Genomic DNA, 57,671 nt, shown 5'->3' on the forward strand with positions numbered 1-57,671 from the left:
CGCCGAAAGTGCGCTCGTCAACGAATCGGTATCGTCAAAGGGCGCGTCGGGCTACTGGCAACTGATGCCCGGCACCGCCCGCGAGCTGGGCCTGACCGTGAACGGAGATGTGGATGAGCGGTATAATCTGCAAAAAGCAACGGTGGCCGTCTGTCGGTATCTGCACCAGCTTCACCGTCGGCTGGGGTCGTGGACACTGGTAGCAGCCGCTTACAACGGCGGTATTACACACGTCCAGAATCGAATGGAGCAACAGGGCCAGAAAAACTACTACCGGCTTCGGCTGCACCGCGAAACGAGCCATTACCTGTTCCGAATCCTGGCTTACAAAGAGTTGCTCAGTAATTCCCGACAATACGCGGTTTTGTTGCATGGCTCCACCATTGAGCAGTTGACCAAGCCGCTTCCAACGTGGCGGAAGCCGCTGGCGCTGCCCAGAAAAATTAAAGATGCGCCAACGGTCGAACTGGTCGACGACGAGTACACCGACCCAACCTGGGGACCCCGCCCTAATACAGCACTGACCAGAACCCCATCAGACACGCAGCAGTTGATTGCCATGGCTACGGACAAGGCGGCCTCTCCCGACACACCCGATGCTGATCTGGAGGAACAGCGGACGGGTCTGCCCATCAAGAAACTGATGATGGGTTTGATGGTTCTCCGGTTCCGCCGTCCGCGTTTTTTATCCCGTAAGAAAGGGGAAGGCATCCGACCACTTCATTTCTGGGATTGGTTATAAACCTTGTTCGATATACCCTTAAAGAAGACCGTTATACCCTCAAGTGACGGTCTTCTTTTTGTTACTAATATATGTTGATAATAAATAAACATGATTAAATCGAGTAACTTTATAGAGAAATCAACGTCATAAGTCTGCATCTTCCGTTCACCTAATTGATGAATATATTTACCTTACTCTCACTCTCCATTGGTTTAGTAATTGGGAGTGTGCCAGGTCCTGTGTCAGGCATACACAGCACTGAAACGGTCAGTACGGTTGCATTAACGACATACCCCTCATTTAGCCCAAACTTGCCGCCGGTATATTTTTGTGGTGAGTCGGTACCCCTGCACGAAGAGGTTGTGGCCCGTCGGTTAGTGTCGGCTTTAGCGAGCCGATCCATTCAAAATCGCGCTTTCTACCGCATCCGGCAACGGGCAGCCCTGTTTTTCCCGATTATCGAACCGATTCTCCAGCGCTACCACATCCCGTTGGATTTTAAATACCTGCCCTTGGTCGAAAGTGCGTTACAGGGTTCGGCGGTGTCGTCGAAAGGGGCCGTGGGCTACTGGCAGTTTATGCCCGCCACGGCCCGCGAACTTGGTCTGAGCACCCGGCCGGGGTACGATGAACGCCAAAATCTAATCAAGTCGACCCACGCAGCCTGCCGCTACCTGAATTACCTGCACAATCGCTTAGGGTCGTGGACATTAGCTGCGGCTGCTTACAACAACGGTATTGGGGCACTTCTCGCCAACATTCGCCGACAGCAGCAACGTAATTATTATTACCTGCGGCTGAATGCCGAAACCGGCAAATACTTATACCGGATTCTGGCATTTAAAGAGCTGTTTTCCAATTACCAACAGTACCATACGATCATTCCTGACCGAATGTTAGCCTTGCTGAGCGAACCGCTGACGCCCGAATCAGAACAGGAAAGCAACGAGGTATTGCTGCCAGAGATCACGGTGGCTGATGCGACTCGGTCGGCCGTTGAGACCTCCGTTCAGGATTCTCAGGCAGCAGGCACTGGCCAAACGGTCGACATTCCCCTACCAAACGCAGCCGACGTATTCCAGGGTGGCATTAAAACCAAGTTAACCGAGTCGGCCGGTGGGCAGCAGCGTGGGCAGGTGTGGGTTTTCCACCTGACCCGCAATGGAATAGCCGACGGCAAAGAAGTGGATGAAGGCGACGTTTTGTACGCTGTTGTCGAAGACGTTGATTTGAAAAACAATAAATTGTACCTGCGGGCTGACAAGTTGTATTCGGCCAGTGAAAAACACACCTATAACCTCACGCTGGCCGCTGTCGATGCGTCAACGGGTCGAATTGGCATCAATCTGACCGACATCGACCAGGTGAAAGCCGGATGGATAGTGACATGGAAAGCATTGTGAGTTGAGCGGGCAGACGATAACTGCTACTGCCTGCTCGTTAACCATTGGTGGATCACCAGCGGACCAGCGTTAACCGCCGTGACGATGCGTTCGGGCTTGCGCAGCCGATGCGACCGGCGAGCGTCGCCCGTTACGTTGAACCCCGTTTTGTCGGGACCCAGGGCCACAAACCCGCCCCGTCCGTCACCTTTGAGTAGCAACCCGCGCGAGGCATCCTGCCGACCCATGTTGGCTTCGTTGGCGTAGAAGTTGCCCGTAACTAACGCATCTAAATAACCATCGTGGTCGTAATCGTCCACTAAAAAACCGAAGATAGGTGCCTGTTGGGCCAGCATCGGCAGGGGCTGGAGCGTAAATTCCGGAACCGCACCGGCCGGTACGCCGGAGCGGGACCGGCCGACCGGACCCTTGCCCCGGTTTTCGGCGTAGCAACTGCGGAGTTCGCTCACCTGCCCACTGTAAGCTCCGCGCAGTTCTTTCTCCGAAAACAGATCGTCAAAATCGGCTTCGGCATAGTCACGGTAGTGCCGAAATTTGCGCCGGAACTGAATAATCTGCTGATTCAGCGCGTCGCGGGGCAGGGCCGGGTAGCGGGTTCCGTTGATGAAGTAGCCCATGATGGGATCGAACTGCCCATCGTCGTTAAAGTCTTTGCCGTAAATCTGAATTGGTTCGCGGGCCGAAGCGCGGTAAAGCGTGTTCAACCCTTCGTTGCCCAGCAGCAAATCAGGATCACCGTCGCCGTCGAAATCACCAGCGGCTACGCAGTTCCACCAGCCAGGCGAATGAGTGAATGAGTGAATGAGTGAATGAGTGAATTTACTTCTCTGATTGAGAAGCAGCAGAGGGGGCATCCATTCACCTACCAGCACCAGATCATCGTCGTGGTCACCGTCAATGTCGAGTGCCACCGCATCGCACACCAATCCGAGGTTCATTAGATCAGGAGCCACCTGCCGGGTCACATCCGTAAATCGGCCCCGGTCGTTGCGGAGCAGGTAACTTTGAGCGGGCAACGGATACCGCCCTGGCACCTGACGCCCGGCAATCAGCACGTCTAAGTCGCCGTCGCCGTCGTAGTCGATGGCGCGGACGGTCTGGCTGCTTACCGCCAGGCCGGGCACTACTGGAGCCGGGTTGAAGTGGCCCCGCCCATCGTTACGGTACAGCAGCGGCTCAAAAGCGTCGCTCACGCCCAGCGGTCGTTCGTTGCCTCCGCCCACCACCAGCAGATCGTTGTCGTGATCATTATCAGCATCGAACAGCAGAATATCACCCACCTCCATCGGCGCATTCGGCATCCAGTCCGTCCGCGAAAATTGACCGTTGGGTTGTCCAAAAAATAGGGCACCGGCGCTGCCCCGGTACGAAGCGCCCACCGCTAAATCGTCGCGGTTGTCGCCATTGAGGTCGCCAACGGCCACAGCTACTCCCGCCCGCGACAGCATTTTGTGCAGGGCCGGGGTCGTTTTGAAATCGACAAAATCAGATTCTTGGTGCGTGAAATCGAGCGCATTGGGCACCGTCGAAAACAGGAGTTCGGGACGTACGTCGGGGCGTTTCGCGGCTGGTTTCGCATCGGCAATCCGAAACACGAGCCGCTGATTGACGGGAATCCGGTAGCGCATTTCGGTCAGACCGCCGGGCCACACCACCCGTACCGAATCGACCGTTGACGCTGTACCCACGCCAAACACCAGACCCGCCCCCACCGACGACAGGTAGCCCCGCACCGGATAGTGCTCCATCACCTGCTGCCTGCCCCCACTCCAGACCGTCACGGCGGCTCCGATGCCCGCCCGGTTGGTGTTAGGACCAACGAACGCCAGTGATAGATACCCGTTTCGCAGGCGTTCCCGGCTGTTGTTGCGAAACAGTGAAGCTTCCTGGTCGATGTTGTTAACAATCAAATCCAGATCGCCATCCCCGTCGAGGTCGGCGTAGGCGGCTCCGTTGGCGTAGGATAGTTCATTCAAACCCCAGGCAGCCGACACATCCTCGAATAACAGGCTGTTTACCGGGTCAGCGCCCCGATTACGGTAGGCGTAGTTACGGAGTTTTATCTCCGGAATCTTCTGAAGCAACTTATCCCGTTGCTGCTGCCGGGCCTGATCGGTGCCGAAACTGGCAAACTCCTCGGTAAAACTGATAAAATCACGGTCGGTAACGTTTTTACGGTAGCCGTTAGTAATGAACACGTCTTTATGACCATCCTGGTCGAGGTCGGCCAGCAGAGTGGCCCAGCTCCAGTCGGTTTGGGCTACCCCGGCCAGCAGTCCCAACTCGGAGAAGACGGGTGTTCCGTTGTCGCTCCCCCCATTGATTTGCAGCGTGTTGCGCATGTATTGAAGCTGGTAGCCGTATTGGGGTTTCAGACTCAGTTCTTTTTTATCGAAGTCCTGTCCGCCAAGCATCAGTTTCTGACGGGCGTTTTCCTGTGGCAGCATGTCCAACTGCATCAGGTCGATCTGGCCATCGTTATTGATGTCGGCGGCATCGACGCCCATCCCGTACAGGCTCGTGTGCGCCAGCGACGCACGGGTGCTATTGCGAAAGGTGCCCGGACTGGACGGTCCCGGACTGGACGGTCCCGGACTGGACGGTCCCGGACTTGCTAAACCATTGTTGAGGTACAGGATGTCGCTGCTGATAAAATCATTTGAGCAGTACAAGTCGGGGTAGCCGTCATTATTCAGGTCTGACACGATCAGCCCTAATCCCAGCCCTTCGTAACGAATACCAGCCGCTTTCGACACGTCGCGATACAGGGGTCGCCCGGCTGGGCCGATGCCCTCGTTGCGGAACAACCGGCCGGTGGAGGGATAGGTGCCATCGTTGATGGCCGGGCGCAGGTAGTTGGGATTCTGAAGGTCGGGGGCGGTGTTGAGCAGGAACGCATCGAGGTCGCCATCCAGATCATGATCGAAAAAAGCCGCCTGAGTTGTGTAACCCGCGTAGTCGAGACCATACGAAGCGGCTTCCTCCCGGAATGTGGGGGCGATTGTTTTCTGATTGATGAACAGTAGGTTACGGTTCTGACGCATGGTCGGGTGCGCAGCCACGCTCACGTACAGATCGTCCCAGCCATCCTGATTGATGTCCACCACCGACACGCCCGTACACCAGCGGTTGGTGCGCAGTCCGGCTGCGTCGGTTACATCCGCAAATCGAAAATCAGATGTTCCGGCGGGGGTCTGATTGACGTACAGGCGGCAGCTTTCCTGATTGCCTGTGAAAAACAGGTCGGGGCGGCCGTCGTGGTTAAAATCGCCCACGCCTACGCCCCCACCGTTGTAGAAATTGGTGAAGGTAAACGCGTTGAGCGAATCGTTAGGCGTCAGGTTATTGGCGAAGTGAACGCCTGATTCACCCGATTCTATCTTCGTAAAAAGAGGTTCCCGGCCGTTTTGACAAGCGGTTAAGCCAGTGCCGAGCAGAAGCCCGTAAAAGATGTAAGATGCGTGCATGAAACGCAGTTTTACGCTAAGAGTAGTAACGTAAACTCCCTTCCCAAATCAGGTTGGGAAGGGAGTTTGCTCCGTTCAACATTATTTTAATACTACGTCACTCAATACCCCGGATTCTGGTCTTTGATGTCAATGGCCGGGCTGTTGTCGATTTCCTGCAGCGGAATGGGCAGCAGTTCGTGCCGGTTAGCCTGGAAGTACGAGATCGGCTCGGCTTTGAGCTTTTTGGCCTTCCGCCACCGCACAACATCAAAGTTCCGAACTTGCTCGCCCGCCAGTTCGATCATCCGCTCGTGCATCACCGCATCGAACACCTGATCTTTGGTCGTGGTGGGGTAATTTGCAGTTGGGTAAGGCGGCATAACCACCGATTTCCGCGCCCGTACCTGATTCAGCAGCGAAACGGCAGCCGCCGAGTTACCCAGTTCGTTTTCGCATTCAGCCATCAGCAACAGCACGTCGGCGTAGCGCATAATCCGCATGTTAATGCCACTTTGCTGATTGGCCGCGTTGGATTTGTACATCAGAGAATATTTCCGCCAGCTCACTTTCTGCGTTACTCCGTTCACCACCGAAGCATTGCCCTGCACCATGGTGCTGGTGAGAACCGTGTTACCATTGTTGAATACATCGCCTTCGCTCCAGTACGAAAAAGCGTAGCGAGGGTCGGTTTTAGCATCGCCTTTAGCAACAGTCTCGTAGGAATTCAGAATTTTGTTGGACGGAATCACGTTCCGCCACGCGATGGCCGCGTACTCCTGCGACCGAACCGTTTCTTCCTGCACGGCCGCGCCGTCCGCATCGCCATTCCAGTTGAAAGCACCACCCGAAGGAGCATACGCTACCTCAAATATCGATTCCGCGTTAAACTCACCTTCTTCGTTGGTCAGGTCGGTATAGTTATCAACTAAGCGATACAGGTTCGAGTCAATAACTTTTTTCAACTCGGTCCGGGCATTGGTGTAGTCGCCCTGTTGCAGGTAAATTCGGGCCATCAGCATCTGCGCGGCTCCTTTCGTTGCCCGGCCCAGGTTAGTCCCCGTATAACTCGCGGCAAGCCCGGCTTCAGCCGCTTTCAGGTCGGCAATGGCAAAATCATAAACCTCTTTTTGGGGCGCGCGCGGCAAGGTGCCATCGACCGATTTGGCAAAATCTTTGTACAGGGGAACCCCGCCAAAAAACGTGGCCAAATCGTAGTAGGCCCAGGCCCGCAGGAAACGCGCTTCGCCCAGCAGCCGGTCGCGGGAAGCAGGCCCTACACCGGTTACGTTGGCTCCTTTTTCCAGCACGATATTGGCCCGGTGAATAACCCGGTACCAGCCCGTCCAGATAGCACTCACTAAGCTATTGCCCGTGTCATGAACGCCAATCAGCATTTGGTTACGGGGAGTTTCCAACTGCCCCCCGCCCGATGCCACCTCATCGCCCCGCAGGTCGTGGGTGAAAAACCACTCGCGCGAGACCAGGTTGGTTGACTGAAGGGCCGCGTAGATACCATTCACGCCCGCCGTCAGCTCACTTTCGTTGTTAAAATAGGTGTCGAAAGTTACTCCGTTGGGGTTCACTTTATCGAGTTCGTCATCACTGCAGCCAACGGCCAAACCGAGACTCAGCGTGCTAATTAACAGTAGTCTTTTCATGTTTGTATAGTTTGTTTTACCAATTAAAAGCCAAGATTCAGACCTACCAGTAACGTGCGGGCCTGTGGGTATTGCGCGTAGTCGATGCCATTGTTGAGCAGGTTGGCCGGATCGCCCGCTCCTCTCCTTGATACTTCGGGGTCGTAGCCGGTGTATTTGGTGAAGGTCAGCAGGTTGTTGCTCGACACATACACCCGCACCCGGCTGACGTAACCCTTCGTGGCTTTACTCAGAGCGGCACCAGGCAGCGTATAGCCAATGTTCAGGTTTTTCAGCCGCAGATACGAACCATCTTCAAGAAAGCGGTTGGAGGTGCGCGAGTTCTGGTTGGGGTCGCCACTAACCGAGCGCGGTACGTCGGTGTTGGTGTTCGTCGGTGTCCAGGCATTCAGCACGTCGGTCGTCGCGTTGAAAAGCCGAAGCTGCCCTTGTCCGATCACCTTGGTGCCGTTGTAGATTTTGTTGCCCTGAACGCCCTGGAAAAACAGGGTAAAATCGAAGTTTTTGTAATTGGCGGTGGTGTTTAGGCCGTAGGTAAATTTAGGAATGTAACTCCCCAGATACGTCCGGTCACTGGCATCAATGCGTCCGTCGCCGTTCAAATCGCGAAACCGAATATCGCCGGGCCGGGTCGAACTGTTCTGGTAAAACGTAGCGGCACTTCCGTCTAAGCCATTGGCGGCTTCAATCTCACCCGCGTTCTGGAAAATTCCGTCCGTCACCCAGCCGTAGAACGATTGAATCGGTTGCCCGGCCTCGGTGCGGGTAATGTCGAATCCGCCAAAGTCGGCGTTAAGCCCGGAGTTAATGGTTGCGTTCGGCGTGGCTAAATTCAGCACCTTGTTGCGGACCATATCGAAAACGCCCGTTGCCGACCACTGAAACGCTTTGCCGTTGTGCTTGTAGCTTAAGGCCAGTTCGAGACCCCGGTTGCGAATGCTGCCCACGTTGGCCAGCGGACTGTTGGAATACCCCAGCGAGTTGGCCAGCGGCACCCGCAGCAGCAGCCCGTCGGTTTGCCGCTCGTACACGTCGGCGGTCAGGCTGATTTTATTGCTGAACAGCGAGAGGTCGAAACCGAGGTCGGTCGTGTTGTTGATTTCCCACTGTAGCGCACTGTTACTCAGCACGTTGATGTACGACCCTAACTGAGTTGTCTGGTTGTTAAACGGATAGATTGTGTTGTTAGCCTGCACCAGGGCCTGATACTCGTAATCGCCGATGGCATTAAAGCCCGTTTTGCCGTAGCTGGCCCGCAGTTTCAGTTCCGAAATGGCCGGAATGTCCTTCATGAACGCTTCTTCACTGATGCGCCAGCCAGCCGAAAACGCCGGGAACGTTCCCCACTTGTTACCTGGGGCGAATCGGCTCGACCCGTCGCGCCGAACCGACGCACTCAGCAAATACCGCCCGCCGTATTCGTAGTTGATCCGACCTGCATAGGAAATCAGCAGGTTTTCGTTGAGCGTGCTGGACCCGTTCGGATTCGACACCCCCTGAATCACCTGAATGTTGTTGTCGGGCCGCTGCCCGCTGGCCGAGATAAACCGCGAGGACGCTGTTTGGCGTTCGGCAATGGCGATTGCATTTACGTAATGCTTCCCGAAGGTTTTATCGAACGTCAACTGATTGGTGAGCAGCGACGAGAAGAAGTTGTTTCGATTTTCCGACACGCTGGCCAGCGGGCGGCTGCGGTTGCCGTCGTTGTAGATGGGCAGAAACCCGTTGAAACGCGTCGTTGAGAAGTCGCCCCCGGCCGTGAACCGGTAGCGCAGCCAATCGGCAAAACGCACTTCGGCAAACACCGTTCCGAGGAGTTTGATGCCCCGGTCGGTCTGGAACTGCTGCTCCTGCTCGGCCACGCGCAGCGGATTTTCGGGGTCGGTGGCGTCTAAGCCCTGGGCCGTTGTACTGAAACCCCCGAGCTTGGTTGGGTCGCGCTCGGGCCAGTACGGAATCATGCGCATGATGTTCATGACCAAACTGCGTCCGCCCCCGTCGCGTTCGATCCGCCGGAAGTCGGTGGAGGCCAGCATCGTCTGCCCGACGGTCAGGAACTTGGTAAATTTGTGGTCAGAGTTGATGCGGAAGCTTTGCCGGTTGTAGTCGGTAAACGGCAGAATTCCCTGCTGGCTGAAGTGGCCCACGGACATAAAAAACCGCGATTGGGCATTGCCCCCTGATACCGACAGTTGATTGTCGCTAATCGGAGCATTGCGGAACATCACCCGCTGCCAGTCGGTATCGGTCTGGGCAAAGGTCTGTGTGGCCCCGTCGTAGATGGGCGTGTTCAGGTTGTTGAACCGACCCGGAACGGGTTGTCCTGAAGCGGTTACCAGGGCGGTGCCGTAGCGGATGTACTCGTCGCGGCCGAGCAGGTCCAGCGTCCGCCAGGCCGACTGCGTTCCGTAGTACGAATCGACGTTAATATTGATTTTACCGTTGTTGGAACCCCGCTTGGTCGTGATCAGAATCACGCCATTGGCGGCCCGCGACCCGTAGATAGCCGCTGCCGAGGCATCTTTCAGTACTTCGAGCGATTCGATGTCTTTAGGGTCGATGTTATTCAAACCACCCGCCGGCATTCCGTCGATCACGTACAGTGGATTGGGGTTCAGACTGATGGATCCGACGCCCCGTACCCGAACAACCGGCTCGACGCCGGGGCTGCTGTTATTGACGATGGATACGCCCGGTACGCGGCCCTGGAGCGCCTGCTGGGCGCTGATGACCGGCAGCGCCCGCAGTTCTTTGGGCGTTACCGACGAAACGGCCGCCGTCAGTGACGACTTTTTCTGGGTACCGTACCCTACCACAATCACCTCGCTGATGGCCAGCGGATCAGCCGTTAGTTTGAGGTCGATCACCGACCGGTTACCCACCACAACCTCCTGCCGGGTATACCCAATGTAGCTGAAAATAAGGGTTGCCTGCTGGCTGACGTTCAGGTTGTAGCGGCCGTTTTTGTCGGTGGTAGCCCCGCGCGTAGTGCCTTTCTCGACCACGTTGACCCCCGGAAGCGCGTCGCCAGACTCGTTAGTGACGGTGCCGGATAGCTGCTGGGCGAAGGCCGTTCCCGTTAAGGCGACGCCGATGATACATGTTGTACAGAAGAGCTTCAGCAGGGTATTGACACCGCGCCGTAATCGTGTAAACTGGTTCATGAGGAAAGGATTTAGGTATGTACTGTCAACAAATGCACTATGGCGTAGCAAAGACGGTCAGTAGCGAAACATACTTAGTCTATTTCTCAGTTAACTGACTATTGGTGAATGGATACGCATTTACCCAGCTACGGAAATTACTTGCTGGCGGGCAACAGCTACTTAAGTAACAGTTGCTGCCGTTCGATCAATACCCCGCCTGAACTAAACCCCAAAGCCGAATCGTTGTCAATGGGTCACACCATCACCTGTTTATTTTGATGTCAATTACCCGTTGCATAGTCCACCTGTTGGTGACAATAGTGCTGACCAGTCTCGTTGCTTTCGCCCAGAAGAAAGCAACACCCAAGAAGGCAAGTCCGGTGAAACCCGTACTGGTGCAAACCCGGCCCGCAATTGGACCATCACGGCTGCACTTTTCCGGCGAGATTGTCCCCACCGAACAGGGCGACGTATCAACGAAATTAGCGGTGGCATTAGCCAGCAGTTCGGGCTATGCGCGGCACCTGAGCGCGTTGCGGGCACGCTCGGCCCCATTCTTTGCGGTCATTGAGCCGATTTTACGAAAACATACCATTCCCAACGATTTCAAGTACCTGCCACTCATCGAAAGCGCGTGGAAAGCGGATGCCGTTTCGTCGGCCGGGGCGGTTGGCTACTGGCAGTTTATGGACGAAACCGCCCAGGACATGGGGCTTTCCATCGCGCCCGGCAACGACGAACGCACCGACCTGCGTAAATCGACCGAAGCGGCCAGCAAGTACCTCAAATTTCTGTACCGCAAATTGGGTTCGTGGACATTGGTTGCGGCTGCGTATAACGGGGGTGTGGGTATGGTGCAGCGTAAGATTACGCGCGTGGGCCACCGCGACTATTACGCCATGACCATGAACGCCGAAACGGGCTACTACCTGTACCGGATTCTGGCGATGAAAGAACTGTTCACCAACCCGTCCTACGGTCTTGGCTCGGTGGGGATGCTGCTGGCATCGGCGGGTAATTCATACGATCAGGAACGGGAACAGGCCCGGCGCATGGGCTGGCTCCGCGACGACGAACCCGAACCGGAAGGCGTCCCCGTTGAGTCACTACCGGGTCCGACGGGGTCATCCGGCGAGGTCACTATGATGGACAGCGTACTGACCGAACTACTCAGGAATAAACCAGCAACCGCAGCCGTATTCCTGGGCGACGTGTCGGCCAAACTCGTGCGGGCGGGTGGGCTGTCCGTCGGTCAAAGCTGGACCTTCGCGCTGACCGAAGACGTACAGATTGATGAGGACCAGTTCAAAGCCGGGGATGCGCTCTACGCCGTCGTGGACGACGTCGACGTCCGGGGTCATCTGTTTCTGCGGGCTACCAAAGCTATTTCTGCACAAACCAAAACGGTTGTCCCGCTAACGCTGATGGCCATCAATCCGGCAACGGGCCTCGCGGGCGTTCCCCGTCCAAAAACTGTCAAAGCGGGCTGGGTGGTGCAATGGAAACTTTAATCGGTGGACACTGCTCGTCAGGGCACAAGCTCAACGGTCTTCCCAATGAACTGACCATACTGTTCAGCGGCCTCGGCGACGCGTTTTCGCTGTTGTTCCGTTAGGGGCCGGTTCAGTTGCAACTCCAATTTGACCTTGCTGCCGCTGATGGTTCGTTTCCAGGAACCGGCAATGGTTCCGTCCACGATAATCATACGGTTATAGGTCAGGCTACCCGATAGTTCCGCGTGGCTGATGGCGTCGCGGTTTTTGTAGCCCATGCCGTATTCGTCGTAGTCGGGCATCAAAAATGTCGATTGAACGTCGTCCGTGGGAACCGCCAGGCCAGCGCTGACATAGTACGTTTTTCCGTCGATGATTTCCGGCCCAATGGCCCCTTTGTTCATCGCTACGCCCTCGGTTACCTCTTTCAGTGTAAGCCCTGACCAGGTGCTGAAATCATGAATGGTGGCGGGTCCGCGGCTCGTGATGTATCGCTTTGTCAATTCGGCCAGCGCTTCGGGCCGGTTTACTGGTTTACGGTTCGGTGCCCGTTCGTCCAGTAGAGCGTAGGTGAACTGATTGCCCCGCCGGGGTCCGCTGCAAATGATTCCGTCGAGTTCGGCCCGCATCATAATGTAGTTCAGCCGGAAACCACTGGCTTCAATATTGGCTCTGTTCAGAACAACGGCTAATTCGTCACGAGTGCGGTAATTGTTTCCGGCAAGCGCTGTTGCGATCAGGTCATTGGATTGAGTAAAAAGGGCCGCTTCTAATCCACACTGCCGGTCCATGAACGCGTTCACCTGCTTCACCCGTGGGGCCGTGAGCAGCAGCAGCCAGCCAATGTCCGACGGTGTCACGAAGTGCCAGGTTGGTCGGAGCAGGTGCGTCCTAAGAATTTGCCCGCTGTTGAACGCCTGCTCCACATCGGCTTCGTTGGCGGTCGGCAACCGTAATCCAACTGCCCACTTGGCCATCGCGAACTCTTGCGCCTGCATGGCCACCAAATGGGCAACCACATCCGTAGGCTGGCTCAGAGCCAATGTCGTCTGGTATGGCCGCCCGATGTGTTGATTGGCTAACCGACGAAGGGCGATTTCATTCATGGTCTGAAAATAAGGCGGCAAATTAGCCAAACAGACCAACTTGCCACCAATCAATTTGATTGAGCAATCCAGCGGTATAATACTGGTTAATACGAATGCAGGTTGGTTAATTTTCTCCTCCTGAATTGAATGACGTAGATGACCGCTTGATAAATCGGGCATTTTGAACGGAACATACTGATCTATATTTAAACTGACTGTTCTTAGCTACGCCGACAATTATGGCCCTCACGTACACGTGTTCATTTTCCAGCTTGTGCTACCAGCTACAATTCTATACGTTGATCGGTCTGATTTTTATTCTTACCACACCTTTTACATCGGTTACTGCCCAGTCATCGCCATCTACCGTTCGGTTCGATGGACTGACCCAGCGCATTGATAGCATAGTTAAAGCACACGAAACGCCTGGCGTTCAGGTGTTGGTTTTTACCAAAGACAGCCTGCTTTACAAGCACAATGTCGGCGTTGCAAACTTGAAAACCAAGTCACCCGTCACTGACCAATCCATGTTTCGTCTGGGGTCAGTTACCAAGAGTTTTGTGGCGGTTGCGGCCCTGATGCTCGTGGAGAAAGGGCAGTTAACGTTGTCGGACGAGTTGAAGAAACTGGCCCCCGACATTCAGTTTAGCAACCTCTGGGAAGCGACAGATCCTGTTCGGGTGGTGCATCTGCTCGAACATACAACAGGCTTCGATGACTGGTCGATGAATGCATATGCCTTCAACAAAGACCCCAACATCGTTCTGGAAAGAGGCTTGACGCTCTATTCCGAATCCCGTCATTCGCGCTGGCGACCGGGTACGTTCATGGCTTACTGCAATTCAGGGCCACCCATCATAGCCCGGATTCTGGAAATGAAAACCGGTCAGGAGTTTGAATCATTCGTTCAGCAGCGAATCTTCAACCCGCTTGGTCTAAAGCAGATCACGTTCCGGCGCGACGAGGTCACCCGGACCCATTTAGTCACGAATTACTCGGGCGACGACCGGCGGGAAGAGCGTTACTGGGACATTCTACTCCGGCCCGCTGGCAGCCTAAACGCGCCGGCGTTGGAACTGATGCCGTTCGTGCAGATGCTGATGAACCGAGGTACCTACCAGAGCACTCAACTGCTGCTGCCGTCGTCGATTGACCGGATGGAAACGCCTACCACAACGCTGGCCGCTCGGGCAGGCTCAAAAGATGGCTACGGGCTCTATAACTACACGACTTCGTACAAAGGCTACCTGTTTCACGGCCACAATGGGGGCGTCAATGGCGGGCTGGCCCACTACATCTACAATTCAGAGTTAAACCGGGGCCTTATCGTATTAGTCAATTCAGATGGGGCCGGATTTGGTACGCTCGCCGATGCGGTTCTGGAGACCGTCATGAAAAACGTACCACAGCGGCTACCGCCCGCTTTTGCGCTATCAACAGCTCAGAAAGAAAACCTACCCGGTTACTACCGCCAGAGTAACATTCGGGCTTCATTCACGGGTTGGCTGATCTGGCTGGCCGGTGTCCTGCATATTTACGAAGCCGATGGTAACCTGTTCATCAATAATTTGCTCAATGGCGAAACCGTGCTCCTCCGTCCGATTGGTCCCGGACAGTTCATACGTATGGACAAGACAGGCTACACGTCACAGGTAACGCTCACCCGCAACGACGCGGGTCAAGCGGTGGCCGTCATGCCAAGTACCAATACCACCGAAACGTCGGCCATTGGTGCCTGGTTGCCCCTTATTTTAGGCAGTGTGTCGATGCTGCTCGTAGTAACAGGACTGCTGATGGGCATCGTTTGTCCAATTCTCAACGCTCGGCTAAAGCGGAAAGGCGGTCGTTTGAGCGCCATGCCGGTTCGTATGTCGTTCGCGGCCTATGCCTTCTCGCTCGTGGTCATGCTACTGGCCGGTATGGTATTTGCCCGTGGGGATGAGCTCGGCCTGGTAACCCCCGTTTCCGTAACGGTATTCGTAGCATCGGTATTAATTCCCGTTTGTGCGATCTGGGCGTTCATCAGCCTGATTCGCCGACAACGTCAGATCCCGAACCGGACCGACCAGATTTTCCTTTGGGTAGCTGTCTCTTCAGCGCTGCTGGTTGTTGGCTACATGGCCGTGTGGGGGTTGGTTGGTCTGCGGACGTGGATTTAATTTCACTTCGCCAACGCTTTTTTATACGTCTCCACGACCCGTTGCCGGGCAAAGGCGTGGTCGATCATGGGTTCAACGTAGTCCGGTGTTCCGTATTCGGGCACCCATTTGCGGACGTATTCTAATTTGGAATCAAACTTCTTCATTTGGGTGTCAGGGCTGAAGACCCGGAAATAGGGAGCCGCGTCGTTGCCCGAACCCGCCACCCACTGCCAGTTTCCCACGTTAGCCGCCAAGTCGTAATCGCGCAGCTTGGCTCCGAAATAGGCTTCCCCAATGCGCCAGTCGATGAGCAGGTGTTTCACGCAGAAGCTGGCCGTAATGAGCCGGGCGCGGTTGTGCATCCAGCCGGTCTGATTCAGTTGCCGCATCCCCGCGTCCACGAACGGAAAGCCCGTTTGGCCCGCCTTCCAGCGTTCGATGTCCTCGTCCCGATTCAGGAACGGAATGTTCTCGTACTCGCGCCGGTAGGCGTGTTTCTCGAAATGGGGAAAATGGTCGAGGACCTGAAAGTAGAAGTCGCGCCAGGCCAGTTCCGTTACGAAGCGCTCACTAACGGCCTGCGCCTGCCGAACCAGGTCGCGGATGCTGATGGTGCCGAAGCGCAAATGAATACCCAACTCACTGGTGCCGGTCCGGGCCGGGTAGTCGCGCATTTTCTCGTACGCCCGCAGAAAATCTTCGTCTACGGTGGGTACGGGATAATTTTCACCCAGCGGCTCAAAATTCATTTCTTCCAGCGTTGGAATGCCCCGGTTGGTGGGTCCGCCGTCAGCAGGTGGACTGGTTTTGTAGAAGTTGGCGAAGTACTTCTCAGTCGGGTACGACTTGAGGTAAAACTCGCGGCCTGATCCGCCAGCCAGTTTACCCATCCAGTTGCGGCTGTATGCCCCAAAAACGGTGTACGGTTTGCCACCCCCAGTTATGACCTCGTCGTGGTCAAAAATGGCCTGATCCTTCGAGACCCGAAAGCCAATTCCTTGCTCGGCCAGCATCGCTTTCACGACCGAGTCGCGTTCTTTGGCATACACCTCGTAGTCGTCGTTGGTAAATACTTCGGCAACGTCGTATTCCTCTATTAGCTGCTTCAGCACGTCGATTGGCCGACCATACCGGGCCACAAGCGCCGACCCCATCCCGGTCAGTTGATCCTGCAACGTGTGAATCTCTTTGTGAATAAACTCCACGCGCCGGTCGCGCCGGTCTTCGAGGATGTCCAGAATCAACCGGTCGAATATAAAAATAACAAGGACAGGACGCCCGCTTTTAAGTGCGTAGTACAGTGCAGCGTTATCGTGCAGCCGTAAGTCGCGCCGGAGCCAGCAGATAGAAATAGATTGGGCCATAAAAAAACGGATTGTTGAGTGGCAACCTACCGTTTTGGCGAAATGTTTGGCCGTAAAAAACCCCAACCTCCTGCCGAAGATCGGGGTTAACTTAATACTTAGTAACCGGCCTACTCGGGTTGAAACCGCAACCGAACCGTGTGCAGTTCGGCCGCGTCGCTGCCATAACCAACTAACTTTTTACCGGTCAATTGCTTAAGCAGGCTGGTGTTGATCTGCTCGTTCTGGCTGAACACAGCTAACTGACACAGTTCACTGTCGGTGTTCACCCGAAACTGAATGACGACTACACCCGCCCGCTGGGCCGGTCTAAGTGCGTCGGGGTATGAAATATAACTCGCCAGTTGCTTTTCTAAGGAAGCTTTCGGCGCTTTGTTTTTGCGGGGACTTGTCGGCGTAGCGGTGGCTTGCGTCGCCAGGAAGCCTACCAGCGTAAGGAGAAAAAGAGACTTTTTCATGACTTCATTTATGTTAGAAATTAAACAATGCCCACTCGCCCAGATGACTCGAAGAATCGTACGGACTAATGTTACATCAATATTACGTAAATATTACCTTAATGTTATCAAACTGTGAATTATTATTTAAACCTTAGTCGTCAATATTTATTTTTCGGCAAACAACGAACGGCTTTTATTCATAAAATAGCGACTTATTGGTTATAAACGACATAAAATAGTCCTCTCAACACAGTTTTACCAAATTAATAGTGGACTGCTATTATTAAGCGTATGTTAATAAATGGTTTACTATTGGTACGATTAGCTTGGTTTAGGCTTAATAGCTGTTATGTATATTTATTACCCGCAAAACCCGTATGAGAGCACTGACTATTCTTCTACTCGTCCATTTCACCCTGTTCGTTCCACTTTTCGCTCAAACCAGTGTTAATCTGTTTAAACCCGGTTCTGACGAACTTAATCGGGTAAGGCCAGCCGACATCACCATTGCCCGCGATACCTACGGGGTGCCCCACATCTTCGCCAAAACCGACCCGGAGGTGGCTTACGGACTGGCATGGGCACACGCCGAAGACGATTTCAAGACCATTCAGCTACTGATACTGCCGACCAAGGGGTTGCTGGGACAGCACCTCGGCAAAAAAGGAGCGGCTGCTGACTACGTCGTTGAACTGCTCCACGCCCCCGAACTCGTTGCTGAACAGGGTGCTACGGCGCTCTCGCCCGACTACCGGGCCGTGCTCAGCGGGTATTTACAGGGCCTGAACGACTACGCTCAGACGCATCCTAACGAGGTGCTGGTGAAGGGTGCGTTTCCCGTGTCGGTTACTGATTATTTGAAGGCCTCCGTGCTGTCGCTGTCGGTGATATCGGGCGTGGAACGGGCGCTGCAAACCATCTATGAGGGTAAATTACCCCTGATTGATTTGCTGAAAAATACCGGCTCAAACGCCATTGCGGTGCATCACAGCAAAACGACGGAGGGCAAAACCCTGCTGGCCGTCAACTCGCATCAGCCGCTCGAAGGGCCGGTGGCGTGGTACGAAGCGCACCTGTGCAGCGAGCAGGGCTGGAACATGCTGGGCGGGTTGTTTCCGGGCGGGGTTACCCTATTTCACGGCGTCAACGAACACCTCGGCTGGGCGCACACGGTCAACTACCAGGACAAAATCGACACCTACCAACTCCAAACCGACAAAGCCCACCCCAAGCAGTACTTTTTCGACGGGCAGTGGCTGCCACTGGAAGAAAAAACCGTAAAACTGCGCGTGAAGGGCATTCCGTTTGTCATAGGGCGCAAGGCGTACTGGAGCAAGTACGGGGCAACGATTGTGACGAAACAGGGAAGCTTTGCCCTCCGGACCGGAGCCAACCAGGACCTGCGCGGCACCGAGCAGTGGTATCGAATGAACAAAGCACGGTCGTTTTCGGAGTTTCAAAAGGCGATGCAGATGACCGCCATTCCCGGTTTCAACGTCGTGTATGCCGACCCGGACACGATCTATTACGTCAGCAACGGCAAAATTCCGTACCGCGACCCGGCCTACGACTGGAGTGGCACGCTGCCCGGCAACACCTCGAAAACACTCTGGACCAAATTCCGGCCGCTGAGCGATTTCCCGCAGTACATCAATCCGCCGGGTGGCTACCTGTTCAACATGAATAACACGCCCTTCAACGCCACTGCCCCCGCCAATAACCTGCGCCCGGACCAGTTCGACAAGACGATGGGCTACGAACGCTGGGACAACAACCGCAGCACCCGGTTCGGCGAATTGATCCGCCAGTACGACAAACTCAGTTACGCCGATTTCAAACGCATCAAGTATGACCTGCAACTACCCAAGAAACTGTCGTACGTGGCGGGTCCCGATGGCAACGTGCTGTTCACGCTCAAACCCGACGATTACCCCGACATCCGCGACCAGATACAAACGGTAGTATCCTGGAACCGGCAAGCCACCGCCGACAGCCGGGGTGCCCTCGTGTTTTTGCTGTTTTACGAATACTGGAAAGACAAAGCCACGAAAATGGCAAACCCACCGAAAGCACTCACGCCCGACGACTGCGCTGAGGGCCTTCGCTACGCCAAAACACACTTATCGAAAATCTTTGGCCGCACGGACCTGGTGCTGGGCGATTACCAGAAGCACGTCCGGGGCGGTAAGGCGCTGCCCATCTGGGGAATTCCCGACGTGATGGCGTCCATGTATACCAAGCCTTACACGAAAGGGCGGGTACAAAGCAACCAGGGGGACTCGTACATTCAACTGATAAAATTCCCAAAAACGGGTCTGCCCGAAATAGAAACCGTCAACTGCTACGGCGCGTCCAATCACTCCGACAGCCCGCACTACACCGACCAGATGGAGTTGTTCGTGAACCAGAAAACCAAGCCAATGACGCTGGACAAGGCCGAAGTCCTGAAAACAGCCAAACGAATCTACCATCCGGGTGATTGAGCTGTCTACTGCTGAGAGGTCCTCGGTCTGTGAGGTCACAGACCGAGGAAAGTCTCCTTCATCCCCAAACCTTACCCCAGCGCCACACCTTCCCGACTATATTTTTTGCGGTAATCCTGTGGCGTGAGTCCGGTGATCTGTTTGAACACTTTGCGGAACGTTTTCAGGTCGTTATAGCCCGCGTTATATACGATTGAACTGATGTCGTCGGCATTCTTTTCAAGCGCTTTTTTGGCCGATTCTATTTTCACCCGCTGTAGGTATTCCAGGGGCGTGTTCTGGGTGGCGCTTTTGAACCGCCGGATGAAATTCCGCTTGCTCATATTCGATTGCTCGGCAATCTGCTCCACAGAAATGGGCAGGTGGTAATTGGCTTCAATGTAGGTTTGAGCCTTCAATATGGCTTCGTCTTCGTGCTGTCGCTGCCCCTGAAACACCACAAAGTGAGCCTGACTCACCCGGTCCAGATCAATGTTGAACATCCGGCTCACCCCAATACTAATCTCCCGGCCGCAGAACTTCTCGATCAGGTACAAAATCAGATTCCACGACAGCAGCGCCCCGCCACTCGTGTAGATGCCGTCTTTGTCGGTCATCACACAGTCGGTGAGCACCTCCACGTCGTCGTAGCGTCGCTGCATATCGGGAAGCGCTGTCCAGTGGGAGGTGCAGGATTTTCCCGATAATATTCCGGCTTCGGCCAGAAAATAGCTGCCCACGCACATACTCGCGATTTCGGTTCCGGCGTCATAGCGCCCTTTCAGCCAGCTAATCAAACCGGGGTTTTTCGCCAGCGCCTGGTCCGGGCTGACGTAGAAAGCCGGAACAACAATCAAATCTGTATTCATTGCTTCGTCCAGCATGGTGGAGCAGATGAACTGAGCCGGTACAATCAGTTGAATGTTTGCTCCTTTTTCGCTGACTAATTCCAGTTCAAATGCGGGCGGGCGTCCCACTTGCTGCAAGTAGCCGTTGGTAGCAGTCAACAGATCGATAGCGCCCGATATGGACGATAGAACGGCATCTTCGTAGACAAGCAATGAGATTTTCTTCATGGTTTCCGGGGAAAGGACGAGGCAAAAATAGGGGATTTTATGTGGCACAAAAACACCCTAAGATAGTCATTTATACGCACACTGTAACCAGCATTTTGTGCCGAAATTTATAGCAACAAACAACTGAAAAAACGAACCATAAACGCTCTGTACCATGAAAAAGACAAAAATCACGTATTGGATTCTCACCGGTCTGTTCGCGTTCGCTATGCTCGGTTCGGCCATCCCGGATATCTTAATTATCCCGGAAGCCATACAAGGATTCAAAGAGATGGGCTATCCGGCCTACTTAATTCCGTTTCTGGGCTGGGCTAAACTATTGGGCGTGGTCGCCATTCTGGTTCCGGGTTATCCCCGTCTCAAAGAGTGGGCATACGCTGGATTGTTCTTTGATCTGCTCGGCGCGACGTATTCCGTCTACTCCATCGGCAAACCCTTCAGTGATTGGGCGCCCATGCTGGTCATCATCGGTGTGGGGATTGGCTCGTACGTCTTCTACCACAAAAAGCAGAAAATGGCTTCCCGAAATGGCGTGACCACGGGGCAGTTATCCTCGGTAGTTGTGTAGGAATGATAGAATCAAACCAAACTGACAACAGTCATGACCGAAATTGATGCTGAAAAGAAACCTCCTTCCGACTTAAAAAGCTTGGATAGATTGGCAGGAACGTGGAAAGTTTCCGACCCAAGTGGCAAAGCAGCAATCGACGGAGAAGTTACGTACCAGTGGCTGGACGGTGGCTTTTTCCTGATGCAGCACTTCGATTTCGTCCATAGCGGGCGGCAAATCAAGGGTATCGAAATCATTGGCCACTTGCAGCCATTTGGCGGAGAGCCAGGCAAGGATATACAATCCCGCATTTACGATTCGGCGGGCAACACCTTCGATTATGTGTATGAATTAGACGGCGATACACTGACAATTTGGGGTGGGGAACGGGGTTCTGCCGCCTTCTACAAAGGCACGTTCAGCCCCGATGGCAATACCAATTCAGGGGCCTGGGTGTATCCCGGTGGTGGCGGGTATGCATCGGCCATGACCAGAATCAGGTAAAGATTACCCCAAAGAAGGCCCACTGAACAACAACAAAAGCCGCTCCCAGACTAACTGAGTGCGGCTTTTGTACGCATTGATTCGTTTGAAAAGATGATTACCCTACCGATTCCAACTCCCGCTCCTTTCGGCGCGTCCGGTCGGTGTGGAGCCGCATCAGCACACGCTCTTTGATGCGCATCCAGCGTTCGTAGAGTTTTGATTCTTTCAGAAAATTCCACTTGTCTTCTTTCTTCTCCTTTTCATGCTCCTCGGGGTCGTAGAGCATCCCCGTACATAGGCAGTGCTTGCGGTTGGTACGGGTTAGAATGTCGAAGTTGGCGCAGGTCTGGCATCCTTTCCAGAACGAATCGTCGGTGGTCAGTTCGCTGAGCGTAACGGGCTGATAGCCAAGATCGGAGTTGATTTTCATTACGGCTAAGCTCGTCGTGATGCCGATAATCTTGGCATCCGGAAACTTGGTCCGTGAGAGTTCAAACGCTTTGGCTTTAATGCGCGTGGCGATGCCGCTTTTACGGTGTTCAGGGCGAACGATCAGGCCGGAGTTCGCCACAAACTTACCGTGTTCCCACGTTTCGACGTAGCAGAACCCAACCCACTCGCCGGAGAGCGTAGTGGCCACGATGGCTTTACCTTCGAGCATTTTCTCCATCACGTAAATGGGAGAGCGTTTGGCAATGCCGGTTCCCCTGGCCTTCGCACTTTCTTCCATCTCTTGACAAATGGTTTCGGCCAGTTTCAGATGGTCTTCGTTAGCAACCTGAACAATAAACTGATCGTTAACTATTTCGGGCGTTATCATTGGCGTTACCTGGGCGGCTGCAAAGCCACAAAACGGGACGGATAGAGTATCCGGGCTGTTGTTAGAAATGAAAAGGATGGGAATTGACGAAAAGATGCTGCCACGTAGGCAGGCGATATTATATAGTCCTCACGGACCTGAACCGAAATGGCGTGGTATGAAAGAAAGTCGGTATGTAGACGAGCTTGGCCATTGGTTACTATAGGCAGAAAACGCGGGCAATGTTCGGTATATTATCCGGGTCGCGCAATACATTAAACGGATTTTTTGCGCGATAGTTCGGCAACGGGCCAAACATAATCATTCGTCACTGGGTAGAGAGAGTAACGACGTAATTTGTACCGGTTCACCCGCCTGACTTCGACGCATGATAACGGCTTTACCTCCTCCCTCCTACCCGCTCACCCTCAGTCGAAGCAGACCTCTGCGCTACGGTGTTTTTCTGTACCTCTACATCATGCAGGGAATTCCGGCGGGTTTTTACACGACGGCGCTGACCAACTATTTTGCGGCCGAAGGCGTCAAACCCGATTTGGTCGGCTCGTTTGTGGCCATTATCGGCCTGCCGTGGGCGTTTCAGTTTATTTGGGGGCCGCTCATCGACCGGTTTCAAGGTTCCTCCATGGGTCGGCGCAAGCCGTGGGTTGTCGGGGCGCAGTCCATGACTGTGCTGGCGTCGCTGACATTGCTGCTCGTGCGCGACCCGGTGGGGCAGATTACGACGCTTAGCTGGTTGTTTTTCGGGCGGAGCATTTTTGCCGCCATTCAGGACGCCAGCGTCGACGCACTGGCCATTACGGTCACGCCCGAAGAAGAGCGGGGGCGCACCAATGGCTTCATGCGAATCGGTTATTTGGCGGGCTACGGGGGGGGCGCAGCCATCTTTGCCGTAATCCTGAGGAATTATGGCTTCCACGCAGCCGCGCTGACGCTTGTGCTTTGCCTGCTGACGGGGGCCGTGCTGACGTTTTTCATCCGCGAACAACCCGGCGACCGGCTCCTGCCCCGCCTAAATTGGCCCTACTTCGGGCGGGAACGCCCAACGCCCTCCGCAACCCCGGTCTCGGCCCGCCAACCTGGTGATCCGGCAACCACCGGGTCAACCCGATCTGCCGACGTAGTGCCGCACAATTTCCGCTGGCTGTTCACCGAGTTGTTCCAGGGTTTGCTGGCTAAGCGCAGTCTGCTGCTGTTCGGCTCCATCATCCTGGCCTACGTCAGCGTCGCCCTGTTTCTGCGGGCCTATAATTTTCACCTGATTCGCGAACTCAAGTGGCGCGACACCGAGCTGTCGGTCCTGACCGGTACGTACGGTATGGTTGCCGCAGCGGCCGTATCGCTGACGGGTGGCTACGTAGCCGACCGGATCGGTGCGCGTCGGCTCCTGGTCATCATGCTGGTTGTGGTGGCGGCTTACCTCATCGGCTTTAACCTGATAGCCGATCTGTGGGTCCGGCGCGACGTGTCACAAACGGGCTTGGTGGCCCTGTTCTTCATGGACCCCTGCATCAGCGTGGCCGCTATGCCGGTGCTGATGGCTATTTGCCGCCGGGGCGTGGAAGGCTCCCAGTTTACGACGTATATGGCGATGGTTAACCTGAGCGATATCGCCGGAACGTACCTTTCCGGCGAAGCCTTAAATTTCTTCTCAACCCGCAGCATCGGACTGTTTTCGGGCGGCACGGCCGCGCTGGCCTTAGTCGTTATTTTCTTTGCACTCCAGCGTTACCGACGCATTGGTGAGGTAAAGCACCACCCGTAAACGCTTTACTTCGGTCAGCTTCCTTTACCCGGCAACGCTACCCAAAGTCAGCGCGACTGCGTAGCTTGCGAGTCATACCCCTTCCTGGCCGTTATGCACTCGCTCCGCCGAACTCTTTACCGCATTCTCGAAACCTCGTCGGGCAAACGGCGGGGTGTAAGCTTAGTGTTCAACATTACGCTCATCAGCATCATCACTCTAAACGCCGTCGCCATTGTGCTGCACACGGTGCCGGAATACAACCAACGGTTTGCACGTCTTTTCTACGATTTTGAATTGTTCTCGGTCGGATTCTTCACCATCGAATATTTACTCAGAGTTTGGGTCTGCGTCGAAAACGACCGGTACCGGCACTGGTTCCGGGGGCGGCTGCGGTATATGCTGTCGGCGTCGGCCATCATTGACTTATTGGCTATTATCCCGTTCTACGTCACGCTTTTTACCACCGATTTGGCCGTCATCCGAATTCTACGGCTGTTCCGGATTTTCCGGCTGTTCCGCATCTCGCGCTATTCCCACGCGTTCCGTATGATACAGCGGGTAGTGAGCGACAAAAAAGAAGAATTGATACTGAGCATAGTCCTTGTGGTATTTATGCTCATCATCGTATCGAGCGTGGTGTATTACGTGGAACACCCGGCTCAGCCCAACAAATTTTCCTCTATTCCGGCCACCATGTGGTGGGGTGTCAGCGCCATGACGACCGTTGGTTACGGCGACATGCTTCCCATTACACCCCTCGGCAAGTTCCTCGGCGGTATCGCAGCCATTATAGGAATCGGCTTATTTGCGTTACCGACGGGTATTTTGGTATCAGGATTTACTGAACATATCCGAAACCAGAAAGCCCCTCTTACCCGACACTGTCCCCACTGCGGAAAAGAGATTAGGGCGTAGCCTGTCTACCGAATGGCCTGTTCGGTTTCGGCATCAAAAAAGTGAGCCTTGTCAACGTCCCAGAACGTGGCCATCGCCTTGTCTGTGCTGATGACTGCATCGCTGGACAGGCGGGCGATGAACCGGTGCCCCTCAACCGTAAAATAAGCCAGTGTCTCGCTGCCCATGTGTTCAACGGCGTCAGGAACAATGCGTTTATCCGGCGAATAATAGGGTCGCTGACCGCTCATGGGCTGGTCGCTCAAGTGTTCAGCCCGGATGCCCAGCACGACAGCGCGGCCATCGTACGGCGTCAGCGCGGAATGATGAGCAGAGTCGCTCAGGCCGATTTGTACCGTACCGCCTTCGCTCTCGAAACATAATGTCGTACCGGTGGTCGCAATCCGACCGGGCAGGAAATTCATAGGTGGACTGCCGATGAACCCCGCCACGAAGCGATTGGCAGGTTGGTTGTAGAGCGTCAGGGGCGTGTCGTGCTGCATCACGTCACCGTTACGCAGCACCACAATCCGGTCGCCAAGAGTCATGGCTTCGACCTGGTCGTGAGTGACGTAGATCATCGTAGCCTGAAGGTCACGGTGGAGTTTCTGGAGTTCGATGCGGGTTTGGCCACGCAGTTTGGCGTCGAGGTTGCTCAGCGGCTCATCGAACAGAAACACTTTCGGCTCGCGGACGATGGCCCGCCCAATGGCCACCCGCTGCCGCTGCCCACCCGACATATCTTTGGGCTTGCGGTCGAGGAGGGGTTCGATCTCCAGAATCTGAGCTGCCCGCGTCACCCGCTGCCGGATTTCATCTTTCGGCATGTTGCGCAGCTTCAGCCCAAACGCCATGTTGTCAAAGACGGTCATGTGCGGGTAGAGCGCGTAGTTCTGAAACACCATGGCGATGTCGCGGTCTTTGGGGGCAAGGTCGTTGATCCGCTGCCCGTCGAGAAGCAGGTCACCATCGGTGATTTCCTCGAGTCCCGCAATCATCCGCAACAGCGTGGACTTGCCGCAGCCACTCGGCCCGACCAGCACCACAAATTCGCGGTCCTTCACGTCGATTGTTACGTCGCGTATTACCTGCGGCCCACCCGCGTATGCCTTGGCAATGTGTTTCAGAAGTACTTCAGCCATGAAACGAATGAGTGAAAGCGTGAACCGGAGCGCCGGAACGGAGTGAAAGAGCGCTAAATCCGGCGAAAACCGCTCTTTCACTCCGGTCCGGCGCTCCGGTTCGCTCTATCACTCTTTATTTTAGTTTACTCAACACCTCCGGGTACTGTTCCAGCCGCTGAAACGCCCAGAGTGATTCGATGGTGGATTCGGCCCCGGAGTTGCGGTTTACGACCGCGTTCGAGCCGATACCGTCGTAACCCCGGCCGGTGGCGCGGTCGTACATGACGGCGTTGGCGGGGTTTTTTCCCAGAAACCAACCCGCAAACTGCACGGCCATATCAGCGTATTTGGCATCTTTCGTCTGATCGTAGGCTTCGAGCGCGGCCCAGACCATCGGCCGAACGCCGTAGGCAATCTGCGAAAATTTAGCGGTAGCAACCGCTTTTACTTCACTGCCCGACTGCTCAACGGCAAACGATTCGAGCAGACCCTCCTTGAGCAGGTATGGGTAAAGATTGTCGATTTCGCGCCGGGCAGCGGTCTGCCACGCGGGTTTATTCAGGGCTTTGCCGACCCGTAACAACGCGTAGGCCTGATCGCTGGCGTAGGCGTGCCAGTTGTTCTCGAAACTCAAGATTGCACCGTACGGATACTGCCCCGGCCCGCCGTACTGCATGGCCACAATGCCCTCGCCCAGCAACTCAATCAGTTTCAGTACGTCGGCGCTGGGTGTCTGTTGCTGAACGTTGGCCAGACCGAGCAGCATGATAGCCGCCTGATCGGACCCGGACCCGAACGGGAGCCACTTGGGTACTTTCACACCCCGTACAAAATTGAACTCCTGCCGCCGACTACCGAAATCACGGAGCGTGACCGTTACTAATTTCTGGGTTGCGGTCTGGATGCGTCCGGCCAGCGCGGGGTCAGCTTTCTGGTAGTACGGGTACACTTCAGTCAGGTGCCACATCGCCCGCCATGACCAGAAATTCGGCTCGGCAACGCTGGTTTTGAAGGTTTTGTTAATCAGTCGGTCGGGCCAGAGAAAATTGTAGAAATACCCCCCCTCCGACTGAAGCTGCAATACAAATTCGGTCATGGCCCGAAGTTTAGCCTGCTTGTCGGTGCTGGTGGCAAGGTCGGGTTCGCGGAGTAAAAACAGGGCTGCCCGCGACACGTCGTCCACGCAGGTAAAACCCTCGTCGGCATCCGTTACCAACCGGTAGTCGGGGGCTTCGCTGTAGATAGCCACCGTCCCGACCTCGGCCCCGTTTGCTAATTTGACGGCCTGGTAGAGCCGGTCCAGATGCGACAGACTGACATATCGCTCAGCGACCGTTGGGGTCTGGGCTGCGGGCTGGTCTTTTTTGCACGAAAAGACCAGCAGAAAAATAAACAGAATATGGAGTTGTCGCATACGTGAAACGTTGTCAATCCTTCATCCCCGACGTAGCCATGCTGCGGATGAAGTGTTTCTGGAAGAATAAATACAGGATCACAATCGGCACGGCCAGCGCGACGGCAGCCGCGATCTTGACGCCCAGTTGCGCATCGGCCCGGCCACCCACCGAAAACAGCGTCACCAACTGCGGCATGGTCATCGTCGGCTCATCGCGGATCACGATCAGCGGCCACAGTGCTTCGTTCCACAAGCCCATGAATGTCAGGATCGTAATCGTCAGCACGGTGGGCAGAATGTTCGGCACGAGGATCTGGAAAATAATTCGCAACTCTCCCGCCCCATCCATCCGGGCCGCGTCGATGAGCGATTGCGGCAAGCCCTGAAACGCCTGCCGGAACAGCAGCACCGACAGCGAACTTAGCGCAAACGGCACAATCAGCGCGAAATACGTGTCGACCCAGCCGAGCCGTACCATCGTAATATAGTTGGGAATGAGCGTGATCTGGAACGGTAGCGTCATCGTGAAAATGATGAGGTAAAAGATGGCACTGCGCCCCACAAAGTTGAGCCGGGCGAGCGCGTAGCCGACCATCGCGCCCGAAACAAGTACAAGGCCGGTCGTGACGATGGCAACAAACGCACTGTTGAGAAACGCCCGGCCCAGCGGAATCTTCGTGAATACCGTCACGTAATTTCCCCACGTGAACCCTTCCGGCAACAGCACCAGCGACCCCAGCCCGCTCTCCGACGACAGCGACGCGCTTACCATCCAGACGAACGGATACACGAACGACAGGGCCGCCAGAATCAAGAGCGTGTATTTGAGAATGGTTTGGGGCATATTAAATTTCCTGTTCAACGTACCGCTTCTGGATCACCACCACGAACAGGATAATCAGCGCGAAGCAGAAGCCGAGCGTGGCCGAATAACCCATGTGATAGTATTGAAAGGCCTGTTTATAAATGTACATCACCGCCGACAGCGTCGTGTTCATTGGTCCGCCCTCGGTCATGATGTACGGCTCGATGAAGAGCGAAAACCCGCTGATGGTCGACAAAACAACGACCGTAAAAATCGTTGGGTTGATGATGGGCAGCGTAATGTAACGGAACTTCTGCCAATTGGTGGCCCCTTCCATATCGGCCGCTTCATAGTACTGTTCGGGCACGGATTGCAGGCCGACCAGGAACAGAATTACGTATAACCCAACGTTTTTCCAGGTTGCCATCACCGCAATCGAGTACATCGCCACGGCCGGGTCGTCGAGCCACGCCACGCGCGGCAGGGCAATAGCCGTCAGCAGCCGGTTCAGCAGTCCCGAATTAAAGCTCAGCAATTGCTGCCACAGAATCGTGACGACGACGCCCGACACAATGACGGGCAGGAAAAAAGCGGCCCGGAAAAAGCTCGCTCCCCGCACCGTCCGGTTCAGCAACTCAGCCAGCGCCAGCGCAATCAGAATTTGCAGCGGAATGTGCACGACCAGGAACCGCAGCGTATTGTAAATAGCCTGCCAAAAAAGCCGGTCCCTAAACAACCGCTCGTAGTTGGCCAGCCCGACGTATTGCATCGGCGAAATGATGTTCCAGCTATGAAACGTCAGCACCACCGAAAACACCACCGGAAACAGGACAAACACCGCCACGTGAAGCAGGTAAGGCGAAACGAGGAGGTAGGGGGTAAATTTTTTCATACGTTCGTACCCATAGACGGTCGGCCGCTGCCGCTTTAGCCCGTGCTCTCTATTTACAAAACACGGGCTAAAGCTCGTCTAATTGCCAAGTAACACGTCCACCGCCTTTGCTGCATCAGCGATGGCAGATTCGGGCGTTTTTTTGTTGAAAATAACGCAGGCTTCGTACTCCTGCGAAATAATATCGAATACCTCTACAATGACCTCGCTATTGTCGACGCCTTTGATATGCCGGGTTTGTTTGGCGAACGGCTGCAAACCGGGGTGTTTCGCCAGGAAGGTCGCAAAGTATGGATTGGTGTCCAGATTTTTCCGGCTCGGAAACTGATTGGTCAGTTCCAGCAGCCGCAAATCGCCGGGTTGATCGACCAGTGTTCGGACAAATTCCCAGGCGGCCTGCGGGTCACGGCAGGTATTAAAGATTACGATGTTTTTCGGATCGCCGTAGCTGTAAACGGGACCCGTATGACCATCGGGCACGGGCATGGAGTAGGAACCATACTCGAAACCGGGGTCTTTGTACTTTTCGATGAATTCAACTGTGTAAGGACCAGTAAACTGCGAAGCAATGCGCTTAGCCAAAAACGGGTCCCGGGTGGCGGAAAGTCGTTCTTTAGCGAAGTAATTTTCCCGGTAGAGCGTCTGTAGAAACCGGAACACTTCCACCGCATAGCGATTATTGAACGCAGCCCGTTGTTGTCCGCCCGGTGTGCGGGTTAGCAGGGGCGCTCCGTTGGATGCGGCCAAATAAAGCGGGTAAAAATTGAACAACCGCTGATACCAGATCGCTTTTACTTCGGTGTAACCCAACCACTGATCCACGTAACCATCGCCATCGTTATCCTGCTTAAACTGCCGCCCCGCGTCGGTATAACCCGCATAGGTGTAGGGCGGGCCTCCGGTTTTCAGCGACGGCTGACCGAGCCCACTCAGGGCGCGGGTGTTGCAGACCAGCATAAACGGATTCACCTTCCACGGCACTTGGTAGATGTGTCCATCCGACGACGTAATTTCCCGAATCACGGCACTATCGCAGCGGGCGGTGATAAACTCCAGGAAGCCTTTCAGTGTATCGAGTGGCACCAGCACCTTGGCTTTGGCGTACATCTCGACGCTGCCCTGCCACATATTGGCGTAGATGTCGGGCGTGGTTTTGCCCACCACCGACGCCAGAATAATCTCCTCGCTCGACTGCCCTTCGGGGATGGGCTGGTAGCGCAGTGGTTTGTCGGGCCGGGTACGTTTCCATTGCTCCGTAAACTCCTTCGCAAACGTAATCTCCCCAGCGTTGTTGGAACACCAAAACGTCAGCGCCCGCGACTGAGTCGGGTCGTCGCGCTGGCAGGCAGTGAGAAGCAGGAATAGCAGGAGAAACGGGCATTTGGGCATCTTTCTTGTTTTTGTCATGCTGACGCAGGAAGCATCTTCGATTAAAGCCATGTTTTCCTGCTATTTAGAGAAGATTCCTCCTGCGTCAGCATGACAAAAGCATTCTAACATTACGGCTTCTCCGCGTTATAAATCGACGTCACCTGCGTGTCGCTCAGGGCAACGTTATAGATACGAACTTCGTCCAGATCACCACGGAAATAACCGCCCCAGGGACCATTGAAATTGTTGCCGTCGGCATCATCTTTCTCGTTGGCCTGGTATAGACTTGTCGGCAAATCCTGACCAATGGCTAAATTAATCGTATTCTTTACGGCCACAGGATCGCCCGTTAAGTTAGGCCAGCTTTTCACTAATGCGCCATTCAGGTAAAAATTCATGTTACCCGCTTTGTAGCTCACCGTGATGTGATACCATTTATTCAGGTCCAGCGTCGGGGCGGCATTGTCACGGTCAATGATTCCAGTAGTGGTCTTAACTGTGAAGAACGCATAATTGGCTTGCTGAATATTGAGTTTATAGCCATTCCAGCGGTTTAAGCCCAATATATAGTTATTACCCGCAACCGAATTTGAATCCATGCGTGCCCACACACTGACTGTAATTTCCTTGGCCGGGTTTAGGGCTGGATTATAAGGTATTTCAATATTACCGCCTTTGAAGAAATGGTACGCCTTACCGTCAACCCCGTAGCGGTCTTTTGTTAGAGTGGGTGTACCGGCACCCCACAGCGTACTACCCGCTTTTAGCGATCCATTGAAACCCTTGCCCGATGCATCATTCGCATTACCGTCCATTTTCAGGTACAATGCTAATTTATCGGGCGCAATTTCCTGCACCCGCTTGCTCAGGAACACAACACCAGCCTGCCCCAAGTTTACGTAGGCGTTGTTGACCTCCGTTTGCGTGGCGTTGGCGTTAGTATTCACTGTCGTAGCCGCGTCGATAGCGGTTTTAAAAACGGCTTTTGACCCAATCTCGAACTGACCAACCTGCACACCCTCGACCGCCAGGGCATATCCAGCGTTAGCACTGTCTAACCGAGCTTTGAGCCGGGTTTTATCGACAGGAATAGCCGCCGGTTCGTCGTCCTTCTTGCAGGACTCGAACACGACCAGCATTAGCATAGCCGCCAGCACCATACCGAGCAGCGAACGGAGCGAAAATGAATTGTTTTTCATGATAGTAGTAAAAATTGAATTGATTGAAATAATTAAAATGTAAGAGCCTTGTTGGTGTCCCGCTCACTCTGCGGAATTGGGAAATAGCGGTTGGTTTCGTACTTAAACTGCGGCTTATCGCGCAGGGCGGCCTGGGCGTAGTCTTTGCCGTAGCGCATCAGATCGAAATAGCGGTGAAACTCGAAACCCAGTTCCACGCGCCGTTCGTGACGGATGGCGTCGCGCACGGTCGACTGGCTGGCCACCGTTATGTCGGGCAAGAGTCCGGCCGGAACGGTGCCCACAACGGCGGTACCCGAACCCGGCGTTCCCGTTGCCGACATGGGGGCGCTCAGCGTTGGGTCGTTCAGGTAGCTTTCCCGCGCCCGCTTCCTAACCTGATTCAGCAACGGCAGGGCTTCGGCCGGGCGGTTCAGTTCATTGAGTGCTTCGGCCTGCATCAGCAGCACGTCGGCAAACCGGATGGCTACGTAGTTCAGGTTGCCGTCGCCCTTAGTGGCGGGTGGAATTTCGGCCAGCGGCTGCTCATGCTTTTTGGTTAGATAGCCCGTCGATGACCAATTGGCCTGGAACGGTTCGCCATTTACCCACGGCCGCCCCTCACGCCCAACGGTGTAGTCGAGCCGGGGGTCGAATACGCCCGCGCCCGTCTTCTCAAACTCATTGACAAAGCTCTGCGTTGGGGCGTTGAAAAAGTAGCCGTTTTCACCCGGCCGGGGCGCAAACCACTGGTTCAGGCGATTACCCGTAAATGGCACCTGTCCGGCCAGATGCTGCACCGAAAACACCGACTCGCGGCTGTTTTTGAATGCCTGACTGAAGTTCTGGGAAAACACCGGTAACAGCGCGTAATTACCAATAGCCTGTACCTGCCCGGCCGTCGCAACAGCCTGCTCCCACTTTTGCTGGTACAAATACGCCTTTGCCAGCAGGGCCGTGGCGGCTCCTTTCGTGGCCCGCCCCACGTTAGCCCCTTCGTAGGTAGCAGGCAAGTTTTTGATCGCTTCGGCTAAATCCGGTTCGATGGCCTGCGTGTACACCGACGCCACCGGCGACTGCGCAATCTGCAATTGATCGGCGTTTTTCGGTTCCAGCAGTACCGGCACCGGGCCGTAAATGTTCACCAAATAGAAATAGTACATGGCCCGCAAAAACCGCGCTTCGCCCAGAATTCGGATCTTCAGATCGGCGTTCATCGTGATACCCGGCACCTGCGCCAGCACCTGATTGCAGCGGGCTACGCCCTCGTACAACTCGCCCCACTGCGACTCGACGGGTCCATTATTGGGAAAAATCTGGAAGTCATCGACCAGTCCAATATCAGCCTGATCGCCGGGGTCACCGCCTTTGGCCGCATCGTCGGACGCCACATCGCCGAATACCCACAGCCGGTTGCGGTCACTCGAAAACGACAGGGGCGTGTAGGCCGCGTTGATCGCCAGCACCGCCTGCGCTTCGGTCCTGAAAAACGTCCCGTCCGAATAGTTGCCGAGCAGTTCTTCGTTCAGGTAATCTTTGCAGCCGATGGTGGTCAGGACGAGAAAATTGGCCAGCAGGAATAGTTTATAAACTCGTTTCATAGTTCTCATCAAAATCCGACGTTCAGACCGATTGTGTACGTTTTTGCGCTTGGGTAGGTACCCCAGTCGATGCCCACCGCCACGTCGCCCCGGAACTGCTCACTGTTGAGATTATCCGACGATTGCTGCTCCGGGTCGAGGCCGGGGTACTTCGTGAACGTCAGCAGATTCTGACCCGCTACGTACACCCGCACCGTCGACGAGCCGATTTTCTGGCTCAGTTTGGCGGGCAGCGTGTAGCCGAGTTGTAAATTCTTCAGGCGGGTGTAAGCGCCGTCTTCCAGAAAGCGCGTCGAGGGTTGTTTGTTGTTGGCCGACCCGCGCCACGAAACTCTCGGTTGGGTGTTACTCGTCCCCTCGCCCGTCCAGCGGTCCTGCACCACGCGCTGCGTCACGTTGAACGCCCGGTAAAATCCTTCGATGTCCGTCGCGACCTGGTAATAAATTTTGTTACCCGCCCCGCCCTGAAAAAACACCGAAACGTCGAAACCCCGCCACTGCGCGTTGGCCGTCAGGCCGTAGGTCAGCGTTGGAATGGGGCTGCCCACGTGCGAGCGGTCGGCTTGGTTGATAACACCATCCCCGTTGATGTCGGCGAATTTCACGTCGCCGGGGCGGATGCCGTTCCCCTGAAACGCACTGGTGAAAATCTCGCCTTCATTCTGAAAAATACCGGTCTGTTGCAATAAGTAAAACGATCCAATCGGATAGCCCGGCTCGGTCAGCGTGGCAAACACGCCGTTGTCGATGCGTCCGCCCGGAATGGGCCGCCCGTCGCTGAGGGAGATGATTTTGTTGCGAATAAACGACGCGTTGGCGGTAATGTCGTAACTGACACTGCCCTTCCGGTCGCGGTAGATCAGGTCCAGTTCCAGCCCTTTGTTCTCGACCCGCCCGGCATTAACGTAGGGCACACCCGCTGACCCACCCGAACGCGGTACCGGCACGGGCACTAAAATATCGGACGTGGTTTTAATGAAATAATCCGCCGTGAACTGAATCCGGTTCCGCAGAAAAGCAGCATCAAGACCAATGTCGGTCTGCGTCGAGGATTCCCACTTCACGTTCGAGTTGCCCCGGCTGACGATGGCGTAGCCGTTGCTGGTTTGTTGCGGACTGCCGAAGGGATAATTGAATCCACCCCCAACGATGGACGCGTAGGGATAATTGCCGATGTCTTGGTTGCCCAACTGCCCGATGCTGGCCCGCAGTTTCAGCGCCGACACGACGTTCGTGAACCGTTGGAAAAACGCTTCCTGGTCAATGTTCCAGCCCACCGAGCCGGAAAAGAAGGTGGCGTAGCGATTTAGGGGCGAGAACCGTGATGAGCCGTCACGCCGGACGTTACCCGTTAGCAAATACTTGTTCTGGTAGGTGTAGTTGACCCGCGCAAACTGCGAGAATAGTTTCCAGCGCTGATCCCCTTCCGACGCTGACCGACCCAGCGGATCGTTACCCCGGCCCAGGAAACGCAGATTGTCGGACTGGTCGATGAAGTTCCGGTCGGAGCCGACGAGGTCCCGGCCAATGTTCTGAATGGCTTCCGTACCCACCAGCACCGCAATGTCGTGCTTGCCGCCAACGGTACGGGCGTAGGTCAGCGTATTATTCCAGTTCAGGTTGCTGAGCGTACTGATGCGGTTGCTGAGCGTGGCGGGGCTGTTGATGCGGTTGTTGGTTCCCCAATTTTCGTTGAACGTTTTGCGGTTGATGAAACTCAGGTCCAGCCCGCCGTCCGTCCGGAAGCGCAGCCCGTCGATGATCTGCCACTCGCCGAACAGGTTCCCGAAGGCGCGGTACTGGTTTTCGTTGTTGTCCTGTTTCTCCGCCAGCGCCACCGGGTTGTAGCCATCGCCGTAGAGATCAGGGCGGGCCGAGAGGTCGGCGTAGTCGCCGGTGACGGGGTCGAAAATCGGGTTGGCCGGAGTGCGAAACAAGGCGTACCGGACGATGCTGCCACCATTACCGCCGAAACCATCGCCCGAGCTACCTACGATGCTGCGCTTCGAGAACGTCAGGTTCATGCTCGTGCCGATTTTCACTTTACCCCCCATGTCCGTATCGACGCTGGTCCGCAGGGCGTAACGTTTGTAGCCAGAGTTGAGAATGATGCCCTGCTGATCGAAATAATTACCCGAAATCAGGTAGTGCGACCGCTCCGTGCCGCCACTGAACGAAAGCTGGTAGTTATGAATGGGGGCGGTACGAAAAATGGCCCGCTGCCAGTCGGTGTCAGGCAGTTGGCCGGGGTCGTCGGTGATGAGTTTGCGGTACAGGCTGGGAATGCCCAGTTCAGCATTGTCGGTGTTGGCGGCTTCGTTGTAGACCTGAACGTACTCGGCGGTGTTAGCCATCGGAATCAGCCGCCCTACCTGCTGAACGCCGGAGTAACTGTTGAACGAAATGCGGGGTGCACCACTCTGCCCGCGTTTGGTCGTCACGACAATGACACCGTTAGCCGCCCGCGCGCCATAGATGGCCGCCGATGAGGCATCCTTTAGCACCGACATGCTCTCCACGTCGTTGGGATTCAGAATGCTGAACGCGTCTTTGGTTGGTACGCCGTCGATGATGAACAGCGGGCTGTTGTCGTTGATGGTGCCAACGCCCCGAATTCGGACCGACACGCCCTCTCCCGGTGCACCGGTCGACTGCGTCACGCGTACCCCCGACGATTTACCCTGTAGCGCCTGGTCGATGCCGCCCACCGGCAATCGTCCAATATCCTTGGCCGTTACGGTCGAGACGGCTCCCGTCAGGTCGCTTTTGCGCTGGGTTCCATAGCCAACCACGACGACTTCATTCAAGGTCTTATCGTCTTCAAGCAACGTGATGCTGACATCTGAGCGCGAACCGACGGCTACTTCCTGCGTGACGTAACCGATATACGAGAACTGTAGAATCGCGGCTTCGTCGGGTACGTTCAGGGTGAAACGCCCATCAGCATCGGTAGTGGTGCCTTTTTCGGTGCCCTTAAGCAGGATGCTCACCCCTGGCAATGCCCCGCTTTTTGCATCCTGAACGGCACCCGTTATGGGGCGGCCAACGGATTGGGCAAACCCACTATCAACTGTCGGAACAGCCAGCAAAAAAAACAGCCATAGCCGCACAGGCAGGAAACGGCTCGGACTGACGTTGACCGGGCAGACAGGTATATACTGTTTCATAAACGGTTGAGGAGCTGATGGCGAGCGGATTAACCAGTAGCTAACTTTCCAGAAAAATTTCTTTTCTTTCGGCTAATAGTTCTATAACCTGAAATAACAGCCAATGTTTTCGATAGAACAAATGCATTTGAGTGAATCAGTGGTTTACCGGTGAACAGGTACTTTTGAACTGGAGTAGTACGCGGAAGACGCGCCAATCCAATTTGAAATTCACCCGGCAACCGCTAACTTGCGGTATGGAAAATTTTGTGGTTTCGGCCCGCAAGTACCGCCCTGCTACGTTCGACACCGTCGTCGGACAGGAGCACATTACCACCACGCTCAAGAACGCCATCAGGACCAATCACTTAGCCTCGGCGTTTTTGTTCTGTGGGCCGCGTGGGGTGGGCAAAACAACCTGCGCCCGAATCCTGGCCAAAACCATCAACTGCCAGGACATCCAACCCGACGGCGAAGCCTGCGATACCTGCGAGTCGTGCGTAAGTTTCAACCGGAACGCTTCCTTCAATATTCATGAGTTAGATGCGGCCTCCAACAACTCGGTCGAAGACATCCGCAGCCTAATCGACCAGGTCCGAACGCCACCCCAGTCTGGCGCGAAGTACAAGATATACATCATCGACGAGGTGCACATGCTCTCGACGCAGGCGTTCAACGCTTTTCTGAAAACGCTGGAAGAACCGCCTTCCTACGCCATCTTTATCCTGGCCACGACCGAGCGGCACAAAATCCTGCCGACGATTCTGTCGCGCTGCCAGATTTTCGACTTCAACCGGATTCAGCCGGGGCATATCGCCATCCACCTCGCCGACATTGCTCAAAAAGAAGGCATTACGGCCGATCCCGAAGCGCTCGACCTCATTGCCCAGAAAGCCGATGGTGGTCTGCGCGACGCTCTGAGCATGTTCGACCTGAACGTAACCTTTGCCGCCGACCGCATCATCCGGTACAAAGAAGTACTGGATAACCTGCACATTTTAGACTACGATTATTATTTTAAACTAACCGATTTTCTGCTGGCGGGTAATCTGCCGCAAAGCCTGCTGACGGTGGATGAGATTTTGCGTAAGGGTTTCGACGGGCACCTGTTCGTGGTAGGTCTGTGCCGTCACTTCCGCGATCTGCTGGTTTGCAAAGATGCAGCTACGGTACAGTTACTACAGGTGACCGAAAACGTCCGGCGTCAGTACCTCGACCAGGCCGTTCGGGCACCGATGTCGTTTCTGCTGTCGGCGCTGAGCATCGGCGGGCAGTGCGACATGAACTACAAGCAGGCAAAAGATCAGCGGCTGCACACGGAGTTGTGGCTGATGAAATTAGCCAACCTGCGTAACCTGCTCAACTGGGACACCCTGCCCGATCAATTGCCGGGTGCGACCTTAAATGGCTTGCGAAACGGCGCGGCTACTGACGCTGACGGATCAGCAGGTGAAAAAAAAAACACCGGGCCGACACCCGGCAACCCGCAAGCCAACAGCCAGCAACCCGCAACTAACCAACCAACCCAAGTTCACCCGATTACGAGCGAACCCGTAAACGGATACCAGGTCAGCCCACCCATTGTCATAACCGATGCATTGCCAACCGAAACCGTCCGGAATGGCCACCCAACCACCCAGAATGGCGTAGCAACGACTCCTCTGCCGACAAGACCACAGATTGCCCCACTGCCCCGCCCGGCGGGTAGCCGGTTGCGTTCAACGGTGGCGCTGACGTCTGGCCCCGTTCAGGCGGTGACTGCCGAAATTGAAGCACCCGTTGGAAAAGCGGAACTGCGCCCCGACAAGCCGTTCGACATGGATGAACTACGGGCCACCTGGGTCGCGTTTGCCAAAGTTCGGCAGCAGCAGAACGACTCGGCCACTGAACAGTTGGTGCTAAACCGGGCCTTAACGCTCAACGGAACCAGCATTCATATTACGCTCGACAACACGCTGCAAGTCGGGTATCTGACCGAAGTGAAACCAGAACTACTGGGCTACCTGCGCGATAAGCTCCAGAACAGCACAGTCCAGTTAGAGCACACCGTTACGCAGCAGGACGTGAAAAAGATGATCTACAGTTCGCAGGACAAGTACAACTTTATGGCCGACAAAAATCCGGCCCTGCACGAGTTGCGGAAGGTGCTTAACTTGGAAGTAGATTATTGATTTTTTGACAGGATTTACCCGATTTACGGGATCAATTCACCAGCCCAAACAATCCTGTAGTCCTGTCAAAAGATTACATTCCAAATGCTTCGGCCGGGTTTTCGACCAAAATTTGTTTCCAGTCTTTCTTTGTAAACCCGCGCTTGTTTAAGTCAGGCATGAGCCGGTTGAACAGCACGGTATAGTCGCGGTCGATGGTACCGCCGTTGGGTTTGGCGGGGTCGTACCAGCCCGCATCGTGCGAGAGCAGCGTCCGGTGCAGAAACCGGTTTTCCTTCATGAGCAGCAACGTTTCGGCATACGAACCGACGTTGCCATTGTCCAGACCATCGAGACTAACCCAGGCTTCTTCCCGCACGGCACGGGCATAATGCACCATGTTGTTGCCCTGCGCGTGGGTCCATACAAATGCTTTTGGCCGAACGCCTTCCTGCTTCAGCACGTCGATCTGCTCGAATGCCGGTACATACGGGCCGGTATGGGAGCAGATCGTCAGGCCGGTCCGTTTGTGGGTGCGGGCAGCGGCCGTAACAATCTTGCGATGTAACGCTGACAGCGGCCCCGGATTAACGCTGATTTTGATAAATCCCGGTTTAACGCCTGTACTATCAATACCATTCTCAAAATCAGCAACCCACCGGTCGGCCAATTGATCGGCGGTTTCGGTAAAGGCGTGGGGCGGCAAAAACTTGTTATCAACGGCACCGTAGTAGCCGGTATTTGTCAGGATTCGGATACCCGACCGCTCCGACAGTTCGCGCAGCAACAGCGGGTCTTTTCCTAAATAAGCCGGGGTACACTCCAGCAACGTCTGGCAGCCGAGCCGCTTCAGTTCCTGCAAATACGGCAACATTTTGGCCACGACATCAGCACGATTCCAGCGGTCGGAACTAACTTTATCAGCCCCAATGAAATCGACCAGCAGGTGTTCGTGAATGAGTGTCAGGCCCATATCGGCAAATGGAATTGGTCCGGTAACGGTCTGAATAATGCGTTCAGGCGCGTGCATGAGACACAAACCAGCCAGTGAAGAGCGCAGAAAATGGCGTCGGGAAAGCATGGGCTAAAAAGTTTCCTGGTTAACTATGTTGACACGGTTACACTCCGTGTCAACATAGTTAACCAGGAAATTGTGTACGCTTCCTGTAAAATCAAGCGATCAGTAACTCTGATTCTGCTGCAAATAACCGGGAATGTTGGAGGCCCCGTCGATGGCGGTTTGCGGGATCGGGAAGATGCGCTTCTGCGGGTCGGCGTTGGTCTTCTCCGTCCAGGTACCTTCGTACTTGCCAAACCGGATCATGTCGGTTCGGCGCAGGCACTCCCAGTACAGTTCAAAGCCCCGTTCGCGGAATAGCAGATCGAGGTTTATAGCGGTCAGGGGCGGGGCAGGCTTTACGGCTGTCCGGGCAACCCGAATCGTGTTCACGTCCGCCAGTGCACCGGCAGCATCGTTGCCCTTACGGAGTTTGGCCTCGGCCCGCATGAGGTACACGTCGGCTAAACGCACAATTGACAGATCGACGTCGCCGAGGTTCCGGCCCGACTGCGATTTGGGGCTGAACTCGTATTTCAATACCCGGTAACCCGTGCTGTAATTACTGCCCGCCACCGTAAAGTCAACCTGCTCAGTGAAGTTCACGGGCAGCGTGGGTCGGCTGCGCGTCACGTTGAACAACCGTCCGATCCGGTAATTGGCCCCACAGCGCACAAACGCGCCGTTGACCCGCAACAGGCCGTACTGTTGCCCGCGCAGAATACCCCGATTCATGACCACGCTGGCAGCCGCCACGCAGGAGTCGGCGGAGATGGTCATGTTTTGTTTGTAAAAGCGCGGATCAATCCCAGCCGGGTCAGCGGGCGCGTAGGCATTGACCCAGGTCTGGTAGTAATCGGGGGTGATGGCCGGGCCATCAGTGCCATTCGCGCCCGTAAATGCCGGGAGCGGAAACTGATCGCCGGACAGTGAAAAATACGCCAGGCGGTTGTGGCCGTTCAGTTCGGACCGCTGGTCGACCGCAAAAATCAGCTCTTTATTGGTATGGTTATCGGCGTTGAACACCGAGAAATAATCGGGCGATAGCTGGTATTGGTTGGCGCTGATGATCTTGTCGGTGTACTCCACCACCTTGTCCATGTCTTCGGGCCTGAACGTAAATTGGGCCGCGTAGCGGTCGCGGTAAACGGCCGCGTTCAGGTACAGTCGGGCCAGCAGGCCCCACGCCCCGCCTTTGGTTAGCCGACCGGGGCCAACCGTTGTCAGCAGGTCGGGTTCAGCGGCTAAAAGTTCGTTTTTGACGTACTCTAAGGCCGCTTCGCCCCGCAGGATTTCGGAGTTAGCCTGTGGGTCATCTTTCACAAATACCAGCCCGAACAGGTCGAGCAGCAGCATATTGTAGTACGCCCGCATCCCCCGCGCTTCGGCTACGTAGGTTTTCACGTTGGGGTCGTTGATCGTGGGCAACGTATTCAGCGCCGTCACCGAGCGCGAAATTCCCTGTGACAGTAGCAGCCAGGTATTCCTGATATTGGGGTCGGTGCTGGCGTGGGTGTGCTGGTGCATGGCGAGGTAGATGCCATTGTCGCCCCAGTCCGTGCCGCCCCGGTACGGCAGAATGGCCTCGTCGGTCGAGATTTCCTGCATCGCAAAGTAGGTCGTGTGCGTGAATACGTCCGGCAGACGGGCGTAGACGGGTGCGATGTTACCGTCGGCTGCCTGTCGGTCCGTTAAGCCGGTGGCCGAGGCTTCGTCAAGGACGTTCTCGTCGAGATTGGTACAACTGTTCAGGCTAACCAAGCCGAACGAAAGAAGAGAAATAAAGAGTGTTTTTTTCATAATTTCTGCGGCTGATAGAACCGCACCAGCGGACCGGCAGATCATCATGATTTTTATGATGATTTATGATGAATAATCATGCCTTATCATAGGAATCCTAATAATCTGCCGGTCCGCCGGTGCGGTTCTATCCGCACATTTAAAATGTCAAATTCAGGCCAAACACAAACGAACGGGCTTTCGGATAGCTCAGGTAATCAATACCGTACGACGAAATACCGTTGACGGTCCGGTCGGTGTTGACCTCGGGGTCGTAGCCGTCGTAATTAGTAATCACGAACAGATTTTGGGCGGTAGCCGAGAGCCGGACACCCGAAATCCACTGCCCCATCCCAATCAGACGGGGGTTCAGATTGTAGCCCAGCGTGAGGTTGTTCAGGCGGAAGAAGGAACCATCTTTCAGGAAACGGGTCGACACCGGGGCCGAGTTGTTGATCGACTCATTAGCCTCGCCGATGCCCTCTGGCGGGGTGTTCAGCCCTTTCACCAATCGTGCTTTGTAAAAGAAGGCGTTGGCCGTGTTATCATACAGCTTATTGCCCGATACGCCGTTGAAATTGGCCGTCAGGTCAAAGCCTTTGAAGGAAGCGTTGGCGTTCGCGTTAAACTGGCGCGTGGGCAACGCACTCCCGGCGGCAATCCGGTCTTTGTCCGTTCCAGGAAGGCCGTCGCCGTTCGTGTCACTGTATTTGCTAAGCCCTTTTTCGTCGATGCCAATGTATTCACGCAGGAAAAACGTACCAATCGGCTCCCCATTCACGTAGCCGTTGATCGTGGTCGAACTCAGACCCGACCCGGTAGCCGAACCCGACGTGATGACCGAATACGGCGAATTTCTGACTACGTTGTTGATGAACGTCAGGTTACCGCCCAGGTCGAACCGAAAGCCGCTCTGGCTCACGTAGCGGTAGTTCAGGCCCAATTCTAACCCCTGGTTCGTGATGGTCATGCCGGGTACGTTGTTCCAGTACGTAGACGCGGGCTGAATGGGGTCGGTGGGAATTACTTCGAGCAGGATTTTGCCCGACACCTTGCGAAAATAATCCACCGTACCCGTCAGCGCCCCTTTGAACAAGCCAAAATCCAGCCCGATGTCGGTTTGCGTCGACAACTCCCACTGAATGTCGGGGTTGGCCAGCCGGGTGTAGGTCGTACCGGCCGGGTAATTCGTTGAATTGTCGAGCGGATAACTGGTCGTCGCCCCCACGGTCGACGTAAACAGGGCCTGGGTAATCTTCGACGGAATCTCCTGGTTACCCGTCTGACCCCAGCCCGCCCGAAGTTTCAGGTCGGAGAACGGACCCGATTGCAGGAAGGCTTCTTCCGACAGCCGCCAACCCGCCGAGAACGACGGAAAAACGCCGTACTTGTTGTTAGCCCCGAACTTGCTCGACCCATCGGCCCGTACCGTTGCCGTGAGCAGGTAGCGATCCCGGAACTGGTAGTTTACCCGCGAGAAAAAGGACTGTAACTCATTTTCGAGGGCGAACCCACCGGGCCGGTTGTTGATCAAGGTCAGGTCCTGCCCTAAGCTGGGGTTATTGATTGGCTCAACCGGCGAAATCGGGAACTTGTTGATGCTCCAGCTCCGCTCCCGAATCCTGAATTTCTGGTACGAATGTCCCAGCAGGGCCGTCAGATTGTGGTTGTTCCAGCCACGGGTGTACGTGAAGTAGTTCTCAATCAACACGTTCTGGTTATTCCCGTAAACGCTTTCGAGCCGACCGTCTTGTTGGGGAACCGTACTGGCTAATGCCTGCAAATCGCGGGTCGAAGAGGCATTGTCAACACCCAGATTCAGCTTATAAACCAGGTTCTTCGTGATTTTGAATGAAGGTGATATGTTGACCACCACCCGGTTGATAGTCGTTACGTCTTTCAGTAAATTCAGGGTAACCAGCGGATTCGTGAACGCCTGGTAGCGCGCCGGTGCGCCCGTGGTATCGTAAGCAGGATAGGTCGGGTTAGCCGCAATGGCGTCGCCGATGATGCTGGACGAGCCGCTCCCCGGCGCACTGCCGCCGGACGAACTGGCCACGGGTGGCCGTTCGTTGACCGTTTGCGAAGCCGTCAGGTTCACGTCCAGCGTCAGCCGGTCTTCCAGAAACTTCTGGGAGGCATTGAAGCGGCCCGTGTAGCGGTTAAACCGGCTGTTCTTCAGGATTCCCTCCTGATTCTGAACGCTCAGCGAGCCGTAGTACGTCAGTCGGTCGGTTCCCCCGCTGAGGCCCACGTTATAATCCTGGGTGATGGCCGTCCGGCTGATTTCGCGCTGCCAGTCGGTATTGGCCCTCCGGTCGTCTAAGGTACCACCCACGGCCACCACTTGCCGCCGGTACTCATCGGCGGAGAACAGGGGCAGGGGGCGGGCCATGTTCGAGGTGCCGACGTTGGCGGAAAGCGTCAGGTTCGACGTGCCTGCTTTCCCCTTTTTGGTCGTGATCAGCACAACGCCGTTGGCTCCGCGTGCCCCGTAGATGGCCGTTGCCGACGCATCTTTCAACACGTCGATGCTCTCGATGTCCTGCGGATTCAGAAAGTTCAGGGGATTACCGGCCCCACCCGTGCTGGAATTGTCGAGCGGGATGCCATCAAGCACAAACAGGGGCGTACTGCCCGTGCGAACCCCACCCGGCCCGCGAACCGTGATGGTTTGCCGACCACCCGGCTCCCCGCTGGCCGAGGTGACGTTGACGCCGGCCACTTTGCCCTGCAACAGTTGCTCCGGCGAGTTGATAATGCCCCGGTTAAACTCGGTGCTCTTAACGGTAGTGAGTGAGCCGGTGGCGTCTTTTTTGGTCGTGGTGCCGTAGCCGATCACCACAACCTGCGCCAGTTCGGAAGCCGACGGCGTGAGGGCGACGTTGAGTGCGGTTTGGCTGCCCACGGCGACTTCCTGCGCCACGAACCCAATGAACCCGATCACCAGCACCGCCCCCCGGTCCGGCACCACAATCCGAAAGCTCCCGTCCGCATCGGTGGTGGTGCCGCGTTGGGTGCCCTTTAACACAACGGTACAACCGGCAAGGGCTTCACTGGTGATGGCATCCGTCACGCGTCCACTGATGGTGATGTCGGCGACTGACTTTTCAAGGCGAAAATTAGGCGTTTTTGCAGTAGCTACCGACGAATTTTTGTTGGCGACTGCGACGGAAATGGCACCCAGAAACAGGCACAAAAACAGGCTCCATTTACAGATTAATGGAGGAACTACGTACAATACCCTCATGCGTATGGTTAGTTAATTGAGGGTGCAAAATTCCTGTTTATACGGCAGTCGGGTGTTATGAGAAAATTAACAATGAAAGCGTCAACTTAACAGAAAACCCCGAATCGAGTGTAACTAACCGCCTGTAGCTTATCCTTTGTACGCCTTCGCTTCCCGGATCAGTGCCTTATACTGGGCAATAGACAGCGCTTTTTTGTAGAACGTTTTCGCACGGTTCCGGTCGTTGGCGCGGTCGGCAATGCGGGCCAGTCCGGCATAAGCCATAGCATGATATTCTTTCGTGTAGGGGTCATTGAAGGGTAGCCGGAGGGCAGTCTGGTAGAATTCAGCGGCTGTTTTGTCGTTTTTGTCGGCCTGCTCAGCCAGCATTCCGTCAAACAGGCTCACCGCCATCGGCACCAGTTTATGATTTATCTGCTTCAGCCGCTGCACATACGGCCGGGCGTCGGCATACCGGCCAGAGAGGAGTAATGCTTCGGCGTTGACCATGCCAAACAGAGGATTATTGGGGTATTTGCTGGCCAAATAATCCGTATAGACTGCCGCCCGACCCGGCTGCATCTCGTGCTTCAGCAGGATATGGGCAAGCCAGTAATTAGCGCCTGCCCGCAGGAAAATCCCTTTTCGGGTGGCGATGTCCAACTGTTTTATGCCCTCGGCCATGTTGCCATCGTCAAAAAAGAGCATAAACGGTCGAACGACGGGATGGTCTATGGGGTAGCGCTCCACATAATAATTGTACATGCCGGTGGTGAAGTAAAAGTCCGGGCTTTTGCTCATCAGTTTGAGCCCATCTTTTAGGTAACTGAACGACTTCCGCGACTCACTCACGGCTTTCATCGTCTCCCCCTGGTTGTTATACAGCGACGACAGGTAGCTATGGGCCGTCAGGGCAAAAAAGACGCCTTCGGGGTCGGTTTTATTTTTGGCAAGCATTCGTTTCGACAGGTCCAGTCCCTGACCGGCGGCCTGAATAAATTGCGCCGTTGCCGCTTTGTTTTCGTGAATGGGCAGGTATTGCAACTCAAGCTTGGTGGCCAGCAGAATCGGTCCGATGGGGTGCTGGGGAAAGCGGGCGCGAATTTGTCTGATCTGGACGTCGGCACCGGCAAACTCGAAGTTGTAAATGTCGTCCAGTATATTCTGAACGGTTTGCTGAAAGGCGGGGTCAGTCGATACCTGCGCTGGCGCCAAAAACGGCAGACAAAACAAGCAGAGTAGGACTATATTTTTTCTCAAGATCAATACCGTTGGTGTCCGAATGCGTCGTTTGATTCTGTACAGCCGGAACCGTACTTTTGTCCAGTGCGTATTATCTAACGAGGGCTATACGCAAAAGTTTTATCCATGATTCATTACGATCAATTTGTGCTCGACAACGGCCTGAAGGTGTTTGTCCACGAAGATAACTCAACGCCCATTGCGGCCTTTAATATCCTCTACAACGTCGGTTCCCGCGATGAGGACCCCGACCGAACGGGTTTTGCGCATCTGTTCGAGCACCTGATGTTCGGCGGGTCTCGGCACATTCCCAACTACGACGAGCCGCTGCAGAAGGTGGGGGGCGAAAACAACGCCTTCACCAGCCCCGACATCACCAATTATTACATCACCCTCCCCGCAGCCAACTTAGAGACGGCGTTCTGGCTCGAATCGGACCGGATGCTGAGCCTTTCCTTCGACCCGCAGGTGCTCGACGTGCAGCAGAAAGTGGTGATCGAGGAGTTCAAGCAACGCTACCTCAACCAGCCCTACGGCGACGTGTGGTTAAAGTTACGGCCGTTGGTCTACGAGCAGCATCCCTACCGCTGGGCCACCATCGGCAAAGACATCAGTCACATCGAAAACGCCACGCTCGACGACGTGCGGGCCTTTTTCTACAAATATTACCTGCCCAACAATGCCGTGCTGGTAGTGGCGGGTAACGTAACGACGGAGCAGGTAAAACAGCTCTGCGCCAAGTGGTTTGCACCCATCCCGGCCGGGAAACAGTACATCCGTAACGTGCCGAAAGAGCCGGTACAGATGGCCGCCCGCAAACTGGAAGCGACCGCTAAAGTGCCGCTCAACGGTCTCTACAAAGCGTACCACATGCCCGGTCGTTTTGAGGCCGGTTACCAGGCAACGGATCTGCTGAGCGACATGCTCGGCCGGAGCAAATCGTCGCGGCTCTACCAGCAACTGCTGCGCGACAACCCGCTGTTCAGCAATGTCGGCGCTTACCTCACCTCGTCCGACGATCCGGGCCTGCTGGTGGTGCAGGGAACGCTGAACGAAGGAGTCTCGCTGGAAGAAGCCGACGCAGCCGTGGAAGCGGTCGTGGATAATTTTATCAATCAGGCTGTGGCAGAAGAGGAACTGGCCAAAGTGAAAAATCAGGCCGAAGCGACGCTGGCCTTCTCGGAAGTCGAGTTGTTGAACCGGGCCATGAACCTGGCCTTTGCCGCCAATGCGGGCGATCCCGAACTGGTTAATCAGGAAGCGGCCCAGATTCAGGCCGTCACGCCGGACACGGTGCAGGCGATGGCCCGGCAGGTGCTGCGCCAAGACAATTGTTCGACGCTGTATTATCGGCGGCAGTCCGATGTCTCGGCCGTATGAAAATACGCGTTGGTCAGGGTTACGACGTACACCAGCTCGAAGCGGACCGCCCGTTCTGGCTCGGTGGTATTCTGATTCCCGCCGATTTCGGGCCGGTGGGCCATTCCGACGCCGACGTGGTGTGTCATGTGCTCTGCGATGCTCTGTTGGGAGCCGCTAATATGCGCAACATCGGCTATCATTTTTCGGACAAAGATCCACGCTGGAAAGGCGTCGACAGTAAGCTGCTGCTGGCTGAAGTGCTGCGGATGGTGCGGGGCGCGGGCTACGAAATCGCGAACGTCGACGTGACGGTGGTGTTGCAGGAGCCGAAGCTGAACCCGCACATTCCGGCCATGAAAACGTGTCTGGCCGGAGTCATGGTCATTCCCGAAGACGATATATCCATTAAAGCCACCACCTCCGAACACATCGGTTTTGTGGGTCGGGGCGAGGGTATTGCGGCTCATTGCGTCGCGTTGATTATAAAAGAGTGACTAAACCACACGAACAGCTATGTTGCAGGACCGCTATTTGAATCCGTTTACTGACTTTGGCTTTAAAACGCTGTTTGGTAACGAAGTCAATAAAGAGCTACTGGTTGATTTTTTGAATCAGTTGCTGCCGGAGAAACATCATATTCAAGACCTGACCTATGCCTCCAATGAGCAGGTTGGGCGCAGTGAACTTGACCGGCGGTCTATTTTCGATATTTTTTGCATCGGTCAAAACGGCGAACGGTTCGTTGTGGAGATGCAGAAGGCCAAGCAAAACTACTTTGTTGACCGGAGCGTCTATTATACTACCTTTCCAATTCAACAACAGGCGCTTAAAGGCGACTGGAATTACAAATTAGCCGCTGTTTATCTGATTGGTATTCTGGATTTTGTTTTCTCAGAAGACAAAGAAGAGAAGCGCGTGAAGCACGTTGTCCAACTGAAAGATGAGCAGTGCCGGGTGTTTTACGATAAGTTGACGTACATCTACCTGGAAATGCCCCACTTTACAAAGACGGAAGACGAATTAATGACGCAATACGACAAATGGCTTTATGTACTGAAGCGACTCCCTGATTTGCAGGATCGACCCGTACAGTTGCAGGAGCGCATTTTTCAGCGTTTGTTCGATGCCGCAGAAATCGCCAAATTCAACCAGGCCGACTATGACTCCTACCTCGACAGCCTGAAAGTATACCGGGACTGGAAAGCCGTTTTTGAAACCGCTCAGGAAGAAGCCGAACAGAAGGGAATGGAGAAGGGAATGGAGAAGGGAATGGCAAAAGGCTGGGCAATCGGTGTAGCCGAAGGGACGGAACAGGGTATAGAGCAGGGTATGGAGAAAGGAACACGGGAGAAAGCCATACAGGTGGCTCGTACTGGCTTGGCAAGAGGACTTGATCCTGATTTAATTTCTGATCTATCAGGCTTGACTATTGACGAAATTACTGCACTAAAAAATGAATAAAAAATTCGAGATTCTCTTATTGGCAACCAGCTTTGCCATAACATCGGCCTACGCCCAGCCCAAAGTAGTAACCCCGGCCGGGCCAATTGACTTTGAAGAATACGAACCCGTTTCGACACTCAAGGTACCGGAACATAAGCTGGGCCGGGCTAAATATCCATTCATCGACGTGCACAATCATCAGTATCAGATGGATGATGCCGACCTGCGGGGACTCATTACGCAGATGGACAGCCTGAACATGGGCCTGATGGTCAACCTCAGCGGACGCGGGTTTAGCGGCAATCCGGGCGAGAGCACAAAGTTTTTCAACGGGGCACTGGCTAATATTCACAAGACGGGTCCCAAGCGGCTGGCCCTGTTCACCAATATCAATTTCGCCAGCGTAAACGATAAGGACTGGACGGAGCAGGCGGTCAAGACGCTGGAGGAGGACGTGAAAAAAGGCGCCAAAGGACTGAAAATCTACAAAAGTCTCGGTTTCAACGTTAAAGATGAAAAAGGCAACCGCGTTCGGGTAGATGATCCCCGACTCGATCCGATCTGGGCCAAATGTGGCGAACTGGGCATTCCCGTGCTGATTCACACCGCCGACCCCAAATCGTTCTGGGATCCGATGGACCGCTACAACGAACGCTGGCTGGAACTCAAATTGCACCCCAACCGCAAACGCGCTGAAAACAACCCCGTTTCGTTTGAACAACTCATTGCCGAGCAGCACAATGTATTTCGCAAGCATTCCAAAACCACGTTCATCAACGCCCACATGGGCTGGTACCCCAACGACCTGACTAAATTGGACAGCCTGATGCGGGTATTTCCGAACATGAACGTTGAGATTGGAGCCGTCATCGCCGAACTGGGCCGTCAGCCGAAGGCGTCGCGGAGATTCTTTGAGAAGTACCAGGATCGGATTCTGTTCGGCAAAGACAGTTGGGTACCCAGCGAATACGCGACCTACTTCCGGGTTTTGGAAACCGACGATGAGTACTTCCCCTATCACAAAAAGTACCACGCCTTCTGGCGGATGTACGGCATGGCCCTGCCCGACGAGGTGCTGAAGAAAGTGTACTATAAGAATGCCCTCCGAATTATTCCGGGGCTGGACAAAAGTCAGTTCCCGCAATAAGATTCAGACCTGCAAGGTTTCTAAACCTTACAAGTCTTTTTCACATTATGAAAATAACCCGCGTCAACATTTACCGGTACGACATTCCGCTCAAAGCGCCCATTGCCATTTCGCTCGGCACCATCGACCGGGCGCGAAATTTGTTGATTGAGATTCAGACCGATGAGGGTATCACGGGCTGGGGTGAAGGCTCGCCGTTCTGGATGATCGTCGGCGAAACGCAGGCATCAGGACTGGCGGCTGCTGAAGACATGGCCCGGTTATTACTCAACCGCGATTCGCTCGATATTGAGGGTTGCGTTAACACATTGCTCCGCTACTTGCCAGGCCATCCCACTACGCGCTCGGCGTTCGACATGGCCTTGTACGATATTGCCGCCAAAGCCGCCGGAATGCCACTCTACCAGTTTCTGGGCGGCAGCAAACGCCCGCTCGTCACCGACGAAACTATTTACCTCAACCCGCCCGAGCGGATGGTCGACGATGCGCTGCGGATTCAGGCGAAGGGGGCCGAAGCCATAAAAGTAAAACTTGGCACGAACGCCCGCGACGACATCCGGCGCGTCGAAGCGATCCGCAATGCCATCGGCGATACGACGCCCATCCGCACCGATGCCAATCAGGGCTGGGACGTGGTGACCGCATCAGCGGTGCTGCGGGCCATTGGCGGTTGGAACGTGCAATACTGCGAACAGCCCATTCCCCGCCATGACATTGCCGGTCTGCGGTATATTCGCCGAAGTTCAACCGTGCCGATTATGGCTGATGAAAGCCTGTTTGATGCGACGGACGCCATTCGGTTGGTGCGGGAAGAAGCGGTCGATTATTTTAACATCAAGTTATCCAAGAGCGGGGGGATCTTCGAGGCTCTCAAGATCAATGCCATTGCTGAAGCGGCCGGAGTACCATGCATGATTGGCTGCATGTCGGAGTCGCGGCTGGCGCTAACGGCAAATGCCCACTTCGCAGCCGCCCGGCAAAACGTGCGTTTTTGCGATCTGGACGGTTGTTTCGAGCACGCCGACGACCCGGTTCAGGGTGGTATCACCTACCACGGCTACCAGATCGAATTACCCGACGCGCCGGGCATTGGAGCCGACGTTGAACCGGCATTTCTGAGCGCGTTGGAAGCGATTTTTATTGGTGCTCCTACCCCATGAATACCATACCACCCACCCGCCTGTTCAGGTTGCTATTTTCGGTAATTACGCTGCTGGTAATAGTGGGCGACGCTGGGCAAATTAAGTGGCTTCATTATGGCTGTAAACCACTGATTGTCGGTTTATTATTGGCTTGGGCGTGGCACCACCGGTTGGTAGGTGGGCCTCCCATGAAGGTTCTCCGTATTGGTCTGATTTTCGCGTTGCTGGGCGACATTTTTCTGATGATTCAAGAAGTTGACTTATTCGGTCTGGGGTTAGGGTCCTTTTTACTAATGCAACTGTGCTACTGCGTTGTTTTTGGCCTACGGGGCGCGATTCGGCCTGTTTCGCTGATCACCATCGGCTCGACGGCGCTGCCTTTTGCGGTATACGCCGGTGGTTTTCTGCTCTTTTTACGCCCGGCTTTTGCAACAAAACCCGCTCTGAGCGGTCTCTGGATTCCAGTGGTAATTTATGTCGTTTGCATCAGCACAATGGGGCTGATGGCCGCGCTGCGCCGGGGTTCGTCGGGCTACTGGCCCGTTCTGACGGGGGCGCTTCTGTTCATGCTGTCCGATTCGGCCATTGCGGTCAACAGCTTTTTAACACCCTTCGCCGGTTCTACGCCCCTCATCATGGGCACTTACGCGGCTGCTCAATATCTACTTGTTGCTTACATATACCCTACGCCATGATCACCGTTACCACCGCTCAGTCCGAAGCTGATTTACGGGGCATTTTAGCCCTTCAGCGGGCGAATCTGCGCCGGGCACTACCCGCTGACGTAGCAACCGCACAGGGATTCGTTACGCTTCAGTATACCCTTGACCAGATGCGGCAGATGCACCAGGCCGGGCCGAGTGTCATTGCCAAAGACGGCGATACAGTCGTCGGCTACGTGATCACCACCCTGCCCGAAACGCGGCAGTTTGTGCCCGAGTTAGCCAGCCTGTTCGATCAGATTGATGCCCTCACTTACGAGAATCGGCCACTGCCGACGTACGCTTATTACGTAGCTGGACAGGTCTGCGTGGCCGATGGCTACCGGGGACAAGCGTTGCTGGACCGGATGTATCAGCACCACCGCACGATCTATACCGACCAATTTCAACTGCTCATTACCGACATCTCAGCCCTGAATACCCGCTCCCTGCGCGTCCACGAACGAATCGGGTTTCAGTCGCTGCAACGCTTCTATGAGCCAACGGCGGGCGAAGAGTGGGTGGTTGTCGTGTGGGACTGGAAAAAGTAGAAAATTTGTCACGGTCCGCCGTAGCGGTTCGTGGTTTTTGAGTTTGCTGACGCAACGAACCGGTACAAACTATACAGCTCATGCGCTTGATTCTCCTTCTACTGGTCACAACTTCCCTGTTGGCTCAGCCAAAACCGCAAACGTTCATCACCGCTAAATCCCCCGCCGACGCTGGTTTCTCAGCCGAGCGACTGCAACGGCTCGATGCTTTTTTGCAGGGCTTAGTCGACCAGGGCATTGCGCCCAACGCCGTTACGTTCGTTGCGCACCGGGGCCAGGTGGTGCATTACAAAGCCTTTGGTTACAGCAATTTGGCAAAGAAAACACCCCTGAAACGGGATGATATCTATCGGATTGCGTCGCAGTCCAAAGCCATCACGACCACAACACTGATGACCTTATTTGAGGAGGGAAAGTTTGTGCTCGACGACCCCATCAGCCAATACATCCCGGCGTTTAAAGAGCCGACTGTGTTGGTCAGCTACGACAAAAAAGACCCGACCGGGGGTAATTTCCAAACGCGCCCGGCAAAAGGCGAAATCACCATCCGCCATCTCCTGAGCCACAACGCGGGACTGCCCTATGAACACCCGCTCGACAAACGACCGGAGTTCGCCGTCCCCTTCTTCAATTCCATCAAGTCCGACAAGCTCGAAGACGTTATCAACAAACTGGCCAAACGCCCACTCCTCCGCGACCCCGGAACCGATTCGACCGGCGCTGGTTTCACGTACGGTCTGAACACTGATATTATTGGACGGTTGGTGGAAGTGTTGTCGGGCCAGTCGCTGGACGCAGCCATGCGCGAACGAGTGCTCAATCCGCTCGGCATGAGCGATACGTATTTCTATCTGCCCGCCAACAAAGCCAGCCGGTTAGTCGAACTATACACCAAAACTGACGGACCGTTGACGCTTCACGAAAACGCCGACTACCGAAATTTCGCCGTGTCGGGCGCGAAAACGTACTTTTCAGGTGGGGCCGGGTTGGTGAGCACAGCAGAAGATTATGCCCGGTTTTGCCAGATGCTGCTCAACGGCGGCACGTTCAATAATCGACGAATTCTGGGTCGTAAAACCATCGAAATGATGACCCGTAACCAGATCGGCGCGGCCGAAGTGTGGGATCGCGGAGATAAGTTTGGGCTGGGCTTTCAACTGATAACGGAGAAATCACACTATGGCGATCAGGCCACGCCGGGCGCGTATACCTGGGGCGGGATGTACTGCTCTGAGTTCACCATCGACCCGAAAGAGGAATTGATTATGCTGATTTTTACCAATGTGCAGCCCTATTCGTACTACACCAACTTTGTCCGCAAGTTCCGTACGGCTGTCTATCAAGCCCTGGAATAACGTATCTCTGGAAAGCGGACCACTCAATCGATAACACCATGGAAACACGTGAACAACCTAAACGCGCCAGGCGTCGAACTGCGCCCCGGCGACCGGCGGCTGTGCCGGAGTCGTTGATTTATGAAGTGCTCGATGGCCGACCACTGTATTACCAAGGCTACCGCGACGTGCTGGCGGGCCACAAAACCACCGAAGAAATTAGGGGGTCGAGTACGTTGCAATGGGTGTTGGTATCCTACTTTATGAAAATCATGTACCGCTCACTTGATGAGAGCCGGTACTAATTTACGTCCAACGAAGCGGGCGTTCACCTGGACCACCGCAGCAACCTCTCGCACGATGTGGCCATTGCATCCAGTCATACCATTCATAAACCAGTTATAAAGTATAACCAAATCGAATAAGCATCCATCTGGGGGTGAGGTACATTTGTTTAAACAAACTCCTCCTGTTCGATGCAAAAATTACCAATACTGCTATTCGGTCTGGTTGCGCTACTACCCCTGACTCACTCGGCTCAGGCGCAAACCAAACCGGCTCCGACTGCCGCAGCAACCCAACTGCCGCCCATCATTGACCGCGAACTGTTCTTCGGCGATCCCGAAATATCGGGTGCTCAGCTCTCGCCCGACGGCAAGTTCATGTCGTTTATGAAACCCTACAAAGGCACCCGCAACATTTGGGTCAAAACCATCGACGCACCGTTCACGTCGGCCAAGCCCATGACCGCTGACACCACCCGGCCCATCCAGGGTTACTTCTGGTCGCGCGATGGCAAATTTCTGCTGTTTGTGCAGGACAAAGGCGGGGACGAAAATTTCAACGTCTACGCCGTGAACCCGGCCGAGTCGCTCAAAACGGGGCAGGACGTACCAGCCGCCCGCGATCTGACGGGACTGAAAAGCGTTCGGGTAGCGATTTACAATGTGCCCCGCACTGACCCTAACACGCTGTTTATCGGCCTGAACGACCGCGACAAAGCCTGGCACGACCTTTACAAACTGAACATTGCCACGGGCGAGAAGACGCTGCTCCGCAAAAATACCGACCGCATCGGCGGCTGGAATTTCGACTGGGACGATCAACTGCGCTTCGCTACCCGCTCCAACCAGGACGGCAGCACGGACATTCTGCGCGTCGATCCGGCGGGCTTTACGAAGGTGTATTCGGCTAAATTAGGCGAAGGGGCGGGCGTGGTTGCCTTTACCAAAGACAACAAGCGGGTGTACCTGATTACCAACACCGGCGCTGACCGCGACCTGACCGAACTGCTGCTGATGGACCCCGCCACGGGCAAGCAGGAGCGCTACGAAACGGACCCGCTGAAGCGCGTAGACCTGAGCAACCTGGCTTTTTCGGAGAAAACCCACGAGCTCATTTACACGGTCTACGAAGACGACCGGGTGCGCTACCAGTGGAAAGACAAAGCCTTCGAGAGTGATTACGGCGTGGTGAAAAAGCAGTTGCCCAACGTAGATGCGTACTTCGGAAGCCATACCAACGATGAGCGTTATTACCTCGTCACGGCTACCAGCGACCTCGACCCCGGTGCAACGTACCTGTTCGACCGGCAAACCAAAAAGCTGACGTTTCAGTACCGCCCCCGGCCCAAATTGCCCACCGGCGACCTGGCTCCGATGCAGACGCTGCGCTACAAATCGTCGGACGGGCTGGAGATTCCGGCATACCTGACACTGCCCAAAGGCCTTGCGGCTAAAAATCTGCCACTGGTGGTTTTCCCGCACGGTGGCCCCTGGGCGCGCGATACGTGGGGCTATGATTCGTATGCCCAGTTTCTGGCCAACCGGGGCTATGCGGTGCTGCAACCCAACTTCCGGGCATCAACCGGCTACGGCAAGAAATTCCTGAACGCGGGTAACAAACAGTGGGGCCTGCTGATGCAGGACGACATTACCTGGGGCGTGAAAGACCTGGTGGCGAAGGGCATCGTTGATCCCAAGCGCGTGGGCATTATGGGCGCTTCTTACGGTGGCTACGCTACGTTGGCGGGCCTGGCCTTCACGCCCGAAGTCTATGCCGTGGGCGTATCGTATGTGGGGCCGTCGAACCTGCTGACGCTGATCAGCTCCTTTCCGGCCTATTGGGAAGCCGGTCTCAAGCAGGCGTACGACCGGATGGGCGACCCCAACACCCCCGACGGGAAGGCCATATTGACGAAAGCCTCGCCCCTGAACTCGGCCGCCAATATTAAATCTCCTTTAATGGTGCTTCAGGGGGCCAACGATCCGCGCGTGAACAAAGCAGAATCAGACCAGATTGTGATTGCCCTGCGCGACCGGGGGTTCCCGGTTGAGTACATTGTGGCGCCCGACGAAGGTCACGGTTTTGCCCGGCCCGTGAACAGCATGGCCGCGCTGGCGGCTGCGGAGAAGTTCTTAGCCAAACACATCGGCGGGCGGTATCAGGAATCCATGCCAGACAATGTAGCCAATCGCCTGAAAGAAATCACGGTGGACCCCAAAACGGTGACGCTGGCTAAAAAAGTAGCCGTGTCGAACGAAGCGCCCAAATCTGCCGGAGCACTCAAAGCGGGAACGTACGCGTACAAAACCACGATTCAGGCGGGTGGTCAGACGATTGCAATGGATCGGACGACCGAAATCGCGCAGGCCGGAGCGAACTGGAAAATTAAAGACGTGGCCAAATCAGCGATGGGTGAAATGAGCGAAGAGTCGGAAGTGACGCAGCAGGGTCTGGCTCCCGTAAAGCGGACCATCAAGCAGGGACCGGCAACCATCGACGTGGCTTACACCGCCGACAACGTGTCGGGAACGATGGCCATGAACGGCAACAGCCGTCCCATCAACGCCAAAACTGAAGGAACTTATTTCGCTGATGGCGCGGGCGCGTCGATGATGCTGGCCACGCTGCCGCTCAAAGAAGGCTACTCGACGACGTACCGCAATTTCGACCTGATGAAACAGCAGACGAAAGCGTACACGCTGACGGTGCTGGGCAAAGAGTCCGTGACGGTACCGGCCGGTACGTTTGAGGCTTACAAAGTCGAGATCAGACCCGCCGACGGCAGCGCGGGCGATCAAACGCTTTTCGTAGCCGCCGACGGATCGGGTCGGGTGATCAAAGAAATGGCCACCATCGCCGAGATGGGCGGTGCCAAAATGGTCTCGGAATTGGTGAAGTAGATTGGTTTTGCGTGTACTACGTATCCTGGTGATGTGGCCGTCGGAATGCCGCATCACCAGGATACGTCTGTAAACGAGTAAACCCACCCCACGCCTTTCTTATCAGCCCATACTCAATTCAACACTGATTACGCATCCATGACCTATCAAGACATTTTGGTCGATATCGCCGACCGCATCACCACCATTACCCTCAATCGTCCGGCCGTGATGAACGCGATCAGTCCCACGATGATGCGCGAGTTGAAGGAAGCCATCGAAGCTGTTTCGCAGGATGAATCGTGCAATGTATTGATTGTGAAAGGTGCGGGTCGGGCGTTTTCGGCGGGTGTCGATCTGAAAGCACTTACCGATTCATCCGGCGCTCCGGGAATTTTGAACGGGCAATTCACATCCGGTGACCTCACCAACGACGCCAACGCCATTGCCCGACTGCTGCGCACCATGCCCCAGCCCGCCATTGCGGTTGTGCACGGCCACTGCTACACCGGCGCGACGGAGTTAATGATGCTGTTCGATCTGGTTATTGCCGCCGACGATGCCAAGATAGGCGACACGCACGCCAAATGGGGTATTTTACCCAAGTGGGGGATGACTCAGCGACTACCGCGTTTGGTAGGCATCATGAAAGCGAAGGAACTATCGTTCACCACGAAACCAATAACGGGCCAGGAAGCCGAGCGCATTGGCTTGATAAACCGGGCCGTTCCCCTCGCCGACCTCGACCAGACGGTTCAGGAATTAGCTGGGCAAATTCTGAGCAATAGCGCCCAGACGATTGCGGCCATGAAGCACCTCTACAACGAAGGTATGGCCACCACCCTTGCCGATGGTCTCGCCCTCGAATCCGCCTTTACCACCGACATTACCGACCGGGCTGAGTTTCTGAACGACTTCG

General features: G+C 55.2%; 41 protein-coding genes (2 of these 41 only partly in view). 21 read left to right on the plus strand and 20 right to left on the minus strand.

Translation table 11 applies throughout. From position 1 onward, the window contains the following. Both ACYVHB_RS08910 and ACYVHB_RS08915 read left to right on the plus strand, forming a co-directional pair. Positions 1-742: the 3' portion of a lytic transglycosylase domain-containing protein gene (locus tag ACYVHB_RS08910; protein WP_461051353.1), read on the plus strand. The gene continues 368 nt to the left of window position 1, outside the view; the window shows 742 of its 1,110 coding nt (coding positions 369-1,110); its start codon lies off the left edge, out of view; it ends in the stop codon at positions 740-742. Positions 743-1,035: 293 nt separating this feature from the next. Then, on the plus strand, positions 1,036-2,127 hold the full coding sequence (locus ACYVHB_RS08915) for a lytic transglycosylase domain-containing protein (protein WP_461051354.1): 1,092 nt from the start codon (positions 1,036-1,038) through the stop codon (positions 2,125-2,127). A 23-nt stretch (positions 2,128-2,150) separates the two neighbouring features. Here the strand turns inward: ACYVHB_RS08915 and ACYVHB_RS08920 are convergent, their stop codons facing one another. The 3 genes from ACYVHB_RS08920 to ACYVHB_RS08930 form a co-directional block, all read right to left on the minus strand. Continuing rightward, positions 2,151-5,594 carry a CRTAC1 family protein gene (locus tag ACYVHB_RS08920; protein ID WP_461051355.1) on the minus strand — a complete coding sequence of 1,148 codons (3,444 nt, stop codon included), beginning with the start codon at positions 5,592-5,594 and terminating at the stop codon, positions 2,151-2,153. Positions 5,595-5,695: 101 nt separating this feature from the next. Further along, positions 5,696-7,234, minus strand: coding sequence for a RagB/SusD family nutrient uptake outer membrane protein (locus ACYVHB_RS08925; RefSeq protein ID WP_461051356.1), 1,539 nt, complete (start codon positions 7,232-7,234; stop codon positions 5,696-5,698). A 23-nt stretch (positions 7,235-7,257) separates the two neighbouring features. Beyond that, positions 7,258-10,398, minus strand: a complete 3,141-nt coding sequence (locus tag ACYVHB_RS08930) for a SusC/RagA family TonB-linked outer membrane protein (protein ID WP_461051357.1) — start codon at positions 10,396-10,398, stop codon at positions 7,258-7,260. 260 nt (positions 10,399-10,658) lie between these two features. On the opposite strand from ACYVHB_RS08930, the gene ACYVHB_RS08935 reads away from it, so the two are divergent. Continuing rightward, positions 10,659-11,891, plus strand: coding sequence for a lytic transglycosylase domain-containing protein (locus ACYVHB_RS08935; protein ID WP_461051358.1), 1,233 nt, complete (start codon positions 10,659-10,661; stop codon positions 11,889-11,891). 17 nt (positions 11,892-11,908) lie between these two features. On the opposite strand, the gene ACYVHB_RS08940 is transcribed toward ACYVHB_RS08935, so the two are convergent. Beyond that, complete coding sequence (locus ACYVHB_RS08940) at positions 11,909-12,979, minus strand: winged helix DNA-binding domain-containing protein (RefSeq protein ID WP_461051359.1); 1,071 nt, start codon at positions 12,977-12,979, stop codon at positions 11,909-11,911. A gap of 221 nt (positions 12,980-13,200) precedes the next feature. Here ACYVHB_RS08940 and ACYVHB_RS08945 point away from each other — a divergent pair, with 221 nt between their 5' ends. Next, positions 13,201-15,120, plus strand: coding sequence for a serine hydrolase domain-containing protein (locus ACYVHB_RS08945; RefSeq protein ID WP_461051360.1), 1,920 nt, complete (start codon positions 13,201-13,203; stop codon positions 15,118-15,120). A 2-nt stretch (positions 15,121-15,122) separates the two neighbouring features. On the opposite strand, the gene ACYVHB_RS08950 is transcribed toward ACYVHB_RS08945, so the two are convergent. Both ACYVHB_RS08950 and ACYVHB_RS08955 read right to left on the minus strand, forming a co-directional pair. Continuing rightward, positions 15,123-16,466 carry a cryptochrome/photolyase family protein gene (locus ACYVHB_RS08950; RefSeq protein ID WP_461051361.1) on the minus strand — a complete coding sequence of 448 codons (1,344 nt, stop codon included), beginning with the start codon at positions 16,464-16,466 and terminating at the stop codon, positions 15,123-15,125. Between the two features lie 110 nt (positions 16,467-16,576). Beyond that, positions 16,577-16,924, minus strand: a complete 348-nt coding sequence (locus ACYVHB_RS08955; RefSeq protein WP_461051362.1) for a hypothetical protein — start codon at positions 16,922-16,924, stop codon at positions 16,577-16,579. 359 nt (positions 16,925-17,283) lie between these two features. On the opposite strand from ACYVHB_RS08955, the gene ACYVHB_RS08960 reads away from it, so the two are divergent. Further along, positions 17,284-19,389 carry a penicillin acylase family protein gene (locus ACYVHB_RS08960; protein ID WP_461051363.1) on the plus strand — a complete coding sequence of 702 codons (2,106 nt, stop codon included), beginning with the start codon at positions 17,284-17,286 and terminating at the stop codon, positions 19,387-19,389. A 71-nt stretch (positions 19,390-19,460) separates the two neighbouring features. Here the strand turns inward: ACYVHB_RS08960 and ACYVHB_RS08965 are convergent, their stop codons facing one another. Next, positions 19,461-20,444, minus strand: coding sequence for a GlxA family transcriptional regulator (locus ACYVHB_RS08965; protein WP_461051364.1), 984 nt, complete (start codon positions 20,442-20,444; stop codon positions 19,461-19,463). A gap of 154 nt (positions 20,445-20,598) precedes the next feature. Here ACYVHB_RS08965 and ACYVHB_RS08970 point away from each other — a divergent pair, with 154 nt between their 5' ends. Both ACYVHB_RS08970 and ACYVHB_RS08975 read left to right on the plus strand, forming a co-directional pair. After that, complete coding sequence (locus ACYVHB_RS08970; RefSeq protein ID WP_461051365.1) at positions 20,599-21,012, plus strand: DoxX family protein; 414 nt, start codon at positions 20,599-20,601, stop codon at positions 21,010-21,012. Positions 21,013-21,045: 33 nt separating this feature from the next. Then, complete coding sequence (locus ACYVHB_RS08975; RefSeq protein WP_461051366.1) at positions 21,046-21,498, plus strand: hypothetical protein; 453 nt, start codon at positions 21,046-21,048, stop codon at positions 21,496-21,498. A 97-nt stretch (positions 21,499-21,595) separates the two neighbouring features. Here the strand turns inward: ACYVHB_RS08975 and ACYVHB_RS08980 are convergent, their stop codons facing one another. After that, positions 21,596-22,300, minus strand: a complete 705-nt coding sequence (locus tag ACYVHB_RS08980) for a GNAT family N-acetyltransferase (protein WP_461051367.1) — start codon at positions 22,298-22,300, stop codon at positions 21,596-21,598. Between the two features lie 367 nt (positions 22,301-22,667). Here ACYVHB_RS08980 and ACYVHB_RS08985 point away from each other — a divergent pair, with 367 nt between their 5' ends. Together ACYVHB_RS08985 and ACYVHB_RS08990 are read left to right on the plus strand one after the other, a co-directional pair. Then, complete coding sequence (locus ACYVHB_RS08985) at positions 22,668-24,062, plus strand: MFS transporter (protein ID WP_461051368.1); 1,395 nt, start codon at positions 22,668-22,670, stop codon at positions 24,060-24,062. A gap of 93 nt (positions 24,063-24,155) precedes the next feature. Beyond that, a complete protein-coding gene (locus tag ACYVHB_RS08990) occupies positions 24,156-24,959 on the plus strand; it encodes an ion transporter (protein ID WP_461051369.1) in 804 nt (267 codons plus the stop codon). A 5-nt stretch (positions 24,960-24,964) separates the two neighbouring features. On the opposite strand, the gene ACYVHB_RS08995 is transcribed toward ACYVHB_RS08990, so the two are convergent. The 8 genes from ACYVHB_RS08995 to ACYVHB_RS09030 all read right to left on the minus strand — a co-directional run bounded on the left by ACYVHB_RS08995 (position 24,965) and on the right by ACYVHB_RS09030 (position 36,472). After that, positions 24,965-26,080 (minus strand): ABC transporter ATP-binding protein, encoded by a 1,116-nt coding sequence (locus tag ACYVHB_RS08995; protein ID WP_461051370.1) that lies wholly within the window; start codon positions 26,078-26,080, stop codon positions 24,965-24,967. A gap of 115 nt (positions 26,081-26,195) precedes the next feature. After that, positions 26,196-27,476 carry a hypothetical protein gene (locus ACYVHB_RS09000; protein ID WP_461051371.1) on the minus strand — a complete coding sequence of 427 codons (1,281 nt, stop codon included), beginning with the start codon at positions 27,474-27,476 and terminating at the stop codon, positions 26,196-26,198. Positions 27,477-27,489: 13 nt separating this feature from the next. After that, positions 27,490-28,302 carry a carbohydrate ABC transporter permease gene (locus tag ACYVHB_RS09005; protein WP_461051372.1) on the minus strand — a complete coding sequence of 271 codons (813 nt, stop codon included), beginning with the start codon at positions 28,300-28,302 and terminating at the stop codon, positions 27,490-27,492. Position 28,303: 1 nt separating this feature from the next. Then, positions 28,304-29,155, minus strand: coding sequence for a carbohydrate ABC transporter permease (locus tag ACYVHB_RS09010; RefSeq protein ID WP_461051373.1), 852 nt, complete (start codon positions 29,153-29,155; stop codon positions 28,304-28,306). 78 nt (positions 29,156-29,233) lie between these two features. Then, on the minus strand, positions 29,234-30,595 hold the full coding sequence (locus ACYVHB_RS09015; protein ID WP_461051374.1) for an extracellular solute-binding protein: 1,362 nt from the start codon (positions 30,593-30,595) through the stop codon (positions 29,234-29,236). Positions 30,596-30,654: 59 nt separating this feature from the next. Continuing rightward, positions 30,655-31,725, minus strand: a complete 1,071-nt coding sequence (locus tag ACYVHB_RS09020; protein WP_461051375.1) for a LamG domain-containing protein — start codon at positions 31,723-31,725, stop codon at positions 30,655-30,657. Between the two features lie 32 nt (positions 31,726-31,757). After that, positions 31,758-33,305, minus strand: a complete 1,548-nt coding sequence (locus tag ACYVHB_RS09025) for a RagB/SusD family nutrient uptake outer membrane protein (protein ID WP_461051376.1) — start codon at positions 33,303-33,305, stop codon at positions 31,758-31,760. Between the two features lie 8 nt (positions 33,306-33,313). Then, a complete protein-coding gene (locus ACYVHB_RS09030) occupies positions 33,314-36,472 on the minus strand; it encodes a SusC/RagA family TonB-linked outer membrane protein (RefSeq protein WP_461051377.1) in 3,159 nt (1,052 codons plus the stop codon). Positions 36,473-36,708: 236 nt separating this feature from the next. Here ACYVHB_RS09030 and ACYVHB_RS09035 point away from each other — a divergent pair, with 236 nt between their 5' ends. Beyond that, on the plus strand, positions 36,709-38,622 hold the full coding sequence (locus ACYVHB_RS09035) for a DNA polymerase III subunit gamma/tau (protein ID WP_461051378.1): 1,914 nt from the start codon (positions 36,709-36,711) through the stop codon (positions 38,620-38,622). Positions 38,623-38,695: 73 nt separating this feature from the next. Here ACYVHB_RS09035 and ACYVHB_RS09040 read toward each other — a convergent pair whose 3' ends face one another. The 4 genes from ACYVHB_RS09040 to ACYVHB_RS09055 form a co-directional block, all read right to left on the minus strand. Then, a complete protein-coding gene (locus tag ACYVHB_RS09040) occupies positions 38,696-39,682 on the minus strand; it encodes a phosphotriesterase family protein (protein WP_461051379.1) in 987 nt (328 codons plus the stop codon). Positions 39,683-39,781: 99 nt separating this feature from the next. Then, the gene (locus ACYVHB_RS09045; RefSeq protein WP_461051380.1) at positions 39,782-41,458 is read right to left on the minus strand and encodes a RagB/SusD family nutrient uptake outer membrane protein; all 1,677 of its coding nucleotides are present in this window, start codon (positions 41,456-41,458) and stop codon (positions 39,782-39,784) included. Between the two features lie 139 nt (positions 41,459-41,597). After that, on the minus strand, positions 41,598-44,687 hold the full coding sequence (locus ACYVHB_RS09050) for a SusC/RagA family TonB-linked outer membrane protein (RefSeq protein ID WP_461051381.1): 3,090 nt from the start codon (positions 44,685-44,687) through the stop codon (positions 41,598-41,600). Between the two features lie 129 nt (positions 44,688-44,816). After that, positions 44,817-45,926, minus strand: a complete 1,110-nt coding sequence (locus ACYVHB_RS09055) for a hypothetical protein (protein WP_461051382.1) — start codon at positions 45,924-45,926, stop codon at positions 44,817-44,819. A 108-nt stretch (positions 45,927-46,034) separates the two neighbouring features. Here ACYVHB_RS09055 and ACYVHB_RS09060 point away from each other — a divergent pair, with 108 nt between their 5' ends. The 11 genes from ACYVHB_RS09060 to ACYVHB_RS09110 all read left to right on the plus strand — a co-directional run. Then, positions 46,035-47,288, plus strand: a complete 1,254-nt coding sequence (locus ACYVHB_RS09060; protein WP_461051383.1) for a M16 family metallopeptidase — start codon at positions 46,035-46,037, stop codon at positions 47,286-47,288. Next, on the plus strand, positions 47,285-47,764 hold the full coding sequence (gene ispF, locus ACYVHB_RS09065) for a 2-C-methyl-D-erythritol 2,4-cyclodiphosphate synthase (RefSeq protein ID WP_461051384.1): 480 nt from the start codon (positions 47,285-47,287) through the stop codon (positions 47,762-47,764). The genes ACYVHB_RS09060 and ispF overlap by 4 nt, the downstream gene beginning before the upstream one ends. 19 nt (positions 47,765-47,783) lie before the next feature. Next, positions 47,784-48,731, plus strand: a complete 948-nt coding sequence (locus tag ACYVHB_RS09070; RefSeq protein WP_461051385.1) for an Rpn family recombination-promoting nuclease/putative transposase — start codon at positions 47,784-47,786, stop codon at positions 48,729-48,731. After that, on the plus strand, positions 48,724-49,860 hold the full coding sequence (locus ACYVHB_RS09075; RefSeq protein ID WP_461051386.1) for an amidohydrolase family protein: 1,137 nt from the start codon (positions 48,724-48,726) through the stop codon (positions 49,858-49,860). Before ACYVHB_RS09070 ends, ACYVHB_RS09075 begins: the two co-directional genes overlap by 8 nt. 47 nt (positions 49,861-49,907) lie before the next feature. Further along, a complete protein-coding gene (locus ACYVHB_RS09080) occupies positions 49,908-51,020 on the plus strand; it encodes a mandelate racemase/muconate lactonizing enzyme family protein (RefSeq protein WP_461051387.1) in 1,113 nt (370 codons plus the stop codon). Next, positions 51,017-51,697: a lysoplasmalogenase gene (locus ACYVHB_RS09085; protein ID WP_461051388.1), complete on the plus strand. Its 681-nt coding sequence runs from the start codon at positions 51,017-51,019 to the stop codon at positions 51,695-51,697. Before ACYVHB_RS09080 ends, ACYVHB_RS09085 begins: the two co-directional genes overlap by 4 nt. Further along, positions 51,694-52,254, plus strand: a complete 561-nt coding sequence (locus tag ACYVHB_RS09090) for a GNAT family N-acetyltransferase (RefSeq protein WP_461051389.1) — start codon at positions 51,694-51,696, stop codon at positions 52,252-52,254. Before ACYVHB_RS09085 ends, ACYVHB_RS09090 begins: the two co-directional genes overlap by 4 nt. 80 nt (positions 52,255-52,334) lie before the next feature. Continuing rightward, complete coding sequence (locus ACYVHB_RS09095) at positions 52,335-53,609, plus strand: serine hydrolase domain-containing protein (RefSeq protein WP_461051390.1); 1,275 nt, start codon at positions 52,335-52,337, stop codon at positions 53,607-53,609. Positions 53,610-53,647: 38 nt separating this feature from the next. Next, positions 53,648-53,893 carry a hypothetical protein gene (locus ACYVHB_RS09100; protein WP_461051391.1) on the plus strand — a complete coding sequence of 82 codons (246 nt, stop codon included), beginning with the start codon at positions 53,648-53,650 and terminating at the stop codon, positions 53,891-53,893. Positions 53,894-54,064: 171 nt separating this feature from the next. Then, the gene (locus tag ACYVHB_RS09105) at positions 54,065-56,773 is read left to right on the plus strand and encodes a S9 family peptidase (RefSeq protein WP_461051392.1); all 2,709 of its coding nucleotides are present in this window, start codon (positions 54,065-54,067) and stop codon (positions 56,771-56,773) included. Positions 56,774-56,911: 138 nt separating this feature from the next. Beyond that, positions 56,912-57,671: the 5' portion of an enoyl-CoA hydratase/isomerase family protein gene (locus ACYVHB_RS09110; protein WP_461051393.1), read on the plus strand. It continues 17 nt past the right edge of the window; only the first 760 of its 777 coding nucleotides appear in the window; it begins with the start codon at positions 56,912-56,914; its stop codon lies off the right edge, out of view.

It is taken from the genome of Spirosoma arcticum (assembly GCF_054779955.1).

Excerpts from the sequence above, each read along its gene's own strand:
- ACYVHB_RS08920 (WP_461051355.1), bottom strand. The coding sequence starts at position 5,594 with ATGCACGCATCTTACATCTTTTACGGGCTTCTGCTCGGCACTGGCTTA.
- ACYVHB_RS08925 (WP_461051356.1), bottom strand. The coding sequence starts at position 7,234 with ATGAAAAGACTACTGTTAATTAGCACGCTGAGTCTCGGTTTGGCCGTT.
- ACYVHB_RS08930 (WP_461051357.1), bottom strand. The coding sequence starts at position 10,398 with ATGAACCAGTTTACACGATTACGGCGCGGTGTCAATACCCTGCTGAAG.
- ACYVHB_RS08935 (WP_461051358.1), top strand. The coding sequence starts at position 10,659 with ATGTCAATTACCCGTTGCATAGTCCACCTGTTGGTGACAATAGTGCTG.
- ACYVHB_RS08940 (WP_461051359.1), bottom strand. The coding sequence starts at position 12,979 with ATGAATGAAATCGCCCTTCGTCGGTTAGCCAATCAACACATCGGGCGG.
- ACYVHB_RS08945 (WP_461051360.1), top strand. The coding sequence starts at position 13,201 with ATGGCCCTCACGTACACGTGTTCATTTTCCAGCTTGTGCTACCAGCTA.
- ACYVHB_RS08950 (WP_461051361.1), bottom strand. The coding sequence starts at position 16,466 with ATGGCCCAATCTATTTCTATCTGCTGGCTCCGGCGCGACTTACGGCTG.
- ACYVHB_RS08955 (WP_461051362.1), bottom strand. The coding sequence starts at position 16,924 with ATGAAAAAGTCTCTTTTTCTCCTTACGCTGGTAGGCTTCCTGGCGACG.
- ACYVHB_RS08960 (WP_461051363.1), top strand. The coding sequence starts at position 17,284 with ATGAGAGCACTGACTATTCTTCTACTCGTCCATTTCACCCTGTTCGTT.
- ACYVHB_RS08965 (WP_461051364.1), bottom strand. The coding sequence starts at position 20,444 with ATGAAGAAAATCTCATTGCTTGTCTACGAAGATGCCGTTCTATCGTCC.
- ACYVHB_RS08970 (WP_461051365.1), top strand. The coding sequence starts at position 20,599 with ATGAAAAAGACAAAAATCACGTATTGGATTCTCACCGGTCTGTTCGCG.
- ACYVHB_RS08975 (WP_461051366.1), top strand. The coding sequence starts at position 21,046 with ATGACCGAAATTGATGCTGAAAAGAAACCTCCTTCCGACTTAAAAAGC.
- ACYVHB_RS08980 (WP_461051367.1), bottom strand. The coding sequence starts at position 22,300 with ATGATAACGCCCGAAATAGTTAACGATCAGTTTATTGTTCAGGTTGCT.
- ACYVHB_RS08985 (WP_461051368.1), top strand. The coding sequence starts at position 22,668 with ATGATAACGGCTTTACCTCCTCCCTCCTACCCGCTCACCCTCAGTCGA.
- ACYVHB_RS08990 (WP_461051369.1), top strand. The coding sequence starts at position 24,156 with ATGCACTCGCTCCGCCGAACTCTTTACCGCATTCTCGAAACCTCGTCG.
- ACYVHB_RS08995 (WP_461051370.1), bottom strand. The coding sequence starts at position 26,080 with ATGGCTGAAGTACTTCTGAAACACATTGCCAAGGCATACGCGGGTGGG.
- ACYVHB_RS09000 (WP_461051371.1), bottom strand. The coding sequence starts at position 27,476 with ATGCGACAACTCCATATTCTGTTTATTTTTCTGCTGGTCTTTTCGTGC.
- ACYVHB_RS09005 (WP_461051372.1), bottom strand. The coding sequence starts at position 28,302 with ATGCCCCAAACCATTCTCAAATACACGCTCTTGATTCTGGCGGCCCTG.
- ACYVHB_RS09010 (WP_461051373.1), bottom strand. The coding sequence starts at position 29,155 with ATGAAAAAATTTACCCCCTACCTCCTCGTTTCGCCTTACCTGCTTCAC.
- ACYVHB_RS09015 (WP_461051374.1), bottom strand. The coding sequence starts at position 30,595 with ATGGCTTTAATCGAAGATGCTTCCTGCGTCAGCATGACAAAAACAAGA.
- ACYVHB_RS09020 (WP_461051375.1), bottom strand. The coding sequence starts at position 31,725 with ATGAAAAACAATTCATTTTCGCTCCGTTCGCTGCTCGGTATGGTGCTG.
- ACYVHB_RS09025 (WP_461051376.1), bottom strand. The coding sequence starts at position 33,305 with ATGAAACGAGTTTATAAACTATTCCTGCTGGCCAATTTTCTCGTCCTG.
- ACYVHB_RS09030 (WP_461051377.1), bottom strand. The coding sequence starts at position 36,472 with ATGAAACAGTATATACCTGTCTGCCCGGTCAACGTCAGTCCGAGCCGT.
- ACYVHB_RS09035 (WP_461051378.1), top strand. The coding sequence starts at position 36,709 with ATGGAAAATTTTGTGGTTTCGGCCCGCAAGTACCGCCCTGCTACGTTC.
- ACYVHB_RS09040 (WP_461051379.1), bottom strand. The coding sequence starts at position 39,682 with ATGCTTTCCCGACGCCATTTTCTGCGCTCTTCACTGGCTGGTTTGTGT.
- ACYVHB_RS09045 (WP_461051380.1), bottom strand. The coding sequence starts at position 41,458 with ATGAAAAAAACACTCTTTATTTCTCTTCTTTCGTTCGGCTTGGTTAGC.
- ACYVHB_RS09050 (WP_461051381.1), bottom strand. The coding sequence starts at position 44,687 with ATGAGGGTATTGTACGTAGTTCCTCCATTAATCTGTAAATGGAGCCTG.
- ACYVHB_RS09060 (WP_461051383.1), top strand. The coding sequence starts at position 46,035 with ATGATTCATTACGATCAATTTGTGCTCGACAACGGCCTGAAGGTGTTT.
- ispF (WP_461051384.1), top strand. The coding sequence starts at position 47,285 with ATGAAAATACGCGTTGGTCAGGGTTACGACGTACACCAGCTCGAAGCG.
- ACYVHB_RS09070 (WP_461051385.1), top strand. The coding sequence starts at position 47,784 with ATGTTGCAGGACCGCTATTTGAATCCGTTTACTGACTTTGGCTTTAAA.
- ACYVHB_RS09075 (WP_461051386.1), top strand. The coding sequence starts at position 48,724 with ATGAATAAAAAATTCGAGATTCTCTTATTGGCAACCAGCTTTGCCATA.
- ACYVHB_RS09080 (WP_461051387.1), top strand. The coding sequence starts at position 49,908 with ATGAAAATAACCCGCGTCAACATTTACCGGTACGACATTCCGCTCAAA.
- ACYVHB_RS09085 (WP_461051388.1), top strand. The coding sequence starts at position 51,017 with ATGAATACCATACCACCCACCCGCCTGTTCAGGTTGCTATTTTCGGTA.
- ACYVHB_RS09090 (WP_461051389.1), top strand. The coding sequence starts at position 51,694 with ATGATCACCGTTACCACCGCTCAGTCCGAAGCTGATTTACGGGGCATT.
- ACYVHB_RS09095 (WP_461051390.1), top strand. The coding sequence starts at position 52,335 with ATGCGCTTGATTCTCCTTCTACTGGTCACAACTTCCCTGTTGGCTCAG.
- ACYVHB_RS09100 (WP_461051391.1), top strand. The coding sequence starts at position 53,648 with ATGGAAACACGTGAACAACCTAAACGCGCCAGGCGTCGAACTGCGCCC.
- ACYVHB_RS09105 (WP_461051392.1), top strand. The coding sequence starts at position 54,065 with ATGCAAAAATTACCAATACTGCTATTCGGTCTGGTTGCGCTACTACCC.